Source organism: Microcoleus harperi Pol14_C6, from assembly GCF_036701295.1.
In the GTDB taxonomy this organism is placed as follows: domain Bacteria; phylum Cyanobacteriota; class Cyanobacteriia; order Cyanobacteriales; family Microcoleaceae; genus Microcoleus.
Map to the genome: position 1 here is coordinate 1 of NZ_JAUBQN010000015.1, position 57,671 is coordinate 57,671.

At 44.8% G+C, this 57,671-nt stretch carries 50 protein-coding genes and 1 pseudogene (1 of these 51 running past the window's edge); 22 read left to right on the top strand and 29 right to left on the bottom strand.

Features of this window, described 5'->3' with window-relative positions:
* Positions 1-89 precede the first annotated feature (89 nt).
* A complete protein-coding gene (locus tag QUA27_RS12560) occupies positions 90-767 on the top strand; it encodes a PEP-CTERM sorting domain-containing protein (RefSeq protein WP_333068328.1) in 678 nt (225 codons plus the stop codon).
* Positions 768-803: 36 nt separating this feature from the next.
* On the opposite strand, the gene QUA27_RS12565 is transcribed toward QUA27_RS12560, so the two are convergent.
* The 3 genes from QUA27_RS12565 to def all read right to left on the bottom strand — a co-directional run bounded on the left by QUA27_RS12565 (position 804) and on the right by def (position 3,072).
* Positions 804-2,141 carry a PrsW family glutamic-type intramembrane protease gene (locus tag QUA27_RS12565; protein ID WP_333068330.1) on the bottom strand — a complete coding sequence of 446 codons (1,338 nt, stop codon included), beginning with the start codon at positions 2,139-2,141 and terminating at the stop codon, positions 804-806.
* 170 nt (positions 2,142-2,311) lie between these two features.
* The gene (locus tag QUA27_RS12570) at positions 2,312-2,512 is read right to left on the bottom strand and encodes a hypothetical protein (protein WP_199292547.1); all 201 of its coding nucleotides are present in this window, start codon (positions 2,510-2,512) and stop codon (positions 2,312-2,314) included.
* On the bottom strand, positions 2,512-3,072 hold the full coding sequence (gene def / locus QUA27_RS12575) for a peptide deformylase (RefSeq protein ID WP_190659061.1): 561 nt from the start codon (positions 3,070-3,072) through the stop codon (positions 2,512-2,514). The genes QUA27_RS12570 and def overlap by 1 nt, the downstream gene beginning before the upstream one ends.
* A 242-nt stretch (positions 3,073-3,314) precedes the next feature.
* On the opposite strand from def, the gene QUA27_RS12580 reads away from it, so the two are divergent.
* The gene (locus QUA27_RS12580) at positions 3,315-4,538 is read left to right on the top strand and encodes an RNA-guided endonuclease InsQ/TnpB family protein (protein ID WP_333068331.1); all 1,224 of its coding nucleotides are present in this window, start codon (positions 3,315-3,317) and stop codon (positions 4,536-4,538) included.
* A 20-nt stretch (positions 4,539-4,558) separates the two neighbouring features.
* Positions 4,559-5,071 (top strand): DUF1648 domain-containing protein, encoded by a 513-nt coding sequence (locus QUA27_RS12585; protein ID WP_333068333.1) that lies wholly within the window; start codon positions 4,559-4,561, stop codon positions 5,069-5,071.
* A 235-nt stretch (positions 5,072-5,306) separates the two neighbouring features.
* On the opposite strand, the gene QUA27_RS12590 is transcribed toward QUA27_RS12585, so the two are convergent.
* Positions 5,307-5,762 carry an aspartyl protease gene (locus tag QUA27_RS12590; protein ID WP_333068334.1) on the bottom strand — a complete coding sequence of 152 codons (456 nt, stop codon included), beginning with the start codon at positions 5,760-5,762 and terminating at the stop codon, positions 5,307-5,309.
* A gap of 120 nt (positions 5,763-5,882) precedes the next feature.
* On the opposite strand from QUA27_RS12590, the gene QUA27_RS12595 reads away from it, so the two are divergent.
* Complete coding sequence (locus QUA27_RS12595) at positions 5,883-7,175, top strand: pentapeptide repeat-containing protein (protein WP_333068335.1); 1,293 nt, start codon at positions 5,883-5,885, stop codon at positions 7,173-7,175.
* A 711-nt stretch (positions 7,176-7,886) separates the two neighbouring features.
* Here the strand turns inward: QUA27_RS12595 and QUA27_RS12600 are convergent.
* Complete coding sequence (locus QUA27_RS12600) at positions 7,887-8,510, bottom strand: TenA family protein (RefSeq protein WP_333068337.1); 624 nt, start codon at positions 8,508-8,510, stop codon at positions 7,887-7,889.
* Positions 8,511-8,795: 285 nt separating this feature from the next.
* Here QUA27_RS12600 and QUA27_RS12605 point away from each other — a divergent pair, with 285 nt between their 5' ends.
* Positions 8,796-9,758, top strand: a complete 963-nt coding sequence (locus QUA27_RS12605; RefSeq protein WP_333068338.1) for a glycosyltransferase family 2 protein — start codon at positions 8,796-8,798, stop codon at positions 9,756-9,758.
* Positions 9,759-9,842: 84 nt separating this feature from the next.
* Positions 9,843-10,442 (top strand): glutathione S-transferase family protein, encoded by a 600-nt coding sequence (locus QUA27_RS12610; protein WP_333068339.1) that lies wholly within the window; start codon positions 9,843-9,845, stop codon positions 10,440-10,442.
* A 17-nt stretch (positions 10,443-10,459) separates the two neighbouring features.
* Here QUA27_RS12610 and QUA27_RS12615 read toward each other — a convergent pair whose 3' ends face one another.
* The 3 genes from QUA27_RS12615 to QUA27_RS27390 form a co-directional block, all read right to left on the bottom strand.
* Positions 10,460-13,933: a tetratricopeptide repeat protein gene (locus tag QUA27_RS12615; RefSeq protein WP_333068340.1), complete on the bottom strand. Its 3,474-nt coding sequence runs from the start codon at positions 13,931-13,933 to the stop codon at positions 10,460-10,462.
* Complete coding sequence (locus QUA27_RS12620; protein ID WP_333068341.1) at positions 13,914-14,945, bottom strand: caspase family protein; 1,032 nt, start codon at positions 14,943-14,945, stop codon at positions 13,914-13,916. The genes QUA27_RS12615 and QUA27_RS12620 overlap by 20 nt, the downstream gene beginning before the upstream one ends.
* Positions 14,946-15,498: 553 nt before the next feature.
* Complete coding sequence (locus QUA27_RS27390; protein WP_445251500.1) at positions 15,499-15,567, bottom strand: cation-transporting P-type ATPase; 69 nt, start codon at positions 15,565-15,567, stop codon at positions 15,499-15,501.
* 188 nt (positions 15,568-15,755) lie between these two features.
* Here QUA27_RS27390 and QUA27_RS12625 point away from each other — a divergent pair, with 188 nt between their 5' ends.
* The 5 genes and pseudogenes from QUA27_RS12625 to QUA27_RS12645 all read left to right on the top strand — a co-directional run bounded on the left by QUA27_RS12625 (position 15,756) and on the right by QUA27_RS12645 (position 18,329).
* Complete coding sequence (locus tag QUA27_RS12625) at positions 15,756-15,884, top strand: DUF3122 domain-containing protein (RefSeq protein ID WP_333068342.1); 129 nt, start codon at positions 15,756-15,758, stop codon at positions 15,882-15,884.
* Between the two features lie 5 nt (positions 15,885-15,889).
* Positions 15,890-16,138 (top strand): annotated as a pseudogene (locus QUA27_RS12630) (cation transporting ATPase C-terminal domain-containing protein); the annotation flags it as partial.
* Entirely contained in the window at positions 16,133-16,540 is a 408-nt protein-coding gene (locus QUA27_RS12635; RefSeq protein ID WP_333068441.1) for an ion channel, read from the top strand. The pseudogene QUA27_RS12630 and the gene QUA27_RS12635, both read left to right, overlap by 6 nt.
* 482 nt (positions 16,541-17,022) lie before the next feature.
* Positions 17,023-17,295 (top strand): hypothetical protein, encoded by a 273-nt coding sequence (locus QUA27_RS12640; protein WP_333068343.1) that lies wholly within the window; start codon positions 17,023-17,025, stop codon positions 17,293-17,295.
* 431 nt (positions 17,296-17,726) lie between these two features.
* Positions 17,727-18,329, top strand: a complete 603-nt coding sequence (locus QUA27_RS12645; RefSeq protein ID WP_333068344.1) for a glutathione S-transferase family protein — start codon at positions 17,727-17,729, stop codon at positions 18,327-18,329.
* Positions 18,330-18,393: 64 nt separating this feature from the next.
* On the opposite strand, the gene QUA27_RS12650 is transcribed toward QUA27_RS12645, so the two are convergent.
* Entirely contained in the window at positions 18,394-19,431 is a 1,038-nt protein-coding gene (locus QUA27_RS12650; protein ID WP_333068345.1) for a Gfo/Idh/MocA family protein, read from the bottom strand.
* Between the two features lie 129 nt (positions 19,432-19,560).
* Between QUA27_RS12650 and QUA27_RS12655 the strand changes: the two genes are divergently transcribed.
* Together QUA27_RS12655 and QUA27_RS12660 are read left to right on the top strand one after the other, a co-directional pair.
* Positions 19,561-19,743 (top strand): hypothetical protein, encoded by a 183-nt coding sequence (locus QUA27_RS12655; RefSeq protein WP_333068346.1) that lies wholly within the window; start codon positions 19,561-19,563, stop codon positions 19,741-19,743.
* A 212-nt stretch (positions 19,744-19,955) separates the two neighbouring features.
* On the top strand, positions 19,956-20,255 hold the full coding sequence (locus QUA27_RS12660) for a ferredoxin (RefSeq protein ID WP_106149950.1): 300 nt from the start codon (positions 19,956-19,958) through the stop codon (positions 20,253-20,255).
* Positions 20,256-20,600: 345 nt separating this feature from the next.
* On the opposite strand, the gene QUA27_RS12665 is transcribed toward QUA27_RS12660, so the two are convergent.
* Together QUA27_RS12665 and QUA27_RS12670 are read right to left on the bottom strand one after the other, a co-directional pair.
* Positions 20,601-22,256: a SpoIID/LytB domain-containing protein gene (locus QUA27_RS12665; RefSeq protein WP_333068348.1), complete on the bottom strand. Its 1,656-nt coding sequence runs from the start codon at positions 22,254-22,256 to the stop codon at positions 20,601-20,603.
* 244 nt (positions 22,257-22,500) lie between these two features.
* A complete protein-coding gene (locus tag QUA27_RS12670) occupies positions 22,501-23,679 on the bottom strand; it encodes a M20 family metallopeptidase (RefSeq protein ID WP_333068349.1) in 1,179 nt (392 codons plus the stop codon).
* A 337-nt stretch (positions 23,680-24,016) separates the two neighbouring features.
* Here QUA27_RS12670 and QUA27_RS12675 point away from each other — a divergent pair, with 337 nt between their 5' ends.
* Positions 24,017-25,459: a glycosyltransferase family 87 protein gene (locus QUA27_RS12675; protein WP_333068350.1), complete on the top strand. Its 1,443-nt coding sequence runs from the start codon at positions 24,017-24,019 to the stop codon at positions 25,457-25,459.
* A gap of 51 nt (positions 25,460-25,510) precedes the next feature.
* On the opposite strand, the gene QUA27_RS12680 is transcribed toward QUA27_RS12675, so the two are convergent.
* The 9 genes from QUA27_RS12680 to QUA27_RS12715 form a co-directional block, all read right to left on the bottom strand.
* Positions 25,511-26,644 carry an ABC-three component system protein gene (locus tag QUA27_RS12680; RefSeq protein ID WP_333068351.1) on the bottom strand — a complete coding sequence of 378 codons (1,134 nt, stop codon included), beginning with the start codon at positions 26,642-26,644 and terminating at the stop codon, positions 25,511-25,513.
* Complete coding sequence (locus QUA27_RS12685; protein ID WP_333068352.1) at positions 26,625-27,263, bottom strand: AAA family ATPase; 639 nt, start codon at positions 27,261-27,263, stop codon at positions 26,625-26,627. Before QUA27_RS12685 ends, QUA27_RS12680 begins: the two co-directional genes overlap by 20 nt.
* Positions 27,260-27,529 carry an ABC-three component system middle component 6 gene (locus QUA27_RS27395; protein ID WP_445251498.1) on the bottom strand — a complete coding sequence of 90 codons (270 nt, stop codon included), beginning with the start codon at positions 27,527-27,529 and terminating at the stop codon, positions 27,260-27,262. The genes QUA27_RS12685 and QUA27_RS27395 overlap by 4 nt, the downstream gene beginning before the upstream one ends.
* Entirely contained in the window at positions 27,526-28,155 is a 630-nt protein-coding gene (locus QUA27_RS12690) for a hypothetical protein (RefSeq protein WP_333068353.1), read from the bottom strand. Before QUA27_RS12690 ends, QUA27_RS27395 begins: the two co-directional genes overlap by 4 nt.
* 3 nt (positions 28,156-28,158) lie before the next feature.
* Positions 28,159-28,872, bottom strand: coding sequence for a hypothetical protein (locus QUA27_RS12695; protein WP_333068354.1), 714 nt, complete (start codon positions 28,870-28,872; stop codon positions 28,159-28,161).
* 174 nt (positions 28,873-29,046) lie between these two features.
* On the bottom strand, positions 29,047-29,610 hold the full coding sequence (locus QUA27_RS12700) for an AAA family ATPase (RefSeq protein ID WP_333068355.1): 564 nt from the start codon (positions 29,608-29,610) through the stop codon (positions 29,047-29,049).
* Positions 29,611-29,849: 239 nt separating this feature from the next.
* The gene (gene aspS / locus QUA27_RS12705; RefSeq protein WP_333068357.1) at positions 29,850-31,637 is read right to left on the bottom strand and encodes an aspartate--tRNA ligase; all 1,788 of its coding nucleotides are present in this window, start codon (positions 31,635-31,637) and stop codon (positions 29,850-29,852) included.
* Between the two features lie 163 nt (positions 31,638-31,800).
* Complete coding sequence (locus QUA27_RS12710) at positions 31,801-32,406, bottom strand: hypothetical protein (protein ID WP_333068358.1); 606 nt, start codon at positions 32,404-32,406, stop codon at positions 31,801-31,803.
* 373 nt (positions 32,407-32,779) lie between these two features.
* Complete coding sequence (locus QUA27_RS12715; protein WP_333068359.1) at positions 32,780-33,418, bottom strand: macro domain-containing protein; 639 nt, start codon at positions 33,416-33,418, stop codon at positions 32,780-32,782.
* Positions 33,419-33,546: 128 nt separating this feature from the next.
* Between QUA27_RS12715 and crcB the strand changes: the two genes are divergently transcribed.
* Entirely contained in the window at positions 33,547-33,945 is a 399-nt protein-coding gene (gene crcB, locus QUA27_RS12720; RefSeq protein WP_333068360.1) for a fluoride efflux transporter CrcB, read from the top strand.
* A gap of 332 nt (positions 33,946-34,277) precedes the next feature.
* On the opposite strand, the gene QUA27_RS12725 is transcribed toward crcB, so the two are convergent.
* The 7 genes from QUA27_RS12725 to QUA27_RS12750 all read right to left on the bottom strand — a co-directional run bounded on the left by QUA27_RS12725 (position 34,278) and on the right by QUA27_RS12750 (position 45,827).
* Positions 34,278-35,252: a GGDEF domain-containing response regulator gene (locus QUA27_RS12725; RefSeq protein ID WP_333068361.1), complete on the bottom strand. Its 975-nt coding sequence runs from the start codon at positions 35,250-35,252 to the stop codon at positions 34,278-34,280.
* A gap of 10 nt (positions 35,253-35,262) precedes the next feature.
* Positions 35,263-38,358, bottom strand: coding sequence for a response regulator (locus tag QUA27_RS12730; RefSeq protein ID WP_333068362.1), 3,096 nt, complete (start codon positions 38,356-38,358; stop codon positions 35,263-35,265).
* 126 nt (positions 38,359-38,484) lie between these two features.
* Complete coding sequence (locus QUA27_RS12735) at positions 38,485-43,974, bottom strand: PAS domain S-box protein (protein WP_333068363.1); 5,490 nt, start codon at positions 43,972-43,974, stop codon at positions 38,485-38,487.
* A gap of 760 nt (positions 43,975-44,734) precedes the next feature.
* Positions 44,735-44,872 (bottom strand): hypothetical protein, encoded by a 138-nt coding sequence (locus QUA27_RS27400; protein ID WP_445251499.1) that lies wholly within the window; start codon positions 44,870-44,872, stop codon positions 44,735-44,737.
* On the bottom strand, positions 44,863-45,012 hold the full coding sequence (locus QUA27_RS12740; protein ID WP_333068364.1) for a hypothetical protein: 150 nt from the start codon (positions 45,010-45,012) through the stop codon (positions 44,863-44,865). Before QUA27_RS12740 ends, QUA27_RS27400 begins: the two co-directional genes overlap by 10 nt.
* Before the next feature lie 341 nt (positions 45,013-45,353).
* Complete coding sequence (locus tag QUA27_RS12745; RefSeq protein WP_333068365.1) at positions 45,354-45,602, bottom strand: hypothetical protein; 249 nt, start codon at positions 45,600-45,602, stop codon at positions 45,354-45,356.
* A 66-nt stretch (positions 45,603-45,668) separates the two neighbouring features.
* Positions 45,669-45,827, bottom strand: a complete 159-nt coding sequence (locus QUA27_RS12750; protein ID WP_333068366.1) for a hypothetical protein — start codon at positions 45,825-45,827, stop codon at positions 45,669-45,671.
* 175 nt (positions 45,828-46,002) lie between these two features.
* On the opposite strand from QUA27_RS12750, the gene QUA27_RS12755 reads away from it, so the two are divergent.
* The 4 genes from QUA27_RS12755 (at position 46,003) to QUA27_RS12770 (ending at position 52,135) form a co-directional block, all read left to right on the top strand.
* Complete coding sequence (locus QUA27_RS12755) at positions 46,003-47,346, top strand: ABC transporter ATP-binding protein (protein ID WP_333068367.1); 1,344 nt, start codon at positions 46,003-46,005, stop codon at positions 47,344-47,346.
* 288 nt (positions 47,347-47,634) lie between these two features.
* Entirely contained in the window at positions 47,635-49,371 is a 1,737-nt protein-coding gene (locus QUA27_RS12760; RefSeq protein WP_333068368.1) for an ABC transporter permease, read from the top strand.
* A gap of 193 nt (positions 49,372-49,564) precedes the next feature.
* Positions 49,565-50,962, top strand: a complete 1,398-nt coding sequence (mgtE, locus tag QUA27_RS12765; RefSeq protein WP_333068369.1) for a magnesium transporter — start codon at positions 49,565-49,567, stop codon at positions 50,960-50,962.
* A gap of 249 nt (positions 50,963-51,211) precedes the next feature.
* A complete protein-coding gene (locus QUA27_RS12770) occupies positions 51,212-52,135 on the top strand; it encodes a hypothetical protein (protein ID WP_333068370.1) in 924 nt (307 codons plus the stop codon).
* A gap of 353 nt (positions 52,136-52,488) precedes the next feature.
* On the opposite strand, the gene fcmC is transcribed toward QUA27_RS12770, so the two are convergent.
* Together fcmC and fcmB are read right to left on the bottom strand one after the other, a co-directional pair.
* Entirely contained in the window at positions 52,489-53,007 is a 519-nt protein-coding gene (gene fcmC, locus QUA27_RS12775; RefSeq protein WP_333068371.1) for a filament morphology membrane protein FcmC, read from the bottom strand.
* Positions 53,008-53,027: 20 nt separating this feature from the next.
* Positions 53,028-54,110 carry a filament morphology actin-like protein FcmB gene (gene fcmB / locus QUA27_RS12780; RefSeq protein ID WP_333041971.1) on the bottom strand — a complete coding sequence of 361 codons (1,083 nt, stop codon included), beginning with the start codon at positions 54,108-54,110 and terminating at the stop codon, positions 53,028-53,030.
* Between the two features lie 323 nt (positions 54,111-54,433).
* Here fcmB and ftsH2 point away from each other — a divergent pair, with 323 nt between their 5' ends.
* The 3 genes from ftsH2 to QUA27_RS12795 all read left to right on the top strand — a co-directional run.
* Positions 54,434-56,320 carry an ATP-dependent zinc metalloprotease FtsH2 gene (ftsH2, locus tag QUA27_RS12785; protein WP_333068372.1) on the top strand — a complete coding sequence of 629 codons (1,887 nt, stop codon included), beginning with the start codon at positions 54,434-54,436 and terminating at the stop codon, positions 56,318-56,320.
* 133 nt (positions 56,321-56,453) lie between these two features.
* Complete coding sequence (locus QUA27_RS12790) at positions 56,454-56,855, top strand: hypothetical protein (RefSeq protein WP_333068373.1); 402 nt, start codon at positions 56,454-56,456, stop codon at positions 56,853-56,855.
* 137 nt (positions 56,856-56,992) lie between these two features.
* Positions 56,993-57,671: the 5' portion of an aminopeptidase P N-terminal domain-containing protein gene (locus QUA27_RS12795; protein WP_333068374.1), read on the top strand. 611 nt of this gene lie beyond the right edge of the window; only the first 679 of its 1,290 coding nucleotides appear in the window; it begins with the start codon at positions 56,993-56,995; the stop codon falls past the right edge of the window.

Sequence of the window (57,671 nt, forward strand, 5' to 3'; positions counted from 1 at the left end):
ATGCTGCCTATCTTTTTTGAGCACACATTGGCTCAATCCTTACCAACTCTGGGTTTGAGCCTGTTTGTCACCCCCCCAGATAAAAAACAATGATTCAAAAACAAATGCCCAGATTAGGAAGTGCGATCGCTAGCACAATTTTAAGTTTGTTTTCAGCCGTGTCATTGGTAGGAGTAGACAAAGCACAAGCCGCCGTACTCACCTACAATTTCCAAGTGGAAAATGGTGAAGCTAGCGGCTTTTTCAAGTTGAATAACTCCTCGCTTACAGGAATAGGAATTGAAGAAATTGCAGTATCTGAGGGAAGATTAAACACTTTTCTCAATCTTACTTATTATGGAGGTGGAGAAGCCAAAGAATACTACGATTTGGCAGGGTTTACAGTTTTATTTTATCAAGGGGCTTTTCGCGGACTGCAAGCAGGTGGCAGCGACGAAGTGATGAGAGAATATATCAGTCCTCCAGACGAACCAGGAGCACCTTTTTCCTTCACGTATAGTGGCGGCGCATCTTGGTCTATGGCTACGAACGGGCTGTCCTCTGAGATGTGGACATCTTTTTTCTGGGGGTATAAGGACGTATATATTATACGCCCAGACGATAGTGTAGATCTAGTTGCCAGATCGATTGTCCGTGATACCCCTGTTTTTTACACCATAGTTGATACGGCAGCCGAACCAGTTCCCGAACCTCTCACCGTTGGGGGCACAGCTTTAGCATTGGCAGGTTTAACCTGGTTAAAACACAAGAAAAAAATGGCAGCTTGAGGTGTCCTGGTATCTCAACAATTAAGCACTCAGAAGTCACTTTTCCAAGAATATTCGAGTTGCAAAATTTTGCTCTCGATTGGGAGACAGAGCTCTGGCTTTCAAAATCGCAGCTACCAAAAACGCATAGGACAAAACTCCCACCAAGGCCAGCAAAAGTACGCTGACGGCTCCCGACGCATTCCACAAAGCGTGAAGTGCCGAAGCGCTGAAATAGCCGACGCCCAAAATTTGCCAGCGCTTCCTAGGTTTGAGCGCGCTCAAACCGATAAAATATCCCAAATAGCCGCTGTAAGCCATGTGTCCGGCGGCGGAACCCAAAATGCGGGGAATTAGCAACTGCAATCCTACTAATTGTCCCGCCTCCGCCCCTGCTTGCAGGGTGACATTTTGGATGACATTGGGAACGTACTGTCCCAGAGTTTCTAACAGTGTAAAGCCGACGGCCGAGGCACTTCCTAACAGAATTCCATCTAAAGGTTCCCAAACGCCGATTCGATCGCGCCACGGATTTCGCAGCCAATTTCCCAGCAGCATCGCTCCCAAAACGGGCAGGGCTTTCAGTAATTCTTCCATTAGACCCGCCCCGAAAAACATTCTGTTCAAAAAAGGCAAAAAACTGATTGTTTCACCTTCGGTTGGCAGGCGGCCGGGCAAAATTTCTCTAAATACGAATATAAATCCAATTAATAAGGGGCTGATGACAATTAGGACTGTAGCTAAGGCCGAACCAAGCAATACCCACCATGGCTTGTGTTTGCCGCACAGTTGATAGATAAAGTAGTAAGCCGCACCGGCTAGGTAAGCTGACAGCAGCAAATTGAATGCTGCGGAATTGCCAACTGCGACAAACATCGACACGACAAAAATAACTGTGGCAATACCTGGATATAAGTAAGCTTTTTGGCTTAATTGTTTGCCAGTGGAGGCGATCGGGAATAATTGAGTTAAAGTGAGAGCGTCTTTTTCGCTACCCGCCAAATTGCCAGTTTGTGGTGCTCTTAATCCGGGTTGATTTTGGTAAGGGGTTACGGAAGATTCAAATATGTATTCAGGGCCGTCAAGGCCGAGACTGATGCGATCGCCTGTTTCTAAAGTTTGGCAGCCAGAGAGCTTTTTTCCGTTGATATAAGTTCCGTTAGCGCTGTTGAGGTCGCAAATTTCCCATCTGGTCAAACTACCCTGAGTGAGGGGACGGATCGTGGCGTGGCGACGGGAAACCATGCCGTGACCGAGCGACTCTAAAGCTATTTGACAATTGCGATCGCGTCCGATGACCAATTCCCCATCTTCAGAAAGTTGGTACTTGGATGCTGGCGTTCCCGCAGCATCTTTGGCTGGCACTTGTCGCAGAAATCCGATTTCATTAGTCATGAGTTATGAGTCATTAGTCATTAGTCATTAGTCATTGGTCATGAGCTCGCAAGCTGTTAGCTGATGTTATTTTTGAGCAGTCTTTATTCCACAGTTATTAGTTGTTAGCTGCTGACTAATTACTAATTACTAATTACTGCTGACTAATGACTAATGACTAATCACTCTGCTTATAGATTTGCCCTGGCATCCTGAACGGCTGCATAGAAAAATATGCCAGTTAGCGGTACGCTCAGGGCGAGGATGATGCCCGTGACTAAATTGCCAAGTTGAGCTTCTCCCGATGACAGCTCAAAGATGGAGCCGACTGCCGCGATCGCAGTGATGCACGAAAGAGCTAAGAGTAAACCACTTTTCGGAGTTCCTGCCATCATACTGATTTTACTGCCTTTGGGGAAAATTTATGCTTGACTAATGCTTCATTTAGTGCAAGCTTGTTTTCTACTCTGTCTACAAACAGCACTCCGTTGAGGTGATCCATTTCGTGCTGAATTGCCCTCGACAGTAACTCTGTTGCTATCAGGGTTTGTGGGCGGCCGTATTCGTCGCGGTAGGAGACTTCAATGACTTCTGGGCGTTTGACTTCTAAATAAACTCCCGGAATACTCAAACACCCTTCTTGCAAGATGCAGATATCGCCGCTGCTACTTTTGATGGTGGGGTTGATCAAAACAATTGGCGGTGTGGCGGGGTTTTCCGGGTCGCAGTCGAGGACGATTACTTGTTTGTGGACTCCGACTTGGGGTGCAGCCAAACCGATACCGTCGGCACTGTACATGGTTTGCAGCATTTCTCGGACTAGCTGCCGAATTTCTGCATCGACGCTTTTGACGCGCTTGGCTGGCTGCCGCAGGACGCGATCGCCTAATGTGTGTATTGTTAGGGGCGGTTTTTCTAACTTTTTCTTTTCAATCAAGACCTGAGCCGTCATAAAACCTCGCGGGATATTTGGAAACCCCCAACGAAAGCTGTTGGGGAATGAAATTGGAACCAATACTATTGTTTTCAATATTAATCTAATTTTAACTCCTCGCTGGGAAGTCCCCCGCTATAACTGTACCCAGTTTAGCGGCGGGATGAAAGGCAGGGAGATTGTAGGTACGGAAATCTCCAAATCTTTATTTTTGTAGATTTTTTACTGGAATGTGTATAATACAGTAAGGAGGTCATGAGATGCTGCATACTGCCATTAAGGTTCGACTTTATCCAACATTTGAGCAACAAGCCCTACTGTCTCAGCACTTTGGCTGTGCCAGATGGTGGTGGAACTATGCTCTAAATAAGTCAATTGAGACTTATAAAGAAACGGGTAAAAGCCTTGGTCAGTCAGCACTCAATGCCTTTTTACCAAAACTCAAGAAAGCCGAAGAAACACTTTGGTTGTCTGAATGTTACAGCCAAGTTTTGCAATCAACAACGCTCAACCTCACAACCGCCTATAAAAACTTTTTTGCAGGTCGTGGTAGGTTCCCGCGCTACAAGTCAAAGCATGGTAAACAATCGATTCAGTATCCTCAAAATGTCAAGGTACTTGATGGGTTTGTTCAGTTTCCTGGCAAGGTCGGCAAAGTTAAAGCCAAGTTGCACAGGAACATAGAAGGAACAATCAAAACCGTAACGGTTAGTTTAAATCCTTCTGGGAAATACTTTGCCTCAATATTGACGGAGAGTGAAGGCGACAATCCGACTGTTTCAACGGTCGGTAAAGTAATTGGAATTGACTTGGGATTGACTCATTTTGCTATTACGAGCAATGGCTGCAAAGTCTCTAAGTACGATCGCCCTAAGCATCTAGCCAAACACGAGAAAAACCTCAAACGCAAGCAACAAAAGCTAGCTAAAAAACAGAAAGGAAGTAATTCAAGGAACCAAGCTAAAAAGACGGTAGCTAAAGTGTACGAACGGGTAACTAAATCCCGTCAGGATTTTCTACATAAGCTTTCCCGAAAGCTCGTCAATGAAAACCAAGTTGTCGTAGTAGAGAATCTTAATGTCAAATGCATGGTACGCAATCACAATTTAGCTAAAGTCATATCTGATGTGGGATGGGGAATCTTTATCAATTTCCTAGCTTACAAGCTAGAGAAAAAAGGTGGCAAGTTGGTTGAGACTGACCGCTGGTTCCCCAGCTCCAAGCTCTGCTCTAATTGCTATTACCAGATTGATAAGTTACCGCTTGATGTTAGGGAGTGGACTTGTCCTAATTGCGGTACTCGTCATGACCGTGATGGTAACGCCGCAACAAACATTAGAGCGGAAGGCATCAGGATATTACAGACGGATGGAGCAGCCGTTTTTGCTAACGGAGGGGAAGTAAGACCAAAGATTGGACGCAAGTCTGTTCTGAGGCATTCCTCTGTGATGTTAGAAGCCCACACTATAATCGTTTCGATGTAGTGTGGGTAGTTCACGTAGCCATGACTGGAAACAAACCAAACCAACGGCCGATTATTTCTCTGGGGCTTTCGCCTGTTATAGTCGCGGTAGAGCTTTTGGGTGCGATCGCGATTTTGCTGGCGATTTTGCTCATCGTCAAGTTTTGGGCGGTTTTGCCCGATCGAATTCCGATTCATTTCGGCTTGGGGGGGCTGGCTGATGCTTGGGGCGACAAGGTGACGATTTGGATCGTGCCGGCGGTTGCTGCCATTATTTTTGCGGTTTTAACTGCGGTATCGCGCTATCCCCATACTTTTAATTATCCGGTACCGATTAATTCTGAGAACGCTCATCGGCAATATCTGTTGGGCAGAGGCCTTTTGGCTTGGCTGAAGGCGGAGATTTGCTGGCTGTTAGCGTTTGTGGTGCGACAGCAAATTCTTGTCGCTTTGGGCAATGCTCAAAGGTTGAGTATTGAGTTACTTTTAGGGTTAGTTTTTTTGATATTTGGGACAGTTGGCGTGTATTTGCTCAAGGCTTATTCTGCTCGCTAGATCTAGGGCAAAAAACTTACATATACCCAAAAATAAAGTTTTTTGGTATGATGTTTTTAACCCCAGGTAATATTATCCTGCATAAATAAATAAAATTTGTTGGTATTGAGGACTCAAGTCATCTAAGTTTTATGAAGAGTTTAGTCCTCACTACAAACATTTTTGATGTCAGGTAATTGAGGAGACATGATAGTAATCATACGCCAGAGGTTAGTGCTACGGTAAATGCCATCGACTAACCCATCAGATATGTTTGCTGATTGTTCATCGGCAATACTCGCAACCGTCGATTTTTCAAATCTGGTTCTAAGCCTAATTCCTCCATGGGAATCACGCCCAACAAAACAGCCGAAACGCCTTCGGCTAATTCTAAACAATCAAATCTGCCTTCTCTCCCCTCTACAATAATTTGAGCGTCGGCAAAAATTCTACCTTTTTTGATGCCAGCCGATGTTTCTACATCTCTTTCTCCTACTTGTTTTAAACCTAGTTGGCTAATAATAGAAGCTGGCAAGGAAAGTAGTGTCGCTCCGGTATCGACAACAACGTTATCGAGGGTAACAGAGCGAACTTCCTCAGCACCAATGAATCCCCGTTCAGTCATAACTAGATCGATGCGATTCGTGACGGTGATTGTAGTGATTACTTGACCCATTTGTTTTTCTGGCAGATTGGGGAGTACCAGGGTCATAATAGGTTACCTCTTTGAGTGTAATTAGTGGAGATTTCTATTGTAATGCTATCTAGAATGCTGCGAAAGTTAGTTAAAATCGTTTTAATGACCGGCTAAAATTAGAATTTGCCTCAACGCATGACACCAGAAAACAACTCTTCTCAACCCAATCGCCCTGAGTCTAACGTGACTGTAGAAAGTCAGAACGGTGCGAGCCCTACTGTGCCACCAGAATCAGGGACAATCGTCGTTACTGCTGAACCGGAAAAATCGGTGTCGCCGCCTCCAACTCGCAAGGTTTTTTTGCCGCCGCAGCCGGAACAAACGACTGCTGAGAAGTCGGGGTCCGTGCTGACGCTAGGGTTGATCGCAGCGATGATTTTTGGGCTGGCAAATGACAACATTTGGCTGGGCTTAATTGGCGCCGTAGGTGCGATCGGCATATCGCTGCGGCTGATGTGGCCGAGTTGGGGCAAAATCTGGGCGCAGGTAATTCCGCCGACTTGGCGCACGCTGATCGTCGCCTGCTTCGGGCTTTTAGCTGGGATTGTTGGCTTGCTGATGCTCAGCGGTACTAATACTGAACCGGGAAGCCGCAACATCCAAATCAACTGGGACGCCATCGGCGCTTTGGGCGAATTGATCGGCGCTTTGGGCCAAATTTTGATCGCAATTTTGGGCGTTTACGTGGCTTGGCGGCAGTACGTGATCTCGAAAGATTTGACGATTCAGCAAAATCGAATTACGCAGCAGCAAACGATCGATGCTTATTTTCAAGGGGTTTCCGACTTAGCCCTTGACGAACAAGGGTTTTTGGAAGACTGGCCACAGGAAAGGGCGATCGCAGAAGGCCGCACCGCTGCGATTATGAGCAGTGTAGATGCTGAAGGTAAAGCTAAAATTCTGCGGTTTTTGTCGCAGTCTAGATTGGTTACTCCTCTGAAGCGCGATCGGCTTTTAGGCCGCCCCATCCTTGACGGCGACGGCGGCTACGCGGAAGATAGAGATCACGGTATCCGCGTTATCGATCTCAATGTCATGTTAGCGGGTGCGAACCTCGCTGGCACCGATTTGCGGTGGACGGATTTGAGCGAAGCCAACCTCGTCCGCGCCAATCTCAGCAAGTGCGATTTAGTGAAAGCCAACCTCTCGCGCGCTGTCTTGTACGACGCCAATCTCGCTCGCGCCGACATGAGAGCCGCCGCATTATTCTACGGCTCGGCACAAACTGCATCCCCCCGCAGCCGTACCGAATTTCCTAACTATCAAACGGGTGAACATACCGGCGCTGTGGTTGAACGTGCTGATTTCACCGGTGTCAAGCGGCTGTCGGAGGAACAGCGCTATTACTGCTGCGCTTGGTGCGGCTCGAAGTCGAGAGAGACTATTCCCGGTGGCTGCGAAGGGATTCCCAATAAACTCGGACGTTAAAATTATCAGTACCGCTGTACTTAGGTATATATTTGGCGATCGCTCGGCAGCGGACTATACTTTAATTTTAAATCTACAGTCTTGCGCTGTTTTAGCCCTGACAAATACGGATTTAAGGCTAGAAGTAATTCCGCGCCTGGATCGCTCCAAAAGCCGGGCCGAGGTAATTTTTGTCGCTGCTAAATGCTTTCTGATGGGACGATAAATGGCACCTAGAAATCGCTAATTTAGGTAACAGCTATGCAGATGATGGGCAGCAGCGTTCTATGGCTTTTTAGCCTCTGTCACTTTTGCTAATGCGCGGCTTCACAACTTTTTGAATACAAGTGGAAGTAGCAGGGCTACTAATTAATATTTGAGATTTTCTTAGTGTATTATTGGCCGATTCAAGCTATTAGTAAAAATGCCGTAATTTAGGGGAGTTGCTATTTGTTGTATTTGTGAAAGAGGCTGAGCATTAAAGTCGGGTATTTCGGTTTTGGATCTTTAACGCTACTCATAAATTCCGTTGATATACAATCGTTGAGCCCCTAAGCTTACGGCATTATGGAGGTTTCAATGGCACTCGGTTTAGTGTTGATTAATCCGCCTTGTTGGAGATATACTGTTATGACATTATTTGCTACATTCCTGCTGTACAGGGCTGTTAGATTTGCTGCGTGGGTGTAAATAGCTTAAGATACTTCTCCATATCTTTTGCATAAACTTAATTTACTCTATTTCCCAAGCTGCCTGAAAAAAGTCTCTTTCACACAGCATAGCGTAGCGATAGGTTGCTTCTACCTCCGGCCCAGCTTCTGCGTAGCGATCGACCAAACTTTCCAGCCGTTTTGCTAAAATCTCAAAATCCGGGCTGCTATAGGTGGAAATCCAGTCGCTAAAAGCGTGTTCCGGTATATTAGGTTTAGCTAGCTGCTGTCCCAAAAAAGCATACAACCGCAAGCAAGGAGTCATCGCGGCTGCTGTCAAACCTACACCACTTCCCCAGGCTGTCGCTAATAAAAAATCTGTATAGCGACGGGTAGCAATTTCCGGTTTTGCCTCTTGCAAGTTTACACCCCATTTGGCTGCATATCCTTGATGCAAACGAAGTTCTTCTAAAACGCCGCTACCGAGATTGTGGAGGATTTCAAACCCCTCCCAGTCGGGTGCTTTTGCCGCAGCGATACTGTAAGCGCGAGCGAAGGCTCCCAGAAAAAATGCGTCTTGTGCAACGTAATATGCAAAACTATTTTGGGGGAGGCTGCCGTCAGCAATGCCTCTGACAAAGAGATGTTGCAGACAAGCTTCGCTTAAATCTTGATTTGCTTGCCAAAGATAATTGGAATTTGTCATGCCATTTTGAATCGAGGGGTTATGATTGTAATTTTTATAGTCTGACTAAACATCTATAATAACAGATGTTTTTGCTTGGCGTGTGTCAGTCTTATGGTATCTTTTATTTTTCGTATTTAAGAAAATAGATAATTTTTGGTACGCGGCTATGTTGTGGGTGGCTCTTGTCTGGCTAAAAGAGCGAAATTACGTGCCTAACCTCTCTCGTGAAGCAGCTAGGGGGTTTGGGGAAAAAGAAACTTTTGATTTAACGGTTGAAAAGCCAATTTTTAAACAGAAACTGCAATGAAAGATACACCTAAGTATTCCTTGGTAATTCCTATCTATAACGAAGAAGAAAATCTCGCTGAATTGTATCGGCGAATTAGTGCCGTGATGGATCGAATGGACGGCCCAGTAGAATTAATTTTAATCAATGATGGCAGTCGCGATCGCTCTCTCGAACTTTTGCGAGAATTGCACGAAAAAGACTCGCGAATTTGTTACCTCAGTTTTGCCCGCAATTTCGGTCATCAAATAGCTGTAACTGCTGGTTTAAACTTTTCTAGAGGTCAAGTTGTAGTCATCATGGACGGCGATTTGCAAGACCCGCCAGAGCTAATTATAGATATGGTACAACAGTGGCGGCAGGGCTATCAAGTTGTTTACGCTCAGCGCACTCAACGCCGTCAAGAAGGTTGGTTTAAGCGGTTGCCAGCTTATATGTATTATCGCATTTTGCGGCATCTTGCGGATGTTGATATTCCTATAGATACGGGAGATTTTTGTTTGATGGATAGGTGCGTGGTGGACGTGCTAAATGCGATGCCTGAACGCAACCGGTACATTCGGGGACTGCGCGCTTGGATTGGTTTTAAACAAACGGCGGTTAAGTTTGAACGCGATCCGCGTTTTGCTGGAGAGGTCAAGTATACATTCAGAAAATCTTTGAGTTTGGCGATGAATGGTTTAGTATCTTTTTCAAAAGTTCCCCTCCGACTTTCGATTTATATGGGGTTATTTGCGGCATTTGTATCTGTGTTAATGGCTTTTTTGATTTTGTATTGGCGGATTTTTTATCCAAGTTCTGCCTTAACGGGTTTGACAATTGTGATGATGGCGGTTTTCTTTTTGGGTGCGGTGCAGTTGGTTAGTATTGGGATTTTGGGCCAGTATATAGGGCGTATTTACGAGGAGGTGAAGGGCCGGCCGCTTTATACTTTGGCAGAAGTGGCTGGTTTTAGTGATCGACACCGATCGCCAAAATAACTTTAGCAAACAACTGTTAACTCATCGTGCCTAAATCATCTAATTTATGAGATAATTTAAGCTCTTAAAATCTTCTCAAGACTCATGTTTAAACTTTACGAGTATTCCCCCTCGGGTAATTGCTATAAAGTTCGCTTGCTCTTAACTCATCTCAATATTCCCTTCGATCGCACAGAAATTGATATTCTCCAAGGAAAAAGCCGCACACCTGAATTTTTGGTCAAAAATCCCAATGGCCGCATTCCGGTGTTAGAAATCGCACCGGGTAAATTTCTGTTTGAATCGAATGCGATTATGTTTTACTTGAGCGAAGAAACTGAGTTTTTGCCCACGGATAAATTTGAACGCGCTCAAGTTATGCAGTGGTTGTTTTTTGAACAGTACAGCCACGAACCTTTTATTGCTACTTCTCGCTTTTGGTATTTGACGGGGAAAGCACAAGAGTATCAGGAAGCACTCCAACAAAAACAAGCACCGGGTTATGCTGCTTTGGGGGTGATGGAACAGCATTTAGCAGCAAATGAGTTTTTTGCGGGCGATCGCTATACAATTGCTGACATCGGTTTATTTGCTTACACTCACGTTGCTGACGAAGGTGGATTTGACTTAACCAGATTTCCGGCAATTCAAACTTGGATCGATCGCGTAAAAAGTCAACCTCGATATATAAAAATTACACAATGAAATTGAAATGAGGCTAATTACATCAAAGCTCGAAATCTTTCATCATCTCGGATACTGTCAAAATCTGGGTTGTCTTTTGCTTCGTTTCGGCTTCGACGAGGTGCAATATCAATCGCTTTCTGTAGATTATCGAGAGCCTTTCCAATGTCACCTTGTAGTGCGTAGCAGCAGGCTTTACCGTAATAGCCACTCTCATGCTTAGGATTTTGCTTAATCGCTTGTTCACAATCAGCAAGGGCTTCGGTGTATCGACCAGCCCTAGCCAAAATAATGCCACGATTAGCCCTGTATAATACTTCTTGAGGCTTTAAGTTAATTGCTTCATTAATGGCTGTAATAGCTTTCTCAAAATTATTGAGAAGACTTAATGCTAGTGCTTGATTGTTCATTGCTTGATCATTCTCAGAATCAATCTTAAAAGCTCGCTCGCAAGAAGTAAGGACTTCCTCATATCGCTCTAGATGAAGGAGAACACTCCCTTGATTTGCCCAAGCATCAACATATTTAGGATCAAGGTCTAGCGCTTTTTCACAACTTTCGAGCGCTTCCTCATATCGCTCTAGATTATAGAGTGAGACCCCTTGATTTACCCAAGCATCAACAGATTCAGGAGCGAGGTCTAGGGCTGTTTGGAAACTTTTCAGCGCTTCCTCATATCTCTCTAGATTATTGAGTGTCTTTCCTCGATTTAGCAAAGCATCAACAGATTTAGGAGCGAGGTCTAGCGCTTTTTGACAACTTTCGAGCGCTTTTTCATATCTCTCTAGATCAAGGAGAATAGCCCCTCGATTTACCCAAGCATCAACAGATTCAGTATCGAGGTCTAGCGCTTTTTGATAACTTTCGAGCGCTTCCTCATATCTCTCTAGATTATAGAGTGTATTCCCTCGATTTACCCAAGCATCAACAGATGCAGTATCGAGGTCTAGCGCTTTTTGGAAGCTTTCGAGCGCTTCCTCATATCTCTCTAGAGTGCGTAGTGCAGCCCCTCGATTTACCCAAGCATCAACAGATTTAGGAGCGAGGTCTAGCGCTTTTAGCAAACTTTCCAGCGCTTCCTCATATCGCTTTAGATGAAGGAGAGCCTTCCCTCGATTTACCCAAGCATCAACAGATTCAGAATCGAGGTCAATCGCTTTTTCAAAACTTTCCAGCGCTTCCTCGGGCCGCTTTAGATTGCCTAGAGCAACACCCTGCCCAACCAAAGTGGATGCATTACTTTGATCTAACTCTAGTGCTTTCTGATAGCTATCCAGTGAATCCTTATAACGTTCTACACTTCCGAGTAAGTCACCGAGACTTGAAAAAAGAGTATGCTTCAGTTTCGGATGGCAGTGAGTTAATTTTTCACACTGGATTTTCGCTTGCAACAGTGAATCAGTTCTTTCACTCAATGTATTGCAACGTAAAGACTTATAGATCAGTCCTGCACACTTACCTAGACTATCCTTGAGATCGCCAACATATCCCAACAGGGATTGAATAGATACCTTAATTTGTTTGGCAAATTCCTCAATTGCTTGTTCTGAAGGAGGATTCTCACCTTCAAATTTAATCTTGTAGTGTGTTGGGGGTGTATATATAAAATTCCAGCCAAAGCTGAGAGCTATTCCCGAATCTTTAAAAAATTTGCCTGTCGCTTTGGAAAGCAAATTCTGGTTCTCTTCAGTTATCTCTGAACAAATGAAAGCAAAGGGAGCCATAAATACATCTGGTACTTGCAGATAAACTGCGGTAAAGACCTGTTCAATATATTTTTGGAGTCCTTCCTTTCCATTGCCAAAAAGATTGTAATAGAGAAACTCTGCCATCAGTTCTCGCCACTCCTCCTCCTCATACTGCTCGGCTAAAAACATTTCAGAAGTAACAAGTTCATCCGCTTGTTGCTGGAAGTAATTGGCTAGTAAAGCATGAGTTTTGCGAAACAGCTTTTGATCGTCCTGAAAATAGGACTGCCGAAATACATCCCGCACCACATCATCTAAGCGGTAGTGCCCTTCGGTAAACTCAACAAAATCTGAGCGTTTCAGCCATTCAAAGTAACCCTCTACATTCTCGGCATCTTGTTGTAAGCCTAATTCAACGCTTCCAAGCAAATATTGAATCATCGCCCGATCGAACCATCGACAACAAGCTACCACATACAAAACTTTCCGCCGGGACTCTATCCCCTGCAAAAGTAATTCAGCGATCGCTTGGTTTCCTTTGGAAAAATCAGGTTCTTCACCTTGCTCCCGTTGCTTCCGTACCCAATCTAGATAATAGGGTAATCCCTGTGTTGCCTTGTAAATTTTGGCGTGTATACCGCCCTTTTCAATGCCAATTTGCTTGAGATATTCCTCAGTATCCTTCCTGCTAAAATTCTTAAGTGGCACCTCAAGGAGCAACTTCCGATCCTGGTTGAGCTTGCGCCAACCCTCATCTGCTTGCAGCGATCGCCGCCCTACAACTACGAGCCTTACTGGTGCAGAAGACAACGCAGTATCTTCGACCAAATACTGCCACAGCCATTGATTCAGGTAAGACTGTGCTTTTTCATAGGTATCCAAAATCAGCACCAGCGATCGTCCTCTGCTTTGGGCAATTTGCATCAGACTTTCAGCAAATGCCTGCGTCAGTTTGGAAACAGGCTGTAACATAAGAGCCTGTAGCTCAGGCTGGTCTTTGGTCGCAGGGTGAATCCGCACTCGCTGCTCGATCGATTCTTGCAAGCTGTCTGCATCCTCTCCAATCGCCGCTAATGCAGAAAAACCTACCCCTGGAACATTAAAAGATGTCGGCTTACTTGAGGTGGAGGTCAAACCTTTTGGCCGTAGCCAGATGAAGCGTTGAAACCAGCTTGTAATCTTCTTTGCTTCTTCGCTGCTAATTGTTTCACCCTCAATTGACTGATGACTCAACTTGTATAGAGTTGACTCAAACTGCTGCTCCTTTTGTTTGAATGAATCAGCGATCGTTTCACCTCCAAAACGCTCAACAGCCTGCTCATGTACCTTTCGCATCAATTTTAGGGGAGTTTCGATATCAGGCGTTTTCGCAAAACAAATCTCCAGAAAATCAACTTTGCCTGCATGGGCATCCTTTAACCGCCCCAGTAACGTTGTTTTACCAACTCCGCCTGTTCCCCAAATATTGAATAGCAAGGGTTGTCCCTCAGATTCCTTGAGTGCTAAGGCAAAGCGTTCTAACAGCCTTTTCGCCTCTTCTCGTTCAATGTAATGGCTATCTGGCACTCGCGATCGCATCGGAGATTGACGATTCATCTCGGACTGAGCTGACTGCTGAGTCTCTTTCTTTGCTAATTGTGCCTTCGCTAAACGATCCTCTAGATCAGCGACCTCCTTGTGTTTGGCCTCCAATTCGATCTCTAAGTCTGAGGGTATATTGAGGACGGTGTAACCTGCTTTTTTTATCTCTAATTTTTCAAGCACATTTTTGGCTCTAGCCAATAGTGTCTCGACATGAGCACAATCATCCATTCGATTTCCCATCCCTCAATCTTGCTTCCAATTCTGCCACCTCTCGCCGTTTTTCCTCTAGTTCAATCTCCAGATGACCAGGCCTTTGCAGCATCCCATAGCCAGCAGCCTGTTTTTCTAGAATAGCCAGCGATCGCTTCGCCATCGCCAAGGCAGGGGTCATCACCTCTTGATGTGTCATCACCCTAGGCAACTCTGGACTCTGGGTTTGGCTGGGCAGTCCCTTGCCACCGCGCAACATTGCCACTGGGAAATCCTCCGTCGCTGCATCACAAAACGGGGTTTGTTCTGCCTGACAGAGGTTACGGGCACTCTCTGAAACCGTTTTTCCCAAGTGAGTCATGACGTTGAAAATTGTGACGTGGCGATCGCCCGGTTGATTTGCCGCTCCCTTCAGCGCCTCAATCAGATGATACGTATAGAGACTGAGGATGCCATCTGGACGCACCCAAGAACTTTGATTTCCTCGTGATGAGGTGAACACCGCCCGGCCTTCCCCCTGCTTGAGGGCATCAATCACCCCTTTCGGCAACGCTGTAGGCAAAAAGTCTGCTGGCAGATCGTTCTTAGCGGTAGCCATCCCCTCCGCATGGCAACTATCAATGATTACCCAGAGACGTTTAGCCTCGATCTTGCGTAACTTCTCACTCAATGTTTCGGCTGAAAGGGCTGTTTCTGGAATGGCTTGCCGATCAAAATCATGTTGGAGTAAGTAGTAAGCATTACTGGCGAGGTCAAACGTACCATGCCCAGAATAGTAAATGACGATCGTGGCATCTGGGTCTGCCTCTGCACATCCTTTTAACCAGTCCAGACCATCCAAAATGGCACTGCGAGTCGCACCCTGGTTCTGTAACAACCGGACACAATCGGGGCTATTGGGATATGCACAAAAATTTGCGTCAGTCAGCACATCTTTGAGCGCTTGAGCATCCTTGACTGTTACAGGAAGCGAATAGCCTGGGTCAGCAGTATTACCAATACCAATCAACAGCGCGTAACCGTGGGTAAATCGCTCGGACATCTAAAAAAAACTCCAGCACAAAACAACAATCCCTCAACCCGAGTTAATAATATATAGTTACTAAACCCAGAATAAACTAAAAAACACAATCAAGCTACCTCAAAAATAAATTCTAGACTAAGCTATTACTTTCAGGGCTTACTCGTTATCGCTACCTTTCTCCGAGTTTCGCTCGATCGCCTCGCAGCATCTGCTACTTTCAAATCCTACAAGCTACGTGCATTATTCACGTATAGAGGCGTACAGTTTGACAAATATTTCAACACCATATCCGTGTCTTCAGCAAACAAGCCGCGCCGCGTTCCTACTTTGATACTGCGCCGTTTTTATCCCTGCATTAATTGACATGATTCAGGAGTAAAAACCAGCGTTTCTTCTGCTCCGTAGATGGTAAAAATGTTTTCCGACTGCCAAAAAATCTCTCCCTTCCCATAAACAGGTTCAGCGATAAAGCCATTGGCAAAGCGCAACTTTGCGTTGCACAAACAAGCTTTGTAGAAATCCGGCTGAGTGTCCCAAAATATGGGGCATCTGCCGCCTCTTGAAGGAAAATCTATAGCACCGCAGCAAAAATCAGAATCAAGATAATCGGACTATTGAACTGATTAAGCAACAGTATCAATGCGCTCGATTTACAGCACTTTCCGATGGTATGAGGTACAATTAAGAATTACGGCTTTATGGGCGTAGTTGGATTTAGCTTGACACTACCGGCAACCAGAGCGACTGCGATCGATTTAGACCGGGTTTTTGTAGGTTTAGGACGCGGAGTTTGTTACTGAGACGTAAATCGAAGAATATCCAGCGCAAATGCTCTACCCATCCCGGCAAAACCTGCGAGATCACAACGGAAATTCCTGGCAGGCGATCGCCTTTAAGCGTATTCATCCCAATGGTAGTGCGGTTGTCTCGACTTTTGGGAGTTTACCGAGCGATTGAGTGCTTCAGATGATAACTTTGCCTCCATTGAAGCCGCCGTAGAAGAAGGACGCACCGTTTATGGCAACCTGTTGAAAACCATTGGGTTTATCCTACCCGTCAACGGTGGAGAGGCGATGACCATAGTGGTGGGAATCTTGGCTGGTATCACCTTGCCAATTTTGCCCGTGCAGATTCTCTGGGTGAATATGGTGAGTTCCGTCGCCCTTAGTGCCACTCTAGCTTTTGAGCCCTTATCGGCTGACACTATGCGCGGTTTGCTCCTCTTGCATAATGTGATAGCGATCGTCACTCTAATTGGCGCGGCTGGCATTAATGCGTTTGAGTGCAAATTTCCTAATGGTAGTGCTGGCATTAATGACTATGGCACTGCGCTGTGGTTGACGGGAATGTTGATGAGCACGATCGGCTCTGATTACTTTCCGAAAACAGCCCAAGGGCGGGTGCTTTGTTTTTTGCTGGCGTTGTGTGCGATCGCGCTAGGCGGTTATTTTACAGCAACCCTGGCTACATTTTTTGTGAGCCAGGAGGCCGATAGCGATCGAGCAGAAATAGCCGCTACACAATCTATTCAAGCTTTGGAAACAGAAATTACTGCACTGCCAACAGAGGTTCAAGCCTGCTTCACGAAAAGGTTTAGACCTGTGAATTGCTAACCTTAGAGTTGAGCATGAGGTCGATCGTTCTCGATGCGATAGTAGACAAACGATTATGTCTGTCCAATTATAGATAATATTCTAATCTCAACTCTGCCAAGCGACAGAGGATATTTAAATTCTTTAATTTTACTATAAAATTACCGTCTAACTAACCACTAAACGCAAAAATATTGAGAACGCTGGAAAAAATCAACCGAATCAATTTATGATTGGAAATCAAAAATCCCCACCTTATCAAGCCTAAGTCAAATGTTTAAATGTTCAATAGTGCGGACAGTTTTTCTAGGCACGATGGCGGATTTTCTAAATACTTTGAAGCCCAGCAGATAATTAAATCAATGTCATCTCCACTCCTGACTTGCATTTAATTTGACTTTTTTACGATCCTTGCCATCTAACGCTTGTAGTATCGTTCCCAAAAAAGCCCGCAGTATTGAATGTTAACCTGGTTCTATTTATTGCATTGACACGATAAACTCATGGAAAACACATTGTTCGATCGCACATTCCGGGACAGCGAAGGCAAAATAGTTATAGCTCAGAGGCCCAATCTACCACTGAGTGTCGGCATTGTAACTACTTTATTAACGCTCATTGTTACAACAGGTAAAATTAATTTAGGGTTGGAGCTAGTCGCCTTTGGATCTTTGTTTACTTGGGCTTGGGAAGAATTATTTCAAGGGGTTAATTACTTTCGTAGAGCATTAGGTCTGATTGTGCTTGTTAGTCTAATTGCGTGGAAACTTCAATAGTTAGGTAAGCATACATCCAATCCATAAGGTATAGCAAAACCTTTAATCAAGCCTACTGTTCCGCCACAAGTCGGAACAGTAGGAGCCATCAGCCTGTTAAACGTTATGAAGATTATTAATAACGCAGGGCGGTTTCGGGAGATCCATCGCCATCATTACTTTTATACCACTATTGAAGCTCATCTTCCATTTCCGTGCCGCTTCCCTAACGCTATTGAAGGGAGGGTTTTTCCTGTATAATTTTATTGATTCTCCAATATTGATAAATTTAGGGTGCTCTGGGTTGCACCTAACCCATATTACTTCTGAACGTAGCAATGCTGCTCTTACCCCCAAATGGCTACAATAATCAGTTGTGAACTTCTCTTTCTTTTTTTATTATTTCTTAACTCTGCGTGTTCAGTGTTCTTTGCGGTATATAAAAAACACTCATGTTCAAACTTTACGAATATTCTCCCTTTGGCAATTGCTACAAAATTCGCTTGCTTTTAACTCACCTTAATATTCCATTCGAGCGGGTGGAAATTGATATTCTAAAACGAGAAAGTCGAACTCCTGAATTTTTGATTAAAAATCCTAACGGACGTATTCCTGTTTTAGAAATAGAACCGGATAATTTTCTGTTTGAATCGAATGCGATTATGTTTTACTTGAGCGAAACAACTGAGTTTTTCCCCACTGATAAATTTGAACGCGCTCAAGTCATGCAGTGGTTATTTTTTGAACAGTACAGCCACGAACCTTTTATTGCTACTTCTCGTTTTTGGTATATGACAGGAAAAGCTGAGGAATATCGAGAAGCACTCCAACAAAAACAAGCACCGGGTTATACTGCTTTGGGGGTGATGGAACAGCACTTAGAAAACCATGCTTTTTTTGTTGGCGATCGCTATACTATTGCTGACATCGGTTTATTTGCTTACACTCACGTTGCGGGCGAGGGCGGATTTGATTTAACGAGATTTCCAGCAATTCAAAGTTGGATCGAGCGAGTAAAAAATCAACCTCGATATATTAGCATCGCACATAAATAAAAGTTGTTCGTAGTAAGCACGAAGAATCCTAATTGACTAAAAGCATCAACGGAGACTGAATTCCTTACTGCAAAATTCTCATGTCCGATGATAAATTACCAACACCTATATTTTGCCCAGTCTCACTAGAGCGCCTCGCAGCATCTGCTACCTTCAAAGCGTACAAGCTACTAGCCTTATCCACGTACAAAGGCGTACCCTGTGACAAATATTCCAACACCATATCGGTGTCTTTGGCAAACAAACCGCGCCGCGTTCCTACTTTGATGTTGTGCCGATCTTCTCCCTGAATTAATTGACCTGATTCAGGAGTAACAACCAGCGTTCCTGCTTCTCCGTAGATAGTGAAAATGTTTTCCGACTGCCAAAAAGTCTCTCCCTTTCCATAAACAGCTTCAGCGACAACTCCATTGGCAAAGCGCAACTGTGCGTTGCACAAACAAGCTTTGTAGAAATCCGGCTGAGTGTCCCAAAATTGAGCTTGACAGTTAACACTTGTCACTTCCCCGAACAAATCGGTAAATCGGTGCAGTCGCGAAATTGCACCAACTAACGGAAACCCAAAGAGGGAATGTTGATAAGTCCACCGCTGTGGCGCTGGATGTTGAGGAGTCATAGTAAGGTAGCGGGCGTAAAAAACTTTACCGACTAATGGCAAAGATTCTTTGATTGCTTGGTGCAAACCGCCTAACAGTTCGATGTGTTCGATGTGAAGGAGTTTTTGCTTTTGGGCGGCAAGTTCGATCGCCCTTTCTCCTTCAGATACGTCTAAAGATAGAGGATATTCCACCACAACGTGCTTGTCATTTTCTAGCGCCGCCAGGACGATCGCCCCGTGATCCCGATTCACCGTACAGACAATCACCAAATCTAAATCGTCTCTTTCTACCAGCTTGCGCCAAGAAACCGCAGCTTCTGCGCCGAACCCTTGACAAAATGCTGCGGTTTTCTCTGGGCTGTGGCCAGCAACCGCTACCAAGTGCGATCCCCCATCAGCTTGAATTGTCTCCGCCCTCAACTTAGCCGCAAAACCAGTACCCACAATCCCCACGCGAATTGGAGAATTAACCGAAAAATCAAAGCGAGTATCAATATTAGTCATGGGATTTGAGATTTAAGATTTTAGATAGTTACAGACTTGCGGTGCAGGGCTTTAGGGTTCTATCGCCCCGATTTTAAGCCGTGGTTGTGCTGCGATTTATTCGATCGAGCCTTCAACCCCCAAGTCTTGATGCGATCTCACTATACATTTCACCGCCTGCAGGGACTTGCCTTGCAGCAAGTTTTGCTGAAACTCGATCGATACACCGCATACCAACAAGCCGGTTTTTGTGCGGTAGGGATCAAAATAGGATTTTTCCTAGAAACCCGGTGGTTTAGCACAAGTCTTGCGGCAACAGTATCACAAGGCTGAACCCAACATAGGTATAAGTAATCAAGATGAAATTAGAAAAAGTTATAACTAATCCCATTCAAATGTTTTGTAACTAAGTGTGTCAACCTCCCTTCTATCCCCTACTATCATAGAGGGAACAAACCTAAGAGCTAACCTCAAAGCTAATAGAGCCTTGAAGGTTGCATTAGGAAAAATTATAAATCTTGTTGAATTTTTGAGAGGATTAGTGCATGGCAACTTACAAAGTTACCCTCATCAGCGAAGCCGAAGGAATTAACCAGACCATTGACGTTGATGACGATACTTACATTCTCGATGCTGCGGAAGAAGCAGGACTCGACCTCCCCTACTCTTGTCGCGCTGGTGCTTGCTCCACCTGCGCCGGCAAAATCACGAAAGGCGAAATTGACCAATCCGACCAATCTTTCTTAGACGACGACCAAATCGAGGCCGGATTTGTCCTCACCTGCGTCGCCTATCCCAAGTCTGACTGTACGATCGAAACTCACCAAGAAGAATCGCTCTACTAAGAAAGGACGCTCTGCGTGATACCCTAAGAAACCCGGTTTCTCCTTTCCAAAATTAAGCTGAAATAGCGCAATTATGTTAAGAAACCGGGTTTCTGTGTCTAACACTGCAACCAAGCCGTCAGCAATCTCTCACTCCCACCTATGAATTCGTAGCTGTTTGAGCAGATAGCTGACCAAATAATTTTAGATTTTAGATGGCAGATTTTAGATTAACTGTGAAACCAATCTAGAATCCAAAGTCTAAAATCTAAAAGTTTTAGGACTAATATTTAGTCTCAAGCGAGAGGGACGAAAGTTTGTTTAGGGGCGAGGGAAATCGCCGACTATGAAGCAGAGTCTGATAAACTATTCGCGCCAAAATGTAATCGCATCGCTGAGTGGTACAACTTGAGCGCCGGGAAAATAAAAGCCCAGAATTTGAGATCCATTCCAGCCCAAATTAGCCAAATTGTAAGAACCAGTCTGACTCATTCCCACCCCGTGCCCGAAACCGCCTCCGACAAAAGCATAACCGTTGAGAGTTTTGTCGGGATTGTAAATTGGTTCGAGGTAAAAAAGCGTGCTGATCGGCGGGTAAAAAGCATTGCGAATCTCGTCTTTGTCGATATCGATGGGGCCCAAGTCAGTTTGAACCTTCATTTTCAAAACTCGACCTGCAAGCGACCTTTCCACTACTTCAACCTGAGTGACAGTTTTAAAATTAGCCAGCGGGTGCTGTTTTTTCTGAAGATACTGTTTGAGAAATCCACCAATCGCGGTCAAAGAAGCGGGCTCGCGCCACCGAAAAGTGTCTTCTTTTTCTTCATTAAACCCTTTTTCCAAACTGATAAAGCGACGGAAATTGTTTTCGTCAGACAAACTCTGCTTAGACAAATCCCAGACATTGTTAGGGGAATCGACGATCGATCGCAAATATGGACGTTCTGCGCCCTGCCACACATCGTTAAAAGAGGCTGTCACGCCGCCGCTAGACGCGGAATAAAGCGCGTCTACTAGCTGATTTTCGTAAGTTAGCACCAAACCGCTCGTTTGGGCGATCGCCTTATCACTCTGCGGGTAAACCTCGGTCAAACCTTGATAAACTTGGCAGTTAACATCAGCGCACAACTCATAATTATCCACAGCAAACCGGCGCAAATTTCTCAGGGCGTAGGTTCTCGCTAAAATAGTTTGAGCGACAATCGCAGCGTAAGGCGAAAAAGCCCCAATTTCGTGAGGAACAACACCCCGCAAATAAGTTTCCGTCGGCACTTCATTAACTAAAGTATAAGTGCCGTAAGCATTTTTTTGCAGCCGCAAATTGCCGCCATAACGGCGAGTTTGTTGAATTGCTTTTTCTGGTTCAGTAGCTGTCGCCTCGTGGGTGGTTTGTTCCAATACCTCAATCACATTTTTCCCCGCCGTCACATCCAACTCATTTCGGTTAAAACGAAAGCCGTTTAAAACCCAAAATGCCTGGGGTATTTGTTTAAAAACTTTGGAATCCAAAAAAGCTGTTTTGTTGCCTTGGGCTTGCAAACTTTGCAACAGCCAGCGCCGCACCAAAGGAGAGTTGTAAGTATCTCTTTTCGCCCAAACTTGCCAGCGCAAAGGTTGAGCAATTTCTACTTCTATTCCCTGGGCGCGCCACTGATTAGCGCTGTCTTCCGCACTCTCGAAACTGCGGTGAGAACTTAGTACCACTCGTTCTTCTACTGCGGGCGTTTCCAGCGGTTTCGGGGCTATTTCTAACTTGACGCTAGCAGCAGTTTTGGTTTCTATGCCTTGAGGAGTTTTGTAACGCAAAGTTAAGCTGTCGCCCGGTAATGCTTTCAGCGTCAGTTTATCGGTTGCTTTGGTACCAAACCGCTGCACCACGCCGATTTTGATCGGTCTATTTTGGGGAGTTTGGGCGTATCCCGCAGCGCTGAAAATCGGTAACAGGCACAATGCGGTGAAAACAGTCCTAGAAATGCAGCTAAACCATTTGTAATTGGGAGTTGGAGGTGCTTGAGCGAACACGGTTATCTGTCTCGCGATAGTTGAAATTGGGGGATTTTTGATTGTACGTTAGCACATTTGGCGGCTGGTATAGGGGAATTCCGGAACAGAGGCAGGTTTGGTTGGCAGAATTCTGTTAAGTAGGTAGGCGCAAATAAACTTTACACCGAGCAAATTTTATCCCGGACGCACCCTAGACCTAAAATCTAAAATCGTTATGCCATTAGGCACTCTACAAGGTTGTGTATTTTTGATCCTGACATAGTTACTGGTGTTTCCAATATTGGTAGGCGGCATAGGCTAAGGTGACAGCGCCGGTCACAATGGAGGCTTCATCAACCTCAAATTGCGGGTGATGGAGGGGATAGTTCGGTTTGTCAGTCAGTCCCACTCCCAAGCGAAACATGGTTCCCGGTGCGTGTTCTAAGTACATCGAAAAATCTTCGGCGCCGAGGGATGGTTCTGGTAAAATTTGGACGCGCGATCGACCTAAAGCTTCTAAAGCCGCAGTTTCGACTAATTGCGTGAGTTTTGGGTCGTTTTGGACTCCGGGTACTCCGCGCTTGTAGGTGAGTTCGTACTTAGCGCCGTAAGTCGCGCAAACGCTAGAAACAATTTGTTCGATCCAAGCCGGCAGTTTTTCGTGGGTTTCCGGATGGAGCGATCGCACGGTTCCCAATAATTTTACTCGATCGGCAATTACGTTGGGCGCTCGTCCGCCGTTAATTTGCCCGATCGTCAAAACCAGTGGCCTCAAAGGATTTTGCGTGCGGCTAATGGCCTGCTGCAAAGTGGTAATTATCTGAGAAGCAATCCAAATTGCGTCGATCGCCTCGTGGGGACGCGCACCGTGGCCGGATTCGCCCATCACAATCAATTCTAGGTCATCTGCCGCCGCCGTCAGTGCCCCGTGGCGGATACCGATGCAACCGCCCGGAATCGTCGGAAAAACGTGCACTCCGAGGATGCCGTCAACATCTTGCATCGCCCCATCTTTAATCATCCATTGAGCACCTTGGGCAATCTCTTCCGCAGGCTGAAACAAGAAGCGGACGTGACCGGGCAATTTTTCCCCTAGCTGAGACAATATCATGGCTGCGCCCAAACCGACGGTGGTGTGGATGTCGTGGCCGCAGGCGTGCATGACTCCCTCGTTGCGGGAGGCAAATTCTAAGTTTGTGCGTTCTTGAATCGGCAAAGCGTCCATATCCGTGCGAATTGCCAGCCACCGGGACTCGCTGCTGTGGCCTTTGAGTTCGCCGATGACTCCTGTTTTGCCGATTCCTTCGATCGCGCGGACTCCGCTGGAAGCGAGAACACCAGCTACGTAGGCGGCGGTTTGATATTCTTGGCCGCTGAGTTCGGGGTGGGAGTGGATGTGGCGGCGAATTTCGATTAAGCGGGGTGCTAGGGTGGCGGCTAATTCTTTGATGCGGGGAAGCATGAATTTACTTGGGGAGTGCGGTACAAGTTGTAGTCAACTAGGGTAACGCATATGTTTGGGGGTGAACAGGGTTACAAGGGACAAAAGTGCGATCGGGCTTTTAGATGGCAATACTATTTCGTTTGTGAATAATATTTTTTTTTCACCCCTGAGGGCGCAGAGGACGCAGAGAAAAGAGAGAAGAGAGAGTTAGGTTGAAACGGGGAACAAAAGTCTATATTTTAGGTTAAAATGCTGATTTTTAGTTGAGAATTTCTGGTTGTGATATCATCGAATAGTAAATTTATTAAACTTATTTTCTATGATTAGCTTTGGATTCTGGAATGTAATAATTCTCATGACACTCGCTTTGTTTCTCAATTTTAATTGGCGATTAGATAGCGATAAAACAGCATGGCAAGATTCTTTGTTTTTAAAACATCCTTCGATCCAAAGGTTGACTCAGTTTTGTCGTCAACCTATCGTTAAGTTTATTTGGCAAGCAGTTATTGTATTAGTTCTCACCAGATTTCTCAGCTATACTGGTTGGTTGGTTTACAATCTGACTACTCGACCCGATCCGCCTTACTGGGATTTTAAGTGGTTTTATGTAGCGAGTAGATTAGCCCACGAGCATTTGAGTCCCTTTAATGTCGAGGTGTTTAACAGCGGTTTCTGTAACATCACAAAAGTGTGTGGGTTTATTCCATCTTTTGTTTATCCACCTAATATCATTCCTCCCCTCTGGTTTTTGGGCTATTTCCCGATGAAGACTGCCTTCACAATCTGGACTTGGCTGCATCTTATTGCCACAGGTTTTGTTTTATGGGGAGCGAATATTTTGCTGGTGTCGCACTCACGAGCTTTTCGGACTATTTGTAGTATATCAGTTGCATTCCTCTACGGTTTTGTCTTCGATCTTCAAGTTGGCAATGTGGCAACTTTTATTGCCCTTCTGCTGTTAGGGATGTTTATTTATGCTAGAAAAAATCAGGATAGGATTGCAGGAGTTTTATTAGGAATTGCCCTTTTTAAACCCACTTTAGTTATATTTTTTCTTCCTTATTTTTTAATCAAAAGACGGTTTCAGCTACTTTTTATATCTATAGTCACGGTAACTTTTTTGGCAGTTATAGGTCTAGCTGTAACGGGCAATTCCTTAACAGGATTTATACAGGATGCGACTCGTGGATTTCCACTCTGGCTCAACGATCCATCGAATAATGCTTATATTTCTATGAGTCGCCTTGATTTAAGGGTTATGGGGCCGAGATTTTTCCCCGATAGTCCCTTCGTGGCGAAGCTATTTTCTGACTTGATTATTCTGCTGCTAGTTGGTTTAGTGAGTTGGTATTTTTACAAAAAACAATCTCGCAATGCTTGGTCAAAAAAAGTTGACTTATCTGAAATGGTGCTAATTTCTACTTTGAGTATTGCTATCAACTATTCTCAGCCCACCAGTTCTGTGATGTTAGCACCGGCGGTGGTTTTTTTGCTGAATGATTTATGTTTTCAGATTAAAAATTGTGCCTTCTCTACGCAAAGAATGTCGGTTTGGTTATTGGGCGTTGGCTGTGTCATGGTGCAAACCGCTGTGATTCATGGCGGGCTGTTGGTGTTTCTAGGAAAGCGGTGGAACTGGAAGGGGGGGGAATTGCCTTATTTGTTTAAAGTAACTATTTTTTCACTACCGAGTTATGCGATTTTAGGCCTTACGTTAAGCGTTTTAGTCTTAGCGATTACATCTCTTGGTCAAAAACAGGTTGCTGAATTTGACCCTTTGGATCAGGTTTCGCGTTAGAGAAAAAACAAAACCGGATCAAAATATTTGTAGAAGAGTCAAAGAATATCTCTAAAAGGGAATGCCTAGTAGTCCACTCTCATCACTTTCGTCTGTAAGTCTAAGTCTTACAAAGGAATCAAAATCAAAATCTGCTGCAAACTCAGAGTATGGAACACTATCTGAATTTAAAGTACAGATATATTGAAAGCCACATCTTCTAGATTCTCTATCGGCAAATTCAAGAGCCAGTCTCACTTGTCTCTCATCTACACCATCAAAAATGGTACTGTCATGAATTAATATACGTGGTGAAGCATCGCGTTCAGACCAAAGCTGTGCCAGCATTAAGTCATAACAAAATATTTTCATGTTATCGATACCTTCGCTGCCATCACGGCTAATCTCTACATTGAACTGAAAACCATTGTCGCCTACATTAATAATTAACCTTCCTGGGGCATCGTAAAGAAACTGAGAGTTTGTATTGAATAGGTTTCTAGCTTTTTCTGCTTGAACACGTCGTTCTTGATAGTCACGACGTGCGCGTTGTAGTAAGCGTTCTTTTTCAATCTTTAAAGCACTTTTGGCTTCTTCAAATTTATTTAATTCTTCGATGCGTTTATTAATTTCATTTAAATTAGATACAATTTCTAGATAAAGTTCTTGGAGTTTTGTGTACTCTTCTAAAGCACCATGTGTTTGTAGCACTTCCAATAAAGAAGCACGTTGTTCGGTTTTTTCACGTATAAGACGTTCTCTAGATGATACATCTCTCCTGATACGCTCCATTTCAGCCGATAGAAAATCGCGACGATTTTCGATAAGTCTACGATGAAAAATTTCTACTTCTTCCAATCTTCTAACTACCAAACCCGGGAGCTCAATACCGACACTTTCGTATATATGAGTTACATCATCTGGGGATGGTTCATTTTCTGCTTCCAGGCTAGATTGATAATATTCAAATATTTTTTTATCGGCAATATTGTTATTAGTGGCTTCATGAATTTCCGCCGTCAACCGATTAGCATTAGCCTCTAGTTCGTGGTATTGAGGAGCTACGCGAAAATTACTTAAGGTTTGTTTTCTCTCGCGTAACTGTGACTCGAATTGGACTTTTAAAGCTTCGAGTTCGCCTAGAGAACCAAATATGCCAATTACAACTCCTGTATCTGTGTCTTTTTTAAGTTTTTTTTTTATCATCTAGTAATTTTATTTGATCTTTTAAAAGTTGTAAATCTCTCGCATCTTCCCAAGCCAAACCTAGTAGAAAAGCATTATTAACTTGTTTATCCCAGTCAAGCTGCTTTCTGTGATGTTCAAAGGGAGTAGAAAAGGCGTCTCGTCCACGGCGGATAAAATAAGAAATTAGACCTCTAAACGTAGGTTGAAATTTTTTATCTTCATTATCACTTGGCAAACCAAACAAAAGGTTTCCTAGTATTGCCTTCCAATGTATCAGGCTCAGAACTCTTTGCCCTTCTTTTTCTTTTGGCTGAATTGGCCAAGAAGTAGTATCTCCTTCAATTACTATCTTTGACTTGTCAGCAGTATTTCTAGTTACTGTAATAACTTGATTAGAAAGTGTCAACTCTAGGCTAAATGCCCAACCTAATAAATTTCTAGAATCCAGTCCTTTAGCTTTTGGTAATGTAGATCCTAAGCAAAAGTGAATTATTTCAATTAAAGTTGATTTACCTAAACCATTACGAGAGTCTTTGCTTCCAGACTCTTCTGTACGATCGGCCAATACTACATTAAAGCCGGGCCTAAAGTCGACAGTTTTAAATGAAGGATGATTACAACGAATAGCACGAATCATGGATGACTCCTACGAAGTATTCCTGCATCCATTTCAATTGCTCCAATAGCGTATAGGATATCCAGAGTCAAAACAAACCGTTCAAAGGTTGCGACTTCCGGTATTGTCGAAACAGCACTCCAAAGTGACGAGACTGTACGTGGATATTGCAAGTGTTCTAATATTGTAGCACCTACACCTAATAGAGAATAACGGGTTGAGATGTGCTTCGTGGGCAAAATAATGGAAAAGTTATAAGTTGAAGTGGTATCTGTAGAAAAAGTCATCTTTCAAAAACCTCGCACCTCTCAAAAAGATAGGATAATACTGCCAACCCTGCTGCTGTCTTCTTCAAATCTGAGCTATTACCACAGGAGAACTTGTGCAAAGACTCAAATAAAGCATCTCCTCTAATGTTTGCTTTCAGTAATCTTTGGTATTCCGTTACAAACCCAGCCTTCAGTTTTTCGGGAAAGTCAGGACGTAAAAGGGAACTGAGTTCAATAAAACTACGAACTTCTTTGACTTTACCCATACCCATTGTTAGTAGAAAATGAACCTCCTGAGTCAGGGTATTTTTCGAGATTTTCTGTGTTATGTCTGTAATATTGAAGTTTATTTCCTGAGAAGCAGGTTGCATACCCAGGATAAATTTAGTTACGATATCTAGCTCATCAAAGGAGACAGATGGCATCTCACGGGCAAGTGCTTCTCGTTTTTGCGCGATAATTGTATTTAGTTTTTCTTGACGACCATCAATATTTCTGGTGAGTTCTTCAATTTCTTTTTCTAGCTTGGCTTTTTCCTTAACATCGTTGGCCAAGCGCAAATTGTCTTCTAGTTTCTTTAGTAATTCAAAATCCTTCTCAATGTGATATTTCAAGTCTTGTTCACGTTGATGGTGCGGTTCCACTATTTACTCTCCTATAAGCCGCGCCCTAAATTGTTTCAAAGCTTCTTTGAGATTTATCCCTGTACCTAGTTCTAATTCACCTTCATAGTCCAAGATAAAAGGAATAATAGGCACCGCCACCTTTAATTTATGCTTAAAATCCATTTGAGGTGCATTAATCACTTGGACGATCTCTTCCTGACTACCAGTTAGAGTAATGCCGCGTTGTTGTAATATACTTAAACCCTCCTGGATACTCGGTAAAATCTTCTGCATTTCTGCATCTGATACTTTGTTAGCTTCTATTGCGTCTAACAAAGCAGAAATGGTAGTTATTTGAGATTCATTCAACTGATATGTGATTGCAGAAATAATATTTTTTTCACCAGCCTCATAATGGGCTAGTAATCCTTGTCGCAGGTTGTTAATGTTTGCATAAATAGCTTTCTGCCCAGCAGATAATCGGTCTAATCTGTTGTTCACCTCTTCTAACTGGATAGCTACGCTGTGCATTTGTACAGTTGATTCACCAGTTATTTGCTGATACAGTTGATCGTATTCCTGCTGATGGCGACTCGCTGATTCCCTTAATTGCTCAATTGCTCGATTATATTTAGCCTTGCGACGTGGCTCATCTTCATAACGTAACTCATCTTCGTAGTTTTTGAGTAAAGCGGAATCTTGTTTAATATTGTCTTCCAAGTCTTTCAGTCGCCGGGTAAGGTTGGATTGTTCCATTGGAGCAGCCTTTTGCTTTTACAAAAAAGATTTGTAAATAATGTAGCACTTAACGCACGTGTTCTGACCTGCGATCGCACCCATACGCTCAGAAACCGTGTTTTTCAATCAGCATAAAGGAGTAGAAGCAAGTCTTTTCGTAAAAAACCCGGTTTCCAGTCAGTCCTGTGCGGTTCACACGCGCACCTCCTGACCCAAATCCTCCCGCACTCTTTGCAGTATTTCCCGTTCAAGTCTGATTACTTTTGTTTGCAACTCCCACTTTTCCAAACGATAAAGAACTAAGCCCGTCTCCGTATCGCTAGCACCCAACATCGCATCAACTGTTTCTAAACTGTGGGTAGTTGCAAATAGTTGCACATCCAATCGCTGACACCACTGCACAATCCAAGTAAAGGAACTGCAAAGTGAATCAGTATGAATAGCTTTTTCTATCTCGTCAATTAGTAAAACTCCACCTCGAACTTTGGTCAGTGTTAAACCAATGAACAACAGACGACGCACACCATCACCAACAGCACTTAACGGCAAAATTCCCAATTGTTTATGATTGATATAAAGACTGGGACGCTTGCCCCTATGCGACAGAATTGCTAAATCAATAATTCCTGAATCTATCCCTTGCAGTAACTTAATCACTTCCGACTTAAAACGCTGAAAAGTTGCTTCTGAGAGCAATTCAACTTGCAATTCTTCGATCCCATAAGAAAAAGGTGTGACTGTATCAACAGTCAGCACGGCATTTGAACAATGTGTTGATATCGCATCTAAAACACTGGTTTTACCTGAGTTATTCGCACCAACCAATAAGTTGATTTTGCCCAAGTCCTGCAAGTTCAAATCTCGCAGGCCTGGGAACCTATGAATGGTTAAATTGTCAGGTGTTTCATAATTATGACTTAGGCATTTCAACGTAATTCTGAGATGCTTCCCTTCTCTCAGCATCACACATAGGCTTTGCCTAAGTCCCGATCGGCTTATGACTTGGGCGTATAAGTTGATCGCACTTGCAACTCCTTCAACTGCTTCTCATCCACCCCAGCAGGCGCATTAGTCAGCAAACAGCCCGCCTGCTGCGTCTTCGGAAACGCAATCACATCCCGAATCGATTCCTCACCAGCCAACAGCATCACCAAGCGATCCAAACCGTAAGCAATGCCTCCGTGGGGCGGAGTTCCATACTCAAACGCATCCAACAAAAAGCCAAACTTATTGTAAGCTTCCTCAGTCGATAAGCCGATCGCCTCAAACACCTTTTCCTGAACTTCCCGCTGATAAATCCGCAGAGAACCACCGCCGATTTCTGTACCGTTTAACACCAAATCGTAAGCTTGAGCTCTCGCAGTTTTCAAATCATTAATATCGTCGGGATGCGGCGCAGTAAACGGGTGATGCAATGCTTCCAAACGCTTCTCGTCAGCGTTCCATTCAAACATCGGGAACTCTGTCACCCACAGCAGATTCATCTTGTCTTTGTCAATCAATCCCAATTCGTTACCCACGAACAAACGCAATCTATCCAAAGTCTTATTGACAGTTGTCGGGTCAGCCGCAGCAAATAACAACAAATGACCTGGTTGCGCGCCCGTGCGATCGAGCAATTCCTGTTTTTGCGCTTCCGTCAAATTATCCTTAATTGCGCCGATCGTATCAATTTCGCCGTTATCCCGCACGCGAATGTAAGCCAATCCCTTCGCACCCGCTTCGCTGGCTTCCCTAAACAAATCGCCACCCGGTTTAATCCGCACGTTAGAAATCGCATCATTTCCGCCCGGAATCGGCAAAATCTTCACAATTCCGCCCGCAGCAACCGCCCCGGAAAATACCTTAAATCCCGAATCTTTCATCAAATCGGAAACATCGACTAATTCCAAACCGAAGCGAGTGTCTGGTTTGTCGCTACCGTAGCGATCCATTGCTTCCGCGTAAGTCAAGCGCGGAAAAGGACGAGGCACTTCTACCCCTTTGACACTTTGGAAAATCTGGGAGACTAAACCTTCGTTTAATTCGATAACTTCTTCTAAAGACATGAAACTCATTTCCATGTCTAATTGTGTGAATTCCGGCTGTCTGTCCGCGCGCAAATCTTCATCGCGGAAGCAGCGGGCAATTTGATAATATCTGTCCAAACCGGAAACCATTAACAATTGTTTGAACAACTGCGGCGACTGCGGCAAAGCGTACCATTCGCCCAAATTGACGCGGCTGGGCACTAAATAATCTCTCGCACCTTCAGGAGTCGATCGCGTTAAAATCGGTGTTTCAACTTCAATAAAACCTCCCACATCTTCCAGGTGGCGGCGCATAGCTTTCACAACTTGGTGGCGAAGCTGCAAATTGCGACTCATACGATCGCGCCGCAAGTCCAAATAGCGATATTTCAGCCGCAAATCTTCTCGCACACTTTCATTTTCTGCAGTCGCCACCTGAAACGGTAACTGTTTGCGAACCGCATTCAACAACTCAATTTCGTCAGCATAAATTTCCACCTCACCCGTAGGCAATTTCGGGTTGAGGGAATCTGCGGGGCGGCTGGTGACTCGCCCAGTAATTTTAAGCACGTATTCGCTGCGTAAAGCCTCAGCCCCGTGATAGGAATCGGGGGTGCGTTCAGGATCGCTGACAATTTGCACGATACCCGATCGATCGCGCACGTCCAGAAAAATCACCCCGCCATGATCGCGGCGGCGATCCACCCAGCCGTAAAGGGTGACAGTCTCTCCGATGTGTTTGCTTCGCAGTTCGCCGCAGTAGTAACTTCTCATAATTGGGGGTTGTGGACTAAAAATAAAGCTTTTTAATTATGCAGTATGCCTGAAACTTCTGCTGAATGCAAATGCACCCACGATCGCCATTAGCTTTGGAATTAATTCCAAAGCTAACAACCCTAACAACCCGCTGGGAGTTCAAAACCCCCGGCTGGCCCTTCTAGGAATCCCCGCGATCGCTGTGAGACTTGTCAAAAAACGCCGTCAGCGCGTTCCATGCAGACTTAGCCGCATCCGTCAAGCGAGTGCCGATAGACTCAATTTGCTTCACAATAACCTGCCAATTCTTTTCAGCTTCGGTGTGAATGTGATCGACAGCTTGTTCGATGCGATGGCGTTCGATCAATTTATTTTGTTCCACCGCTTCTCGCGCTTGTCGCACTGCTTTCAAATAAGCTTCGCGACTGACTTCGCCGGCATCTTGCACCTGCGCTTGCGCCCGCGTTTTAATCGCATCTACCACCAGCCAATTTTTCTCAGATTCTTGTTTAATCAGCTTGACTGCTTCTGTAACTCTCTCGTGGGCGAGATCCTTATTTTGTTCGATCGCCTCGGAGGCCTTATTCACAGCTTTTAAATAAGCTTCGCGCGTGAGTTCGCCCGCTGCTTGCACTTCGGCGGCCGCGCGTTTTTTAATTGCTTCAAACAGCGCCGCAGTTTCTGCGATCGCCTCATCAGTCGCGTCGGGCATCTCTTTTTTGACGATCTCCGTCGTTTCTAGAGTTGCCTCTAAAATTGGTTCCTCGGTTACTTTTGGATCTGTCATATCAATCTTCTCCTGTGGTAGTAAACATTTTCAAAAAATCTCACAGTCCCTGGATGCAGACTTTGTAGGTGTAGCGCCAGAAGGAATTGTGGTCTTTTATACAGACTTTGTAGGTGTAGCGCCAGAAGGAATTCTGGCATTTAATAAGAACTAGGCAATTCTTGTTCTAGCTTTATCAACTTGTGTATCCGCGCTTACCTAGTTGGAATGACCTCAGTCATATTACATTATATCTACCAAAGTTCCTCTAGTGTGTAGGATACCGCCAATTTGCAGGTACGGTTTAGCGCACTTAAATTAGGGATACGTCTCTCTACCTAAAAAAAACACACATTAATAAACTTGGTTACTGAACACTATAAAACGGGCAAATTTAGTAGTTTCCATTTTCCAACTGCAAATCTTCGCTCTCGTCTCTATATAACAAGTGGTGACATCTTTGAGCGTGCAGTAAAGATTGAGGAAATTCGTATTGAGATAACAGTATCTCTTCGAGCGCAACTTTCATTTGAGTGGCGCAGATATGTGGAGGCACTTTTCCCATTCCCGTACCCATGCCGGGAATAGCGATAGTTTCAATTATATGTTTGACTGGTGTTCCATCTGGGACTGAGCCAAATTTTACGAGAGTCAAAATAGCACGGGTTGCTAGATAAACATTTACTGTTTCTCTTAAAACTGTGGGAACCCGCATGATTGGTGCAGCTATTAAATAGGGAATTTCAGCATGATCGGTGTCTACAATTTCTGCCAGTCCTACTAAAAGTTCGCCGTGATGTCGAGCCTGAATTAGTTTTTGCAATCGTTCAAGAACCTGCCCTCCAAAATATTCGGAAATTTCTAAATCTAAGCCGTCGTCCATGAAACCAAAACTATTCCCCGGACTAACAATAGCATCGCATTTGACATCAAATATTGAACCGTGATGTATCTTTACATTTTCCATACTGCCGCAAGTGCTTTCCCACGCTCTAACTAAACCATCGTCTAAGGTAGCCAGCACAATTTGCATAAATACTCTCTCTTAATTTTAATTACGAACAGCTAGAGCGATCGCCAATTTAATCCTACAATACTTTACATAAGTCCGCTGAATCTAAAATTCATCTCTATATCAAGTAGCAAATATTTAATAGCTGTATGCTGCAAGACCCGAATCTTCGCAATCCGATCGCAATTAGTTTAGGTGCCGTTGCCGGCGCTTTGACCCGGTATTATATCACCTTGTGGTTTGCCAATCGTTTCGGGACGGCTTTTCCCTACGGAACTTTTTTTATTAACATCACGGGTTGCTTGGCTATGGGATTTTTTATCACCCTCGCTTTTGAACGGGTGGTGACTATTCCGTCGGAAGTGCGGTTAATTGTAGCAACGGGCTTTTTGGGTGCTTATACTACTTTTTCTACTTACGGTTTAGAGACGAACGTCTTGTGGCGCGATCGATCTTACAGCATCGCCGCTTTTTACTGGGCAGGCAGTGCCATACTCGGAGTAATCGCTGTTCAGCTTGGTGTCATTTTAGCACGAATTGGTAAATAGATAACATCGATTTATGAAAAAAATACCACTTAAAAAGAATGCCATTGTAGGCAAACACTGAACCCATGCAGCATCAGTTTGTCAATTTGATATCGAGGTTCTGGACAATACCGACGACATCTTTTTCTCACATCCTTAACCTAATACAGGTAGAGCTTTAAACTGGGTTGCTACCCTGTCAGGTTTAGGTGTGACGATGTGTACTGCATCGTGTTTTGCGGCTGAGCAGCTAAAGTCTTCAAACTGTTTCCTTATGTTGTTTTCAGTTTACTCTTTCTCGATTGAACTCACGTTTAATAAATAATGCTTATGACGCTCCGATACCGTTGTTCTCAAAAGAACGGTTGAGGATTTAAACAGCGTTTGGTGCGTTTATGCTCGTACATGAGTTTGTCAGCCTTTGCCAGCAATTGTTCTAATAAAACTTCATTCTTTAAATCCCCCAATTCTACACCAAGACTTATTGATATATAAGCTCGCTCGGACTTTTGATTAAAGCGATCTATATTTTCTTGCAGCCGAGCTTGGAAATTAGTAGATGAATCACCCGAAAAGTTAGGAATGAATAAAGCAAATTCATCTCCTCCCAGTCGAGCAACAATATCCGCCTCACGAAAGGTTTGCTTCAATATTTGAGCTGCATCAACGATTACTCTGTCTCCCATTTCGTGTCCTAAAGTGTCGTTAATCTTTTTCAAACCATCTAAGTCAGCGAACAAAATAAAATAGGATGTTTGCGTGCGTCGAGCAATTTTCAATTGTTGATTTGCTAGTAAAAAGAAGCCCCGTCGGTTATATAATCCAGTTAATTCATCGGTCACGGATAGCTGCCTTACTTCTGCTTCCGCTCTCAGACGTTCTTGGATTTCGTGTTCTAAACGTTGATTTTGTTCGAGCAGTTGTTGGCGTTGCTGTTGGATGAGTAATTGATTTTTTACTCGCATCAGCACTTCCTGCTCTTGAAAGGGTTTGGTAATATAGTCTACACCACCCAGTTCAAAGGCTAGAACCTTGTTTTCCAGTTGTTCGAGCGCACTGATAAAAATAACCGGGATCTGAGCACTCGCTTCCGATGCTTTTAACTTTTGGCAGACTTCGTACCCATTCATCTCTGGCATATTGATGTCAAGTAAAATTAGAGCCGGTGGGTCGCGATGAACACCTTGGAGTGCCATTCTGCCGTTGAGGGCTTTACGCACAATATAGCCCTGTGACTCTAGAATTTTGGCTAACAAGCGCAGATTGTCTGGGGTATCATCCACGATGAGAATATGGGTTTTGGCCGCAAGTTTGAATAGAGTTGTCATGAGCTTGTTCCTAAATCTGGGTGAGAGTTGCGATCGCTTCAAGCTGAAAGTTATCGACCAGAGATGTCATCGCCTTGATTAAATCTTGTTTCTCCTTGGGAATTTGAGCGATAAGTTCATAAAGCTTATTATCACTAAGATCGAGTGCTGCTTCATGAACTTCTGCAATCCACTTGGTGGGCATGGTTTTCAAGTCTGGAGTAAATATCTTTGGTGGCGAAGCTGATGAATCTGGCGGAAATTTTTCGGCGTAGCAGTAGCGGACGCCCAAGTGATGAGCTATTTTGTCGAAAAGTGTGTCTTCAGTAAACGGCTTGGCAATATAGTCATCGCAACCGACTTGCAGGCTGGCGATACGATCGTCTTCAAAAGCATAGGCAGTGAGGGCAATGATGCGTGTAATTTGTCTTTTGTCCTGTGACATTTGCCCTGAGTTATCTGCTGATGACTCATGACTAATGACTAATGACTGTTGTGATCGAATCTGTCTCGTCGCTTCATAACCATCCATGACAGGCATTTGAATGTCCATCAAAATCAGGTCAGGGTTCCATGTTTGCCAACGATCGATCGCCTCTACCCCATTTTCCACCGCACACACATCAAACCCAAATGACTCCAGCAGTGTCACCAGCAGTTGCCGATTTTCTGGAACGTCTTCTACTATTAGAATTCGGTAGATAGGTTGCCCAGGTGCGAGCCCGATAATCCGATCGCTAATTTCAGGTTCCTCTAAATCAAGGGACTCTGGTAGTTCTAAAACAACTTGGCACGTAAAAGTCGAGCCTCGATTCAGGGTGCTTCGCACGGTGATATCGCCTCCCATCAGACGCGCAAACTCACGACTGATAGACAGTCCTAAACCTGTTCCTCGATCGTTGCGACCGCGATTGGTTTGCATGAAAGCGTCAAAAATTGATTCTAAATCTGAGGGAGAAATGCCAGATCCGGTATCCTCAACTTCGAGACACAGGGTAATAGTTGGTTTAATATCAGGTGGATTAGTGGCGCGATAGCGAATTGTACCGGATGGCATATCATCTGATGAAAAAGCTCGTCCGCGCAGGGCTATGCTTCCTGTTGTTGTAAATTTGATAGCATTCCCCAGCAGATTAATCAAGATTTGGCGAAGTTTTGCTTGATCCCCACAGACATAACGGGGAACAGTAGCATCCCACTCGCTGCTCAAATGTAACCCTTTCTCAGGCGCTTTGATGCTGAACATCTCGTTAATAGAGCCCAGCATTCGATGCAGATTAAAACAGCTTCGACTCAGTACCAATTGCCCTGCTTCAATCCTAGACATTTGCAAAACATCGTCGATCAATGTCAGCAGGTGTTCTCCACTACGGGTAATGATCCCTAAATGCTCTTGAAATTCTTCTGGGATATGGGGGCTGCGGTTCATAAGCTGGGTAAATCCCAGAATCGCGTTGAGTGGCGTTCTGAGTTCGTGGCTCATGTTCGCAAGGAACTGGCTTTTGGCACGGTTGGCTATTGCTGCCTTTTGTGCAGCGTGTTCTAGGGCAGCTTGCGAAAATTCTAACACCGCCAGCATAAGGATATGCCTCATTTCGGCGGCAGCTTCTAACTCTGCAATCTGCCACGGATAAGACATCTCCCGCACTGTCTCTTGCCACAGTTCAAAGGATTTGCGGGGACACAGGTGCATTTTTCCAATTTCGTCGATCGACACAGCATCCTGTGGATTACCTGCCCAGTTTATGGTTTGAATTTGTTCGGGTCTGAACCAAAGGATATGGTATGACTTTTGTATGGCGTAGGATAGGAAGATTGAGATTGCTAAAACACCGCTAGCTCGCTCTTTGAATTGCTTCGCTTGGGGATAAAACTGAGACAAAGAAGCTGTTGCAAACACTCGTTCTTTGTTCTGTTGCAGCAACCACTGCACAAGCTCGTCAACCTCAGCTTCAGATGGTGTTTTACCCACCAATGTCAGACGACCATCGAGCAGAATTGCAGCTCCCTGAGCATGAACTAAATCTAGCATTTGAGAAGCATTTTCGGTCAATACTTGTTCGATAAAATTAGACTCTCGCCGGAATGCCTGCTGAAGTTGCTCCTGAATAGTTTTTGCCTGCGATCGGTAAACGTTCAATTCTCGCTCTTGCTGATGCAGCAGTTCGATCGAGGCAAATTGTCCTAGAAATTCACAGGTTTTGCGAGTTTCGTAATCTAGCAATCGCGGGCTGTAATGGTGACAGGCAATTAATCCCCAGAGACGCCGATCGTCAATTAACGAAATCGTCAGTGTCCCAGCAACTCCCATATTTTGCAAATATTCAATGTGGTAGGGAGATACTCCCCTTAACACACAAGCACTTAGATCCTGGGATGTATTGGTTAGGGGATGGTTGGTGGGAATTAGGCGGGCCGGGGTGTAATTGATATTGGGAATTTGGCGCACCCAATTGCTGTAAAACAATTTGCGGGCGGGTACGGGAATATCGATCGCCGGGTAATGCAATCCCAGGTAGCTTTCTAGAGAACTTTCTTTCTCTTCGGCAATCACTACCCCATGGTCATCGGCTTCAAAGCGATAGACCATTACCCGATCGAACCCGGTCATGGCTTTCACTTCTCTAGCAATGGTTTGAGCTAAATCCGAAATATCGATCGCACTGCGAAAGTTGAGGATAACTGTTTGCAGACGCTGATAAAAATCGATTGAATGATTATTTTCAATAGTCAAGTGGGGTTCCAGCTCCAGAATCAACTCATCTGGTAGCTGATGCAGTGTGCTTCTATATCTTTGAATCGTGCCGTCTTTGAGAGGGATTTTTAGATCGAAAACCTTATGAATGTTTAGTTGTTCTCGATCTAGACACCTAACAATTTCTTGTACTCGATCGTGACCCAATAACCCTGGCAATGGCTGACCTAGCAATTCTTCTGCCGAAATGCCAAATAACTGTTCTACATTTTCACTTACTTGTAAAATATTGAGGCTTTTTTCTTGCATCAATAAAACGATTCCGTGTGGCTGAATATGACCGGGAGCATACACGGCTTCTTCGCTGCATTCCTCTAAATTATTTAAATTGACCGGAGTAAGTTGGGAAATTTGGGGTGTTTTATTAGGCATCTTATAGCAGTAATTATCAATAAAAATTAAGAGGTGTTCCACTACTAATTACCAACAATTAAATTGAATTATTGTTGGATATTTCTAATTCCCTAGTCCTAATCAAAGGTTTAACTGCACAACAGCTTATAAATCCAATGGAGGAATTCCAATTGGGAAATGGTCTTGAATTAGATTAAGAATTTTTTCAAATTGATACTGGTTGGCGAGTTCCGTCAGATAAGTACCGAATTGAGCGAGTTCTGAGGAAAGTTGAGCTACCAGTTCAATTATCGCAACATCATCCCCACATAAAGCAGCATCTTCCAACTGAACCACCCATACTCTTGGTAATGTCGCCAAAAGCATTGGATCGAGGGAATCTGAAACGGAAGAGGCAACAGAACAGAGGTAAGAAGGAAAACAATCTGTTCCCCGTTCCTCCTTTTCTGTTTCCTCTTCCTCATATACATACTCTAACCCCAGGTATTCGGCCATCTTAAGAAATAGGGTTTGTTCCCGGAAGGGCTTGCTGATGTAGTCGTTGCAGCCAGCAGCCAAGGCGAGGGCGCGATCGCTCTGGGAAGCCTGGGCCGTAAGTGCAATAATGATACTGTTGTGTCCGTCTTCCATTGCCCGAATTTGCTTCGTAGCCTCGTATCCATCTAACACGGGCATCCGAATGTCCATCCAGGTTAGGTCGGGTTGCCATTGTTGCCAAATCTGCACAGCTTGCTGTCCGTTGGTAGCTTCTTTTACCTCTAATCCTAATTGTGTCAGTAATCTGACCATTAGCAAGCGATTTTCTGCTTGATCGTCAACCACCAAAATGCGATGATCCCCTTGACTTGGAGCCAGCCCAATCACGAGGCGATTATTCTCTTCGGGTGTAACATTAACTCCACTGATGGGGCTGACGGGAAGGGTAAATGTGAAGGTACTCCCCTGTCCCACTGTGCTGCTGACAGAAATTTTTCCGCCCATGAGTTCCAACAATTTGCGGCTAATGGTTAGACCTAGCCCAGTACCGCCGGTCGAGCGCTTCCCAGCTTGAGCTTGCACAAACGCATCGAAGATGGTGTCGAGTTCGACCGATGCAATCCCTAAACCTGTGTCAGCAACTACAAACTGGAGAATCGGCCGAGTTGTGCTTAATGCTCCTGTACCGTCCGCCTCAATGCTGACTTGCAAAGTAATGCTTCCCCGATCGGTAAATTTGATGGCATTACTCAGCAGATTCAGCAAAACTTGGCGCAGTTTTTGAGCATCGACAAGCATAAATTGGGGAACTTCTGGCGCAATCTCGAAACAAAGGTCAAGTCCTTTAGAACTTGCTCGTTCCGCCAACATATTTCGGAGGGAATGCAGCAGCGCAATTAAGTCCAATCCGCTTTGTTCAACTGTGCAGTGTCCAGATTCAATTTTCGAGAGATCCAGCACATCGTTAATCAAACTCAAAAGGTGATCCCCACTGCGTCGAATTGTTTGCAGGTCTTGTTTTTGGTTGGGAGTTAGGGAGGGGTCATGGGTCATCACCTGGGCAAATCCTAGAATTACGTTGAGAGGTGTGCGTAATTCGTGGCTCATATTGGCTAGGAAGGTACTTTTTGCCAAGTTCGCTGCTTCTGCGGCTTCCATTGCGTGCTGCAGTGCCAGTTCTTTTTGTTTGCGATCGCTAATGTCTTTGTGCGTTCCAATCATCCGTAAAGGCTTACCATCTTCATCGTAGGCAACGACTTTCCCGTAGTTAGCGATCCACTTCCACTCACCTGACTTGCAACGCACACGATAGTCAAAGGCATATTTGAGAGAGCTATCTTGCAAGTTACTATAGAGAGCCTCAAAAACCCAGAATTTATCATCAGGGTGAATCATCTGTTCCCAGACGTTCACATCAATCACCAACTCACCGGGCTTATAGCCCAGCATCTCCTGGTAGTAGGAATTAATGTAAATTTCTCCAGTTTCAATTTTCCAATCCCATAGTCCATCTCCAGAGGCTTCTAGTGCCAGCATTAAGCGTTCCTCACTCCGTTGTAAAGCGGTTTCCGCTTGATTTTGTCGGGTCACATCGATCGCCACACCACCTACTAGCATTTGCCCAGGTAAGTCGGGGATGAGAAATTTGTAAACCAGAAACTCACCCAGGGTTCCATCTCGACGGGGCGCAATCTCAATCGTTTCAATTAGCTCGTTGGTTTGAGCAACCGTTTGGATATTGTCTAGATATTGTTGGGCGAAGGCGGCGGGGTAAAGTTCAAAAATGGATTTTCCAATCACATCGTCAGTGGGTAACTTCAAGGTATTGAGATAAGTCTGGCTGGCATAGAGCATTACACCATTTTCATCGGTAATCCAGGCAGGGGCAGGGCTGTGATTCATGAAGGCTTGGAAGCGAGTTTCACTCTCTCTGAGTGCCTGTTCTGCTTGTTGGCGTTCGGCTTCGTTGCGTTTGCGATCGCTAATATCCCGGCAGATACAGTAGTTCATCATCTCATCTTGTAATTCCACCCGGTTCCAGCTAATTTCCACGTCATATACAGAACCATCCTTGCGGCGATGTCGCGTTTCAAACAGTGGAATAATCTCCTCTCTCTGGAGCATAAGTTGTAGTTCTTCCCTCGTCCATTCAGCATCCCAATCAAACACACTCAGATTCATGGTTTCTTCTAGGGTGTAGCCCAGCATTTGAGCAAAGCTGGGACTAGCTTCGACAACTTTTCCGACCCAATCCATGACAACAACACCGTCCAGGGAAGTGTTGAAGAAGGCTTTACTCCGCAGGAGTTCCTGTTCTAGTGCAAGTTCGGCTTTTTTGCGATCGCTAATATCTTTCATGAAGCTGTAATGCCCCATAAACTGGTGCTGTTCGTCGTAAGTTGAAATCATCACCACTTGTTTGTAAAAAACTGAACCATCTTGACGAACCCCTTTCGTTTCAACTTCAACTCTGCCCTCTTGCACCATCAGCCCATAAGCTGCAACCAGTTTTTCCAACTCATCGGGATGTACGGTTTTTTCCCAGGGCATCCCCACCATTTCTTCTGGCTGATAGCCTGTCACGTCAGAATATGCTTTATTGACATAGAGGTACCGCCCTTGTACATCCAGTTTGGAAATGCCCGACAGCGCATTTTGCATCACCTCACTCATTTCTCTACGCTCTGCTTCTGCGTGTTTGCGATCGGTGATATCTTCTGAAAAACAAAGTAGGTACTGGGGCTGATGCTGTTCGTCGTAAATGGGAATCTTCACCGTATGCAGCCAACGTTTTCCCAGACTATGACTGTCAATGATTTCTTCAGCAATATCCTCCGTCTTACCTTTTTCAAAAGCTTCTCTATCCTTTTGATCGAAAAAGATAGCCTGTTCTATTGGGAAAAAATCATAGCCACTTTTGCCGATCGCGTTTTCGGCTGAGATGCCAAATAACCGTTCGCTGGTTTTATTCCAAAACTGAAATACGCCAAATCGTTTAGGCTCTGCCTCCTTAACAAAAATTGCGAGCGGTAGATGATCCAGCAATGCTTGTAAGAAATTGCGAGTTTTCTGGATTTCCAGCTCTACTTTTTTGCGATTACTAATATCAATAAACGTAACTACAGCTTGGGTGATTTTACCGTTTTGATCGAACTCCGGGTAGGCATTAACTAATACCCAAACACAACTATTAATTTCTTTTTTAATTCCTAAAACATAATTTTTGAGGGAACTTCCACTGGATAAAACCTGCTTTACCGGATATTCCTCTAGAGGCATCACGCTGCCATCTTCCCGCACAAAATGCCAGGCCGGAGATATCGCAGTTTTTCCCAGCATTTGATCCATTGAAAGCCCTAGTAATTCACCAGCTCTTTCATTACATAATTGAATGCTGGTATCTGTCGCATGAATCACAAAACCTGCATTTAAGTTATCAATTAATTGCCGATACCTGGCTTCGCTGACCTGTAAAGCAACTTCAGCTTGCTTGCGCTCGGTAATGTCGGTGTGAGAGCCAGCCATCCGAATTACGTTACCTGCATCATCCCAAAGTGCCTGACCGCGATCCAAAATCCATTTGTAGGAACCATCTTTGCTGCGAAGGCGATATTCTGTGAGATAGAAAGGAGTTTTCTTGGCAAAATGGTCTTGAACGGCTTGCATCACCCATCCCAAATCATCAGGATGTACCAGATTACTCCATTCGTCTAGAGTGTTTTGGATTTCCTGGTCTTGATAGCCCAGCATTTGCTTCCAGCGACTAGAAAAGAAGACCTCGTTGGTTTGAACATTCCAATCCCAAATGCCGTCATTATTCCCGCGTACAGACAGTTCCCAGCGTTCTTCACTTTCACGTAGTGCTGCTTCTGCTTGTTTGCGGTCAGCAATATTCCGGGCAATCTTTGAGGCTCCAATTATATTCCCTGTTTCGTCTTTAATGGGGGAGACACTCATCGAGACATCGATTAATGTTCCATCTTTCCTCAGCCTCTTTGTATCGTAGTGTTCGATCTGTTCTCCTCGCTGGATTTTGGTGAGAATTTCGTTTGCCTCATCTCGATAGTCTGCAGGAATCAGTTTTGTCCCTGATTGCCCTACTATTTCAACCGCTTTATAGCCAAAAATTGTTTCTGCTCCTACATTCCAACTTGTAACTACACCCTCTAAATCTTTGCTGATAATGGCATCTTCCGAAGACTCAACGATCGCAGCTAGTCGGGCGATCGCAATTTCTGCCTGTTGTCGCTGGTGAATTTCCCTTTGCAACTGGCGATTGGCTTTTTTGAACTTATCGACTTTGCAATAACTAACTTGTGCGAGATACATGACCCACACAAGCAAAAAAACTAAAACTAAGCCACCAATTAATACAACTCTCGGCCAATAAAACTTGACACTTTCTACTAAATCTGAAATTGGATAAATATCTATGCGCCAGTCTACACCATAGGCTTTCACTACAACTGTTTCTGGAGCTAAATATTGTGACACAAACTCTTGACCATAGAGCAAATTTGTGCCAGCATAGATAGCCACCTTGTACCCGGGTGGCACTTTTAAAATACTTTCAAATAGAGTTTTAAACTTAAGAACACCGACAATAAACCCATCAAAACGTTCACCTACAAACAAAGGAAAACTTGCTATAAATCCTTGACCCCCTTGAATAAGTGAAATATTGCGACTTAAGATAGGTTGACGCAAATCACGAGCTAGTTGCAAAGTGATTTTGCGACGCAGTTCCCGATTAAAATCTAGGTTTTGCGCTGCCTCATTCCCTGCCAGTGGCGCAACCCATCGCACTTTAAATGATGGATCGACTAATTCGATCGCCTGATAACCGTAGAAATCCTTTACATAAGCCTCAGCATCGGCTTCCCAAAGAGCCTGTGGTGTACCGCCATTAGCTTCCCAGCGATTCGCCATTTGCCGAAGTGTCAACACCCGAATTGATAATCCTTCGCTCAGTTGTGACTGAATCGCATTGGCTTCCTGCTGAATTAACTGCTCGATGTGAATTTGTCCGTTGATGGTTAGCTGTTGCCACGTAAATAAAATAGCAAGAGAAGCCACCACACCAAGCAAAAGAGGTAGCAATCGTTTAAATGGTGTTTGGTCTAAACTTATAATTACTTTGCGTCGAGGGATTACCATAAATTAAGCGATAGATGAATTGAGTAGCCTTCAAATTTTTTGGCTATACTTGGGTAATTTAATGATGCAATGAAACTAAGTATTGAGCCGGAAAACCAGTTAGCGATAAGGTGTCTCTAAACTTTAGATACCTAAGTTTATCTGTTAAATACATCGGTAAAGAATGTTGTTATTTAACCCCTAGCCCTTTAACTAGATTTATTGAGAGCGATGAGCCACATCTGTTCAAATTGTAAATAGGTATTGTTTGCCAAAATTGGGGACAAAACCAGTAGATTGGATGCTTGCTAACGTGACGCAGCATTTGATTCGAGCAGCAGGGGCAGTGTGGCATAAAGACCTCTTTTGTAAATAAAACTCAAGGGTATTTCACTCTTTTGCAAAGTGCTGTAAGCTCGCTTGAAGCAACCATAACCAGACCATAGAGAAAAAAAATAAAGATTTGGTAAAGAATATAAAAGGGTTAAGGAAAAGATACAAGTTTAAACATTCCGTAATAAATTTAAGGGCGCAGAGAATTTTTATCCCACAACGCGCACCTTGTAATGTCCCATCTGGTTTGTTATAATCCTACACTATTCAGATGCAGCTTTTGAGATCCATTCCTACATAAAATTGTTTTCCTGTTCCCTGTTCCTTGATTTGATCTGAGAGTCTAAATCCCAGCCCAACAGATTGGCAGTTTGAACAGGAAGCATAACTGGAGCGAGGGAATTCACTATCACTGCTGGCAGGTGATATTGACAGTTTTAATTGATTGTTAATGCTCGCAAGGTAAGAAGGTGTCAAACCAATTATTGCCCAAAATTTCTTTGTGTGTATAACCCGTGAAGGTGAAGAAGAAAGGATTTAGATAGTTAACATTTCGCAATCGATCGAGTCCGACGATCAACTGCACGGTATCAAATAGCGATCGCCAGCGTCGTTATTGATGATAGCCGATCGCACGCGCAAAGCAATTGGGTTATCGGTTAGGCTTTGCGATTTTGGCTGTGGCAGCTTTTTTTGGGGCTGACAGTGCTGTTGGTACTTCAGCAAACCTATCTCAATCCCCGCGATTTTGAAGCAGGAGGGTTAAAAATTAAAGCGGAAGGATAGCCGGGCTGTTTTGGGTTTATTTAGATACTTTAGGGCTGATTAGTGAGGGCTATGAGGATTTTCCCTTCATTGCCTTTGACCCTACCTAAAAACGAATATAAGCCCCCGACTTGTTTGGTGGAGAGATAAAAACTTTAGACTCTTGTTGCTCCCAGATTAATCTTTGGAGTAAATCTAAAATCTCAAATCCTTCGACTGAGCGCTCACACCGAAGTCTCACATCTCAAATTGACTGATTTTCACAGAAGCGCGATCGCATTTGACACCTAGATTCCTATATTTTACCCTTGGGCGATGGGAGTGACGCGATCGCAGCCCTGATTTTTGAGAGGCAAGTTTGATCGCCTCGGCATCTTAACTCTGATGTTTGCAGTAATTTTTTCTTCACTGTTTGCCCCATTGGTATTGTTGGGAAATGGGGAGGGGGGATTGCTAGGAATGACTTTATAGGGTATAGCTATGGGAGTCCAGGAATCGATTTTGAAAGCCGCCTTAGCTCGACTCGTGCCTGCAAACAAGAGAGGTGCCACCTATGGGATTTTTAACACAGGCTATGGCTGATCGTGCTTTCTGGGCAGTTGGACGATGATAATTGTTTACGATCGCTCAATTAATTGGCTGGTTATATTTTCAGTTGCGCTCCAACTCGCTGTTTTTCCAGTGTTGTTGCTGGTGAAAAAGCGATCGCCTGTCACAAAAAATTGAGTGAATACTCGGCAGTCATACCATTTTTGATTTTCGATTGAGAATGACAAACTGCATCATGGTTAGGGCTGGTCTGCAGTTGCTTATTTTACTAAACTGGTATCAATTAGCCATTATCATTGGTCAGTTTGCCAGAGTTTCTAACTACTGACTACTGATTAATAACTACTGACTAATAGCTACTCCCTAATAACTAACTTCAAACACAACATAGGAGGTTTAATTGTGGTAGTTAAAACAGCAACAGAGGGTCTCATAACCTTAGAAGGAGTTAGCAAGGCTTACCCGCAGCCTAACGGTCAAAAAATCTCTATTTTAGAGTCAATTAATTTAGATATCAGAGCAGGAGAAATAGTAGCTTTACTCGGCCCGTCCGGTTCAGGAAAATCAACATTAATGCGGATGATTGCCGGACTTATCCCGCCCAGCAACGGTCAAGTTATCTATCACAATCGTCCTTTAGTCGGCTTAAATCCTGGGGTGGCAATTGTATTTCAAAACTTTGCCCTTTATCCCTGGCTGACCGTACTAGAAAATGTAGAATTAGGCTTAAAAGCTAAAGGAGAATTGCCCGAAGCGTGCCGCAAAAAAGCCTTACGGATGATAGACATTATCGGTTTAGACGGATTTGAAAATGCTTATCCGAAAGAACTTTCCGGCGGAATGCGGCAGCGGGTGGGATTTGCTAGAGCTTTGGCGGTAGAACCCGAATTGCTTTGCATGGATGAACCGTTTTCAGCTTTAGACGTGCTGACGGCAGAAAACTTGCGGTTTGAGCTATTAGATTTATGGCTAGAAAAAAAGATTCCGACTCAAGCGGTGTTAATCGTAACTCACGGGATTGAGGAAGCGGTAATTTTAGCCGATCGCGTTGTAGTCTTGGGTCGCAACCCGGGGCGAATTCGCGCGGAGTTAACAGTGACTTTGCCGCACTACCGCGATCGTAAAACTCCCGAATTTCAAGCTCTCGTAGACCAAGTTTACAAAATTCTCACCAATCCCGAATTGAGCTGCGAAACAGTGACAGCACCTGCTGAAAGTGTCGCTGCTGTGTCTCAACCTCAACCCGCTCAAAGCGCTAAATACCAATCTCTGCCGCAGGTGCGAACCGGTGCGATCGCAGGTCTGTTGGAACTCTTGGAAGACCGCAAGGAGAAAGACCTCTACCGCCTCGGTCAAGAATTAATGTTAGAGGTTGATGACATTTTGCCGATCGTGGAAGCAGCAAAGTTAATGGAATTTCTGGTAATCCAAGAAGGCGACCTCCTTTTAACTCCAGTTGGCATTCAGTTTATTGCCGGCGGCATTGACCAGCGCAAACAAATTGTTCGTACCCAAATTCTCAACAATATTCGCCTGGTACAGCAAATTTCTCGAATGCTTCAGGCAAAGCGCAATCATCGCATTTCTGAAGAGTTAATTTTGGATATTCTAGAAGCCCACTTTAGCCCCCAAGAAGCAATGCGGCAATTGAAAACTGCTATTGACTGGGGTCGCTATGCAGAGTTATACAGTTACGATCAACCGGGCGGCGAAATCTTCTTAGAATCTGAAGTCAGTAGCCAGTAGTCAGTAGTCATTAGTCCGCAGTCATCAGTAATTAGTTATTAGTCAATACTCCGGACAGTTTTTGATTCAGAGGCTGAAACCCTCATTCTACCGTTAGCATTTGACCTCGCTGAGAAGGCTAAAACCCTCATCCTGCGGTTAGTGATTGAAAAGTGTCCGGACTATTGATTAATTATTTACTAGCAATGACCAATTAACAATTACCCGATGCCCTAGCCGTCCGCTCCCCCAAAATCTAACTTCCAAATTTCCAATTACCTTTTTCCCGATTACCAATAACTACTTCGTATGACAAGACCTCTAACACCGGCAAATAAAACTTTAGAAAGGTCAGCTTGGACTTGGCAAGACGGTTTGCTGATTCTAGCCATCTTCTCTCTAATTTTAGTAATTGTCCAAACAGCTTCTCAATTCACCAGTGACTACAACCCAAATTTCAAAATTGAGACCACGCTAAATGTCTTGCCAGCATATACAGCCCAGAGTCTTTTACGTATGGTAGCCGCCTATTTTTTATCGCTGCTGTTTACCCTAGTTTATGCTTATTCTGCTTACCGTTTTCCCCTGGCTGCAAAAATTTTAATTCCCTTGTTAGACATTTTGCAGTCGATCCCTGTTTTATCTTTTTTGCCCGGAGTTGTTTTAGCGCTAGTCACTTTATTTCCCGGTCAAATAATTGGCGTAGAACTTGCATCGATTATCTTAATATTTACTGGGATGACTTGGAATATGACCTTTAGTTTCTATCAGTCGCTTTCCGGCATTCCGAAAGAACTTAAGGAAGCTGCTCAAATTTATCGGCTCAATGCTTGGCAGCAGTTCTGGACGTTAGAATTGCCGGCTGGGGCGATCGGACTGGTGTGGAATAGCGTCATGTCAGTGGCGGGCGGCTGGTTCTTTTTGATTGCGATCGAATCTTTTACCTTGGGGGACAAAAACTTTAATTTGCCCGGACTCGGTTCCTATTTGGGCAAGGCAGCAAATGAAGGAAATTTTGGGGCGATCGGCTGGGGTTTAGCAGTCTTAATTGGGGTGATTATAGCCATAGACTTTTTCATCTGGCAGCCTTTGATTGCTTGGGTAGAAAAGTTTAAATATCAAGCCGTGGAAGCTACCAATGTACCGCAGTCAAATGTGTTGGATTTTTTAAGGCGCTCGGCGACTCTGCGGGTTTTGAAGTCGCGTATTTCGCCGATCGGCGATAGTTTTGATCGTGGTTTGGCAAGAGCTTTTGCATCGGTGGATTTACCAGCAAATCATCGCCAAGGAAGCCGCATCGGAAATTGGATAAATTGGATATTTGTTAGCGGGTTTGCCGTCATTGTGCTTTGGGGAACTTGGGAAGCTTTGCTGCTGCTGCGGTTGCTGAATTTGTCTGACTGGCAAAAAGTCATGACAGGTGCATTTTTCACAGCTTTGCGCGTCATTTGCGCGCTATTTTTATCGCTGTTGTGGACAGTGCCGGTCGGAGTGGGGATCGGTCGAAATCCCCGTTTAGCTCAAATTTTGCAGCCATTAGTACAAATAGCAGCTTCTGTACCGGCAACTGCTATATTCCCCGTATTACTACTAGCTTTAATTCACGCTGGAGGAGGCTTGCAAATTGGTTCAGTGGCGCTGATGATGTTGGGTACAATGTGGTATTTGCTGTTTAATGTTATTGCGGGCGCTCAAGCCATACCTTCGGAGTTATTTGAAGCTGCACAAGTTTACAAACTATCCCTAATTCAGCGCTGGCAAACTTTAATTTTACCGGGAATTTTTCCCTACTTGATCACAGGAATTATTACAGCAGTTGGGGGTGCTTGGAATGCAAGTATTGTCAGCGAGTACGTGCAGTTTCAAGGTCAAATTGTTACTACAGAGGGTTTGGGAGAAACTATTTCTCAGGCTACGGCATCTGGGAACTTTCCCTTGCTGTTGGCTGCTACTTCTGTGATGTCGTTGTTGGTTGTATTGACTAACCGTTTGGTATGGCGGCCACTTTACCGTTTGGCACAAGAAAAATATCAATTGTTGGTTTAAGTAAATCAATATCAAAAACACCATACCCAAAAAACCCGTTTCGAGAATATATCTTGGTTTGGTGGTGAAGCCTCCACAAAGAAACTGGATTGCTAACCCCGCGGGTATAAATCGTATAACTGCAACCAGTGGCGTCAATAGGCTCTAAACTGGATTCAGGAAGGCGCGCAGCACAGGTTTAGGAGGGTCATCAGTGACAGAAAAAAATTATCAATCGTCTTCTCTACCCACCTACGCGCGAAAAGAACTGCGGGAATTAGTTCGATCGCAGTTAAGGGCCCTGTTGGAAGAAGGAGACTTTAAAGGAGCAAAAGCGATTTTGCACCCGGTGCAGGAAGCAGACATAGCTGAAGCTATAGAAGGTCTGCCAGAAACCATGCAAGTAATAGCTTTCCGCTTGCTTTCCAAAGACGAAGCGATCGCAGTTTACGAATATCTCGACTCCAGCGTTCAGCAGTCCCTCTGCGAAAAATTCAAACGCCAAGAAGTCATTGACATTGTAGACAAAATGTCCCCGGACGATCGAGCTAAACTCTTTGACGAACTGCCGGCAATATTAGTCCGTCGCCTGTTGGGTGAATTGAGCCCGACGGAACGGGAAGCCACGGCTCAACTTTTGGGTTACGAAGCCAGTACCGCCGGTCGGATCATGACCCCGGAATATATTTCTCTGAAAGAAAGCTTTACCGTCGCCCAAGCTTTAGACCGAATTCGCTCTTTGGCTAAAACTACCGAAACAATTTATTCTCTTTACGTCACCGACGCCGGACGCAGCTTGACAGGCATTTTATCCTTGCGAGATTTAGTCACTTCCCCCCTCGACAAAACTGTCGGCGAAATTATGACCCGCGACGTAGTTTCTGTTCAAACAGGAACGGATCAAGAAGAAGTAGCTAGGCTGATCCAGCGTTACGATTTTTTAGCTGTACCCGTTGTAGACCGCGAACAGCGGCTGGTCGGGATCATTACAGTTGACGACGCGATCGACATTTTAGAACAAGAAGCAGCAAAAGATATTTATACCTTGGGCGGCGTCCAGTCCGGCGGCGACAATTATTTCCAGACCGATTTAATCACCGTTGCCCGGAAAAGGGTCGTGTGGTTGTTTGTTCTGCTTTTAACTAATACTGTCACCGGCGCAATTATTAGAGCTCAAGAAGATATTTTGCACCAAGTAGTCGCCCTAGCAGCCTTTATTCCCCTGCTGACTGGCACTGGAGGCAATGTCGGCGCTCAGTCCTCAACCGTTGTAATTCGCGGTTTGAACACTGATGAAATTACAGCAATGGGGCCGTTTCAAGTAATTGTTCGCGAGGGGATGGCGGGAGCGCTGCTAGGAGCTATATTGGGGACTGTAGCGACGGGCTGGGCTTATACTCTGCAAGGGAGTTTAGCAGTGGCACTCGCGGTGGGAGTGAGTTTGTTTGCGATCGCAATTTTAGCTTCTATTGCCGGTTCAGCTCTGCCGTTTCTATTTCGTTCTTTGGGTTTAGACCCCGCTTTAATGTCTGCTCCCTTTATTACCACCGCAGTTGATGTCCTTGGGGTCTTGATTTATTTCACTTTAGCTCGACTAATTTTGCAGATTTAATATATTTAATTAGATGGCTGTGAATAAAAAACTTAATCGGTTTTTCACCACTGCTAAATTCGGGGTCGGCGTCCGATTTCATACCGGATAGGTGCGCTCGCGCTTCTTACTTTATTTTTATCCGCATACTTGTACCAGTTGAAAAAAATAATGCAACTATAGGCCATTGCTCGAAACTCCGAGCTTCATCAGTTATTCCAAATCTAACATCTAAAATCTAAAATCTAAAATCTAAAATGGTATTAGCCTATGTCATCATCCAATTCATCCACCAAAATCCAAAATCCCAAGTCGAGCAATTTGTTAGAAACTGCTGAAGTGGTTTTTATTGCTGCCTCTGCTGTGGGATTGGCTGCTAGTTTGGTTTGGGGGCCGAGCGTTTATGCTCAAGTGCCTGTAGTGATTTCGTTGGTGTTGAATTTTGTGAACCGGCAGAAGCTGCACAGGCAAGTTAAAACAAGTACGGCGGCCACGTTCGATCGCGTAAATCAACAAGCAGCTACTACCGATCGCGCGATCGAGCAATTGCAGCTTGCTGTTAATGCTTTAGATGAAGCTCTTGCTCAAACATCTCGCGAAAATCTCAATGTTGCGCCTGGAGAAAACGTACACTCTCTAATTTCAGCAATTGAGAACCTGCGCCAGCGACTAATAATTTTAGAAAAAACTATTAAAATGATTCAAAGCGAGATCGAACTCACCAGCCGCCAATTCAAACAGCGGCCGGAGTTGCAACAAGTCGAAACTTTGACAACAATAATTCTGGACTTGCAGCAGTTTATCAACGAACTGCCGCAGTGGGGCAGTTTGCAGCAGCGGCAGCTAACAGAACTTCAGCAAAAAGTAGACAATGCTTTGGCTGAACTCTCAGAAGAAATTGCTGTGATTCCCAACCGCGTGCAAGAGGCGCTAGCTAGTCGCAGTGGGGAAATTAACCCACAGTTAGGTTCGGGTTTGAATGCCGCTCAAAAGAATGGTTATCGACCTAAAACCCAGAATGAGAAAATTCGCCAGAAATATCCCAGAGCTTACGTCAAGTGGAGTCAGGATGAAGACGAAAATTTGAAAAAAGAATATGCTAGCGGTCAACAAATTGACGAATTAGCTCAGAGATTTCAGCGACAGCCTAGTGCCATTCGTTCGCGATTACAAAAATTAGGATTAATCGAATAATGGTAATTGGTAATTGGTAATTTGTAACCACAGAAAACAGACAAGCGTCAACAGTCAACTGACAACTAACAAATAATATCAAATCTGTTAGTATCGAAATTATTTTTATCTCTCTGATCTTCATCTGCGTGAATCAGGGTCAATCCTTTGTCATCTGCGGTTAATAAATTCTCTTTTTTTAACCGCAGATGAGGGCAGATAAAAACAGATTAATGCAGAGGAATTGATATAACAAAGCGATCGCCCTTTTTTTTCAAAAGAGCGATCGCTTTGTTTCTGTATTCAGTACCGGCTGCCAACACCGGGCCACTAACATTACATCTCAAGGCTTTGTAGCCTAGGTCTACCTCATTTTAGAAATCTTGGGGTAACAAAGAACTTAAACGCTCCAACAAAGGATCGGATTCCCGACGAGGAGCAACCTCAGCGTCAGACACTACATTATCATCCGCCACAGACTCAGACTCAATGGGGTCAGGCTCTACTACTTTTGAAACTGGGGCAAAAGAAACTTGAGCAAACTTACTGTTAACACTCCCCTGCAATTGATCCAACTGCGCGCTGAGTTGAGTCAGGTGATGTTCCAGTCCCTCCAAACGGCTTAATTCCTCTGCCGAAACATTGTGCTCAAACTCAGCAAATTTGACCACAAGTTCAGCAATACGCTGTTCCAACCGCTGAAAGCTCTGTGTAGAGCTAGTAGACTCAGATACAGACAAAAACTGCCACAAAGCCTGCTTGCAGAGATTGCTGAAAGTCTGATACTTCGTGAAAGCCAACTCTTTTTCAATAGCGGCCAGCAAAGTTTGATCCGCAGCATCTTCCGTAAACGCCACCGAGAAATTCGCCTTATTTTTTGCCCACAGTGCCATAGGGTTCAAGCCTTAATGCGTTACTTAATCGTGGCTAGCTGAGCCTCAGCATAAATAAACTGTCCCAAAGCATTAGCTTTCCGGGAAGGCTGAGCCAAGTGAGCCTTAAGATTGGCGTCTTTAAGCAAAGGCTGCAACACCTCCCAGAAAAACTCGCCGCCCCCGCCAGTCAGAACCACATCCGTCACACGTTCCGGCAGCCACTGCACCAAACGTTCGGACAGTTCGTTAGCGAAAGCCTCTCGCAAATCCTTAATAATCGGATCTAAATTAGTCGGCTTAGTCGCTCCTCTGGGACGGTAAAAACGCTGGCCCTCGGGTTTATTCACCGCTTCCAGTAAAGACAGAGATTGAGGGTCTGCTCCCGGAATCTTTGAGGCAACTTGTTCGTAGAACTTGTTCATTGCGAAGGAATCGCTCTTAGAAGCTGCCCGGGCGAACCGGAAACGATCGACCATTAACAAATCGGTAGTTTGGTGTCCAATATCAACAACCGCCACCGACAGTTCGGGCAACTCCGGCGTAAACTCCTTGTTATCTTGAGCCTCGCACCAAATCAGGCTGCCGAACCCTTCCGGCATCACCCAAACGTGACTGATATTAATATCCACACGCTCGCCCCGGTACACCACAACGTGGGGAGAGCGCAGTTGGCTGATAATCTCTTCCTTTTCCTTCTCAAACTGATCCTGCGAATAAAACGGCAAACCCAGCACAACTGCTATTTCGCCCTTCATCTGGAAATATCCAGCACAAGAAAAGACCTTAACCAAAGCATCTACTACTTTCGACTGGTCAGCGCCACCGAGATTAGCGCCAAAATCTGCCGCTAGTTGGCCTATAGCGTAACCCTTGCCCTGGTACTCCAGCCACATATCCAACAGAGGGTCTGTTGCTTTGGACTCAAAGCTGCCACCCCGCACCTTTTCCACGGGCATAGTAGCCACGTTGGCAGGGATGAAAACAACGCTACTCGGGTTGCGACTCACGCAAGCTTTAGTTGCCGTCCGACCCAAATCAGCACTAATAATCGATTTGTTAGAAGCGACTTTAGTCTGCTGGGTCAGCATAGCCGAATTAGGAACAAGCTGTCTAGTTGTCATTGAAATGTGTTACCTCACTGAGCCTCACCATTATCATGCCTTATCCCTTGACACTGCCACGCTTAAAGACAGTGGGTGAAAGCGACGATTCTTCTAACTCTACCTAGATCGGTATCGAAATCAGCACCAAACATTATATTCGGGACGATCGCCCTTACCCTAACTAACCTAACTTTTTCTGGAGCCATCGTCCTCAAAGCTCTGTTGCCTGAGAGTGCATTGTTAAGTTAAATTTAGTTAAGATTCTGAGTGTAAACTTTTGTCGCACTTCTCCGACACCGCGATCTTACCCGATCTGTCCCCAATTCAAGGCATCCGCATTTATGAAAATTTCTTGGCGAACTATACTACTTTGGACTTTACCTGCCTTAGTCATCGGCTTTTTCTTGTGGCAGGGGGCCTTTGCCCCATCCCCCGCAGAAATGAGCAAGAACACCGCCAGCACCCGCCTGAGCTACGGTCGATTCTTAGATTACTTAAACGCCGGTCGAGTGACCAGCGTTGACCTTTACGACGGAGGTCGGACGGCTATTGTCCTAGCAGTCGATCCGGAACTGGACAATCACGAGCAGCGGTGGCGGGTAGACTTGCCCTCAAATGCCCCGGAACTGGTTTCTAGGCTCAGAGACTCCAAAATCAGCTTCGACACTCACCCACTACGCAACGACGGTGCTGTCTGGGGACTTTTAGGCAATTTAGTATTTCCCCTTTTGTTAGTAGGAGGGCTGTTTTTCCTCTTCCGCCGCGGTGGCAACGTTCCCGGCGGCCCGGGCCAAGCCATGAACTTTGGCAAATCCAAAGCTCGCTTTCAAATGGAAGCTAAAACAGGCGTACTGTTCGACGACGTAGCAGGCGTTGAGGAAGCCAAAGAAGAACTACAAGAAGTGGTGACATTCCTCAAAAAACCCGAACGCTTCACCGCAGTCGGGGCGAAGATTCCCAAAGGCGTGCTGCTAGTTGGCCCTCCCGGAACCGGTAAAACCTTGCTGGCAAAAGCGATCGCAGGCGAAGCCGGCGTGCCTTTCTTCAGCATCTCCGGTTCAGAATTTGTGGAAATGTTCGTCGGTGTCGGCGCTTCCCGCGTTCGGGACTTGTTCAAGAAAGCTAAAGAAAATGCTCCTTGCATCATCTTTATCGATGAAATCGATGCAGTGGGTCGCCAGCGCGGCGCAGGTATCGGTGGCGGTAACGACGAACGGGAACAAACCCTGAACCAGTTGCTGACGGAAATGGACGGTTTTGAGGGCAATACTGGCATTATAATCATTGCTGCCACGAACCGCCCCGACGTGCTCGACTCAGCGCTGCTGCGTCCGGGACGTTTTGACCGCCAAGTTACCGTAGATACGCCGGATATCAAAGGCCGCTTGGAAATTTTGGAAGTTCACGCGCGCAACAAGAAGCTGTCTGCGGAAATTTCTTTGGACGCCATCGCCCGCCGTACTCCTGGTTTTACCGGCGCTGATTTGGCTAACTTGCTCAACGAAGCGGCTATTTTAACCGCGCGCCGCCGCAAAGAAGCGATTACGATGCTCGAAATTGACGATGCAGTCGATCGCGTGGTAGCAGGTATGGAAGGCACTCCTTTGGTGGACAGCAAGAGCAAGCGCTTGATTGCCTACCACGAAATCGGCCACGCGATCGTCGGTACAATCATTCAAGCCCACGATCCAGTTCAAAAAGTTACCTTAGTACCTCGCGGACAGGCCCGCGGCTTGACTTGGTTCATGCCCAGCGAAGACCAAGGTTTGATTTCTCGATCGCAAATTTTAGCCCGGATTAGCGGTGCTTTGGGCGGCCGCGCAGCCGAAGAAGTAGTTTTCGGCGATGCCGAAGTAACCACCGGTGCCGGCAACGACTTGCAGCAAGTCAGCGGTATGGCGCGGCAAATGGTGACTCGCTATGGGATGTCTACCTTGGGCCCGATCGCCCTGGAAGCCCAGCAAAGCGAAATTTTCCTCGGCCGCGACTACACAGCGCGATCGGAATATTCCGAAGAAATAGCCTCTCGGATTGACGGACAAGTTCGAGCAATTGTCGATCACTGCTACGACGACGCCCGCCGAATTATTCGCGAAAATCGTACCGTGGTAGATCGCTTAGTCGATTTGTTGATCGAAAAGGAAACCATCGACGGCGAAGAGTTGCGCCTAATCGTCTCTGAGTACACTTTTGTTCCTGAAAAAGAACAATACGTTCCTCAGCTTTAAGACTTGTTTAAAAATTAGGGACACGGCAATGCCGTGTCTTTAAGAAGTAGGGACGCAGCACTATTGCCACGTCCCTACTTTTTTATTAAACTGTCAATAATATTAAACCGCCCCTAAACGCCAATTAACGCAGATGAATACTACATTTGCCATACATACTAAGAATTTGTCATTTTTTTTAATAGCAACTTTTATTTTTGTTTTCCTCAATACTTTGAGCGCCCGCGCAGAAAAATTAAGATGTTTTGTAGATATTTGCCTCGACCCCAGCAGCGTTGAATTAAGTAAATCCGATATTCCCGGTGCTCCCTCTTATCCCGTCAGAATTCTTCTAGGAACTCAACAGTTTAGTAACGAGAAATTGTTGGCGCAAATGGAAGTTAACTGCCAGCAGCGACAGTTTAGAACTGTCAGAGTTAGCGAAGATGGCGAAAATTGGTCGAATTTCGATCCGAGATGGACTTTAGTCGATCGCAACTCATCTTTGTCTCGGCTGGTTGACTATACTTGTAAATTGGCGATCGCAGAACAATAGAATAAATAAGTAAGTAGACCAATAAAAAAAACACATCACCTATATCTTCAACCCTGGGCTTGCGGGTGCAAGTGTGACAAGCAGCGCTTGAAACCGCCGAATGTTAATATTAAATTCAATCTAAAATCTAAAATCGAATGACCAACCCCACCGAGTATCGGCAAAGACGCGAACAATTAATGGCAAAAATTGGCAGCGGGACGGCGATATTTCGCAGCGCACCTGCTGCCGTCATGCACAACGATGTAGAATACGCCTATCGGCAAGATAGCGATTTTTTCTACTTAACCGGTTTCAATGAAGCTGCGGCGGTAGCAGTGCTCGCGCCACACCACGAAGAACACAAATTTGTGTTGTTTGTGCAGCCAAAAGACTTGGAAAAAGAAACTTGGCACGGTTATCGCGCCGGAGTAGAAGGCGCTAAGGAATTGTACGGCGCGGATGAAGCTTTCCCCATTGAGGAACTTGCGGAAAAATTGCCGAAATATTTAGAAAAAGCCGATCGCATATACTATCACTTCGGGCGCGATCGTACTTTCGACCAAACAGTCCTCAATCACTGGCAGCGCTTGATGGCAACCTACCCCAAACGCGGCACAGGCCCGACAGCAATCGAAGATTCCAACATCATTTTACACCCGATGCGGCTGGTGAAAAGCGAAACAGAATTAGCATTAATGCGAAAAGCGGCTAATATCTCAGTTGCAGCACACAACCGCGCCCAAGAATTCGCCAAACCGGGTAGATACGAATATGAAATTCAAGCTGAAATAGAACATACTTTTGGCTTAAATGGCTGCACTCCCGCTTACCCTT

Excerpts from the sequence above, each read along its gene's own strand:
- QUA27_RS12560 (WP_333068328.1), top strand. The coding sequence starts at position 90 with ATGATTCAAAAACAAATGCCCAGATTAGGAAGTGCGATCGCTAGCACA.
- QUA27_RS12565 (WP_333068330.1), bottom strand. The coding sequence starts at position 2,141 with ATGACTAATGAAATCGGATTTCTGCGACAAGTGCCAGCCAAAGATGCT.
- QUA27_RS12570 (WP_199292547.1), bottom strand. The coding sequence starts at position 2,512 with ATGGCAGGAACTCCGAAAAGTGGTTTACTCTTAGCTCTTTCGTGCATC.
- def (WP_190659061.1), bottom strand. The coding sequence starts at position 3,072 with ATGACGGCTCAGGTCTTGATTGAAAAGAAAAAGTTAGAAAAACCGCCC.
- QUA27_RS12580 (WP_333068331.1), top strand. The coding sequence starts at position 3,315 with ATGCTGCATACTGCCATTAAGGTTCGACTTTATCCAACATTTGAGCAA.
- QUA27_RS12585 (WP_333068333.1), top strand. The coding sequence starts at position 4,559 with ATGACTGGAAACAAACCAAACCAACGGCCGATTATTTCTCTGGGGCTT.
- QUA27_RS12590 (WP_333068334.1), bottom strand. The coding sequence starts at position 5,762 with ATGACCCTGGTACTCCCCAATCTGCCAGAAAAACAAATGGGTCAAGTA.
- QUA27_RS12595 (WP_333068335.1), top strand. The coding sequence starts at position 5,883 with ATGACACCAGAAAACAACTCTTCTCAACCCAATCGCCCTGAGTCTAAC.
- QUA27_RS12600 (WP_333068337.1), bottom strand. The coding sequence starts at position 8,510 with ATGACAAATTCCAATTATCTTTGGCAAGCAAATCAAGATTTAAGCGAA.
- QUA27_RS12605 (WP_333068338.1), top strand. The coding sequence starts at position 8,796 with ATGAAAGATACACCTAAGTATTCCTTGGTAATTCCTATCTATAACGAA.
- QUA27_RS12610 (WP_333068339.1), top strand. The coding sequence starts at position 9,843 with ATGTTTAAACTTTACGAGTATTCCCCCTCGGGTAATTGCTATAAAGTT.
- QUA27_RS12615 (WP_333068340.1), bottom strand. The coding sequence starts at position 13,933 with ATGGGAAATCGAATGGATGATTGTGCTCATGTCGAGACACTATTGGCT.
- QUA27_RS12620 (WP_333068341.1), bottom strand. The coding sequence starts at position 14,945 with ATGTCCGAGCGATTTACCCACGGTTACGCGCTGTTGATTGGTATTGGT.
- QUA27_RS12625 (WP_333068342.1), top strand. The coding sequence starts at position 15,756 with ATGCTCTACCCATCCCGGCAAAACCTGCGAGATCACAACGGAAATTCC.
- QUA27_RS12635 (WP_333068441.1), top strand. The coding sequence starts at position 16,133 with ATGCGCGGTTTGCTCCTCTTGCATAATGTGATAGCGATCGTCACTCTA.
- QUA27_RS12640 (WP_333068343.1), top strand. The coding sequence starts at position 17,023 with ATGGAAAACACATTGTTCGATCGCACATTCCGGGACAGCGAAGGCAAA.
- QUA27_RS12645 (WP_333068344.1), top strand. The coding sequence starts at position 17,727 with ATGTTCAAACTTTACGAATATTCTCCCTTTGGCAATTGCTACAAAATT.
- QUA27_RS12650 (WP_333068345.1), bottom strand. The coding sequence starts at position 19,431 with ATGACTAATATTGATACTCGCTTTGATTTTTCGGTTAATTCTCCAATT.
- QUA27_RS12655 (WP_333068346.1), top strand. The coding sequence starts at position 19,561 with ATGCGATCTCACTATACATTTCACCGCCTGCAGGGACTTGCCTTGCAG.
- QUA27_RS12660 (WP_106149950.1), top strand. The coding sequence starts at position 19,956 with ATGGCAACTTACAAAGTTACCCTCATCAGCGAAGCCGAAGGAATTAAC.
- QUA27_RS12670 (WP_333068349.1), bottom strand. The coding sequence starts at position 23,679 with ATGCTTCCCCGCATCAAAGAATTAGCCGCCACCCTAGCACCCCGCTTA.
- QUA27_RS12675 (WP_333068350.1), top strand. The coding sequence starts at position 24,017 with ATGACACTCGCTTTGTTTCTCAATTTTAATTGGCGATTAGATAGCGAT.
- QUA27_RS12680 (WP_333068351.1), bottom strand. The coding sequence starts at position 26,644 with ATGATAAAAAAAAAACTTAAAAAAGACACAGATACAGGAGTTGTAATT.
- QUA27_RS12685 (WP_333068352.1), bottom strand. The coding sequence starts at position 27,263 with ATGATTCGTGCTATTCGTTGTAATCATCCTTCATTTAAAACTGTCGAC.
- QUA27_RS27395 (WP_445251498.1), bottom strand. The coding sequence starts at position 27,529 with ATGACTTTTTCTACAGATACCACTTCAACTTATAACTTTTCCATTATT.
- QUA27_RS12695 (WP_333068354.1), bottom strand. The coding sequence starts at position 28,872 with ATGGAACAATCCAACCTTACCCGGCGACTGAAAGACTTGGAAGACAAT.
- aspS (WP_333068357.1), bottom strand. The coding sequence starts at position 31,637 with ATGAGAAGTTACTACTGCGGCGAACTGCGAAGCAAACACATCGGAGAG.
- QUA27_RS12710 (WP_333068358.1), bottom strand. The coding sequence starts at position 32,406 with ATGACAGATCCAAAAGTAACCGAGGAACCAATTTTAGAGGCAACTCTA.
- QUA27_RS12715 (WP_333068359.1), bottom strand. The coding sequence starts at position 33,418 with ATGCAAATTGTGCTGGCTACCTTAGACGATGGTTTAGTTAGAGCGTGG.
- crcB (WP_333068360.1), top strand. The coding sequence starts at position 33,547 with ATGCTGCAAGACCCGAATCTTCGCAATCCGATCGCAATTAGTTTAGGT.
- QUA27_RS12725 (WP_333068361.1), bottom strand. The coding sequence starts at position 35,252 with ATGACAACTCTATTCAAACTTGCGGCCAAAACCCATATTCTCATCGTG.
- QUA27_RS12730 (WP_333068362.1), bottom strand. The coding sequence starts at position 38,358 with ATGCCTAATAAAACACCCCAAATTTCCCAACTTACTCCGGTCAATTTA.
- QUA27_RS12735 (WP_333068363.1), bottom strand. The coding sequence starts at position 43,974 with ATGGTAATCCCTCGACGCAAAGTAATTATAAGTTTAGACCAAACACCA.
- QUA27_RS12760 (WP_333068368.1), top strand. The coding sequence starts at position 47,635 with ATGACAAGACCTCTAACACCGGCAAATAAAACTTTAGAAAGGTCAGCT.
- QUA27_RS12770 (WP_333068370.1), top strand. The coding sequence starts at position 51,212 with ATGTCATCATCCAATTCATCCACCAAAATCCAAAATCCCAAGTCGAGC.
- fcmC (WP_333068371.1), bottom strand. The coding sequence starts at position 53,007 with ATGGCACTGTGGGCAAAAAATAAGGCGAATTTCTCGGTGGCGTTTACG.
- fcmB (WP_333041971.1), bottom strand. The coding sequence starts at position 54,110 with ATGACAACTAGACAGCTTGTTCCTAATTCGGCTATGCTGACCCAGCAG.
- ftsH2 (WP_333068372.1), top strand. The coding sequence starts at position 54,434 with ATGAAAATTTCTTGGCGAACTATACTACTTTGGACTTTACCTGCCTTA.
- QUA27_RS12790 (WP_333068373.1), top strand. The coding sequence starts at position 56,454 with ATGAATACTACATTTGCCATACATACTAAGAATTTGTCATTTTTTTTA.